A 57671-nucleotide genomic window follows, 5' to 3' on the forward strand; every position below is an offset into this window, starting at 1 on the left:
GGGGAGCTGAGCGGCCGCGACCGCGCGGACGGCGTCCCCCCGGGCGGGGCGCCGTCAGCTCTTCGCGCGGCGGGCGAGCCCGAGGGCGTACTCGGGCCACCAGCTGCCCGCCGCCGGCCCGCCGCGGCACGTGCCGTCGGAGTCGCCCGGGCGCTTGATCCACAGGTAGGCGTCGAGCAGCGGATCGCCTGTGCTGGTGCTCGGCGCCCTGCCGAGCGCGCGGCCCGGCGGGTTGCACCACGCCTCGTCGCCGCGGCCTCCCGGCAAGGGGCCCGCGCCGTTGCGGCTGGTGTCCATCACGAAGTGCGCGCCGCCGAGCGCGCCTGAGATGGCGGCGCCGTAGCGCTTGACCGCGTCGTCGCGCTGGAAGTTCGACACGTTGAGGGAGAAGCCGTCGGCCCGCGCGACGCCCGCGCGCTTCAGCGCGTCCGCCATGCGCCCCGTGTCGGCGACCCAGGCGGGGTTGCCGGCGTCGAGGTAGACCTTGGTGTGCGGCTGCTGCTTGAGGCGTGTGACCGCGGCGGACAGCAGCGTGTAGCGCTCCTGCTGGAGCTCGGGCGGGGTGCAGCCGTCAGCCAGGTGCGGCAGGGCGTCGGGCTCCAGGACGACGAGGGCGGGCGCGTCGCCGATGGCACTCGCGAAGGCGTTGATCCAGCTCTGGTACGCCTGTGCGTCGGCGGCGCCGCCCGCCGAGTACTTGCCGCAGTCGCGGTGCGGGATGTTGTACGCGACGAGCAGCACGGTCCGCCCGGTGGGGGCGGCCGACCGCACGGCGTGCCGGATCTCAGGGCCCGGATCGTCGCCCGCGGGCCAGTCGGCGACCGGCCGCCGGGAGATGCGCTGGAGCAGCTTCGCGTCGGCCGACCGCCCCTCGGCCTGCCACTTCTTCACCTGCCGTGCGGCGTCGCTGTCGGGGTCGACCCAGTAGGGGGACGCGGCGTACGGGGCGGACTCGCCGCCCACGACGGACGCGTGGCCGTCCCCGTCCCCGCCGGCCGAGCAGGCAGCGGCGGCGGGGCACAGGGCCAGCGCGAGGGAGACGGGGAGGGCTGCGAGGCGGGGGTGAGGGCGGCCGGGCATGGGGCATATCGTGACATGCGACGCATTACGCACGTGTGTGCGCCACGCGCGGAACGTGGCCGGGTGGCAGCCGGGCAGTGACCGGGGAAGATGCCGGGGGCGCGGGCATATCATCCCTCGGTAGGGTCGGGGGCGTGCCGAAGCCGTTGAGCCTGCCCTTCGACCCCATCGCCCGCGCCGACGACCTCTGGAAACAGCGCTGGGGCCCCGTCCCCTCGATGGTCGCCATCACGTCCATCATGCGCGCGCAGCAGATCCTCCTCGCCGAGGTCGACTCCGTCGTCAAGCCGTACGGGCTCACGTTCGCGCGCTACGAGGCGCTGGTCCTGCTGACCTTCTCCAAGGCCGGCGAGCTGCCCATGTCCAAGATCGGCGAGCGGCTGATGGTCCATCCCACGTCCGTCACCAACACCGTCGACCGCCTCGTCAGGGCCGGATTCGTCGACAAGCGCCCCAATCCGAACGACGGCCGCGGCACCCTCGCCTCGATCACCGAGGAGGGCCGCAAGGTGGTGGAGGCCGCCACGCGCGACCTGATGGCCATGGACTTCGGGCTCGGCGCGTACGACGCCGAGGAGTGCGGCGAGATCTTCGCGATGCTGCGCCCACTGCGCCTGTCCGCCCAGGACTTCGAGGAGCGCCGGCCGCCCGAGCGGCGCGGCGGCGAGTGGTGACCCGCGCGAAGATCGCCCGTATCGTGCCACTACGCTCTTGCGTATGAAACGAAGTGTGCTGACCCGTTATCGGGTGATGGCGTACGTCACAGGCGTGCTCCTCATCGTGCTGACACTGGGGGTCATCGCCAAGTACGTGCTCGACATCAACGGAGCGGCGGGCTTCGTCGAGGTCGTGGGCATCGCGCACGGCTGGCTCTACATCGTGTACCTGATCTTCGCCTTCGACCTGGGCTCCAAGGCCAAGTTCCCCGTGATGCGGCAGCTGTGGGTCCTGCTCGCGGGGACGCTGCCCACGGCGGCCTTCTTCGTCGAGCGCCGGGTCTCCCGCGAGCTCGAGGCCAAGGTCGTCGACCCGGCGCCCGCCACCGCCAAGGCCTGACCGACGGCGCACGGCACCGCCGCGTGACGATGTCCGCGGCGGTTTGCCATCGACATTTACTTTGACGTCCTAGTAAATTCGGGTGCATGGACGCTGACGCGATCGACGAGGGCCGCACCCGCTGGCAGGCCCGGTACGACAAGGCCCGCAAGCGCGACGCGGACTTCTCGACCCTCTCGGGCGACGAGGTCGCTCCCGTGTACGGACCGCGGCCGGGGGACACGTACGAGGGATTCGAGCGGATCGGCTGGCCGGGGGAGTACCCGTTCACCCGGGGCCTCTACCCGACCGGGTACCGGGGCCGCACATGGACCATCCGCCAGTTCGCCGGGTTCGGCAACGCACGCCAGACCAACGAGCGCTACAAGACCATCCTCGCCAACGGCGGCGGCGGCCTCTCCGTCGCCTTCGACATGCCGACGCTGATGGGCCGCGACTCCGACGACCCGCGCTCGCTCGGCGAGGTCGGGCACTGCGGCGTCGCCATCGACTCGGCCGCCGACATGGAGGTCCTCTTCGACGGCATCACCCTCGGCGACGTGACGACGTCCATGACGATCAGCGGCCCCGCCGTGCCCGTGTTCTGCATGTACCTCGTCGCCGCGGAACGCCAGGGCGTCGACCCGGGCGTGCTCAACGGCACGCTCCAGACCGACATCTTCAAGGAGTACATCGCCCAGAAGGAGTGGCTCTTCCAGCCCGAGCCGCACCTGCGCCTCATCGGCGACCTGATGGAGCACTGCGCGACCGCGATCCCCGCGTACAAGCCGTTGTCGGTCTCCGGCTACCACATCCGCGAGGCGGGCGCGACGGCCGCGCAGGAGCTCGCGTACACGCTGGCCGACGGGTTCGGCTACGTGGAGCTCGGCATCGCGCGAGGCCTCGACGTCGACGTCTTCGCGCCCGGCCTCTCGTTCTTCTTCGACGCGCACGTGGACTTCTTCGAGGAGATCGCCAAGTTCCGCGCGGCCCGCAGGATCTGGGCCCGCTGGATGCGGGACGTGTACGGCGCCACCACGGACAAGGCCCAGTGGCTGCGGTTCCACACCCAGACCGCGGGCGTCTCGCTCACCGCGCAGCAGCCGTACAACAACGTCGTGCGCACCGCCGTGGAGGCGCTCGCCGCGGTGCTCGGCGGCACCAACTCGCTGCACACCAACGCGCTCGACGAGACGCTCGCACTCCCCAGCGAGCAGGCCGCCGAGATCGCGCTGCGCACGCAGCAGGTGCTGATGGAGGAGACGGGGGTGGGCAACGTCGCCGACCCGCTGGGCGGCTCCTGGTACATCGAGCAGCTCACCGACCGGATCGAGGCGGACGCCGAGAAGATCTTCGAGCAGATCACGGAGCGCGGCAGGCGCGCCCATCCCGACGGCAAGCACCCGGTCGGCCCGATCACCTCCGGCATCCTGCGCGGCATCGAGGACGGCTGGTTCACCGGCGAGATCGCCGAGTCCGCGTTCCGCTACCAGAGCGCCCTGGAGAAGGGCGACAAGAAGGTCGTCGGCGTCAACGTCAACACCGGGTCCGTCACGGGCGACCTGGAGATCCTGCGCGTCAGCCACGAGGTGGAGCGCGACCAGGCGGCGACGCTCGCCGCGCGCAAGGAGGCGCGCGACGACACGAAGGTCACCGCGGCGCTGGACGCGATGCTGGCCGCCGCACGCGACGGGTCGAGCATGATCCCGCCGATGCTGGACGCGGTACGCGCGGAGGCCACCCTCGGCGAGATCTGCGGCGCGCTGCGCGACGAATGGGGCACGTACACGGAGCCGCCCGGCTTCTGAGGACGCGGGTCACGGCGGCCGCCCTAGGAGCCGGCGTCGGCCGCCCTCGGCTCCTGTGGGCCCTGGGCCGGGGCCGGGGCCGTGGGCCTGGCCGTGGCCGCCGCGCCGGCCGGGGCGCGCTGGGCCGTCAGGCCCGTCAGCACGAGCTGCGTGAGGCGGCGGGCCCAGTCGCCGTCCACCGGCTCCGCGCTGACCAGCGTCCTGTGCACCACCGCGCCCGCGACCACGTCGAAGATCAGGTCGGTGTCGCGGGCCGCGGCCGCCGGGTCCGGCGGCGGCGGGATCTCACCGCGTTCCTGGGCGCGCTCGCGGCCCGCCACCACCAGGTGCTTCTGCCGGTCCACGATCGCCGTGCGGATGCGCCGCCGCAGCGCGTCGTCGCGGGTGGCCTCGGCGATCACCGCCATCAGCGCCGTCTTCGCCTCGGGCCGTTCGAGCAGCGCGCCGAACTGGCGCACCACCGACTCGACGTCCGCCGGCAGGCTGCCGAGGTCCGGCAGCCGCAGCTCGTCGAAGAGGACCGCCACCGCGTCGACCACCAGCTCGTTGCGGCTCGGCCACCGCCGGTACAGCGTCGTCTTTGCCACGCCCGCGCGCGCCGCCACGTCCCCCATCGTCAGCTTCGACCAGCCGAGTTCGACGAGCGCCTGCCGGGTGGCCGCCAGGATGGCCGCGTCGGCCTCGGGGCTGCGGGGGCGGCCGGTGCGCCCCTGGTGCATACCTTCGGGGCCGGTACGGGTAGGCATGGCGGCGACCCTACCGGCCGGGCGCTGTGAGACAGGTCATGCGGTGATCCGCCCCGAACGCCGGCCGGTACAGTTACGCTACGAGTCGTAGCGAAAGACCTCTCGGCGAGGTCGGAGCGACAGCCACAGGCGCCTGGTGGGGACCCGGCGCCGCAAGCCGGGCGCACGGGGCGCCACGGGGGCGTCCCGTGCGCCGCCCACCACGGGGAAGCGGCACGTTTCCGAAACCGCGCGCGGAAGGGGGAGGATGTACCCATGCAGCCTAGGAACATGTCCATGAGCGGCGTCGTCGACCTCGCCGCGGTGAAGGCGGCCGGCGAGGCCAAGACGAAGGCGGAGCAGGCACGCGCCGAGACCGCCCGCCAGGGCGGTGCGGGCGCGGTGCCGGCGTCCAGCCTGGTGATCGACGTCGACGAGGCGGGCTTCGAGAGCGATGTCCTGCAGCGCTCCACCGAGGTGCCCGTCGTCATCGACTTCTGGGCGGAGTGGTGCGAGCCGTGCAAGCAGCTCAGCCCCGTGCTCGAACGGCTGGCCCTCGAGTACAACGGCCGCATCGTGCTGGCCAAGATCGACGTGGACGCCAACCAGGCGCTGATGCAGCAGTTCGGCATCCAGGGCATCCCGGCCGTGTTCGCGGTGGTCGCGGGTCAGGCGCTGCCGCTGTTCCAGGGGGCGGCCCCGGAGGCGCAGATCCGTCAGACGCTCGACCAGCTCGTCCAGGTCGGCGAGGAGCGCTTCGGGCTCACGGGCATCGCCGTGGAGGCGGGCGGCGAGGGCGCGGAGCAGCAGGAGGCGCCCGCGCCGCCGCCAGGACCGCACGACGCCCTGCTCGAAGCCGCCGTGCAGGCGCTCGACGAGGGCGACTTCGCGGGCGCCGTCCAGGCGTACCGCAACGTGCTGTCGGACGACCCGGTCAACACCGAGGCGAAACTGGGCCTCGCGCAGGCCGAGCTGCTGGGGCGCGTCGGCGGGCTCGACCCCCAGCAGGCCCGCAAGGACGCGGCCGACAGCCCCGCGGACGTCGACGCGCAGCTGGCCGTGGCCGACCTGGACCTCGCGGGCGGCCATGTCGAGGACGCCTTCTCCCGCCTGGTCGAGACGGTGCGCGGCACGGCGGGCGACGACCGGGAGAAGGCCCGGCTGCGTCTGCTCGAACTGTTCGAGGTCATCGGCGGCGACGACCCGAGGGTGGCCGCCTCGCGCGCGGCGCTCGCGCGCGTCCTGTTCTGACGAATTCCGAAAGGACCTGACGGGCCGTCGGGAATTGGGCGGGCCCGGATGCAGCGCGGAACGCACCGCGCTGCATCCGGGCCCGTCGCGCGTTTTCGGATGCCGGAGTTCCGTGTGAGGCGCACGGGAGTGCTGTGACCGGTGATTTGATGGAGCTGTGGGACGGATGTGACGATCCGGTGTGGCCGGGAGAGTGGGCGTCCGCGACCCGGTGCGGATTTGGCGACAAGGCGATGACGGGTTCATTGCTTTACCAAGACTTGACCTATGCCATCTTTGTTACTCGCAGTAAATCACCCTCTCCCTTCTGCCCGGTTTTCCGCATCGATCGTCCTACTTGTTCCAACCACCGGTAACACCCTGTGTGCCGGTCCGGCGCCCCTCGGTTGCCACCGGGTCGCCCGGCCGTTACTGACTAGTAACGAAGGCCCTTGTGTCCCGGCCGCGAATGGACCACCATCGTCGACGCTCGGTCCAATACCGCACCAGCACGGCAACCAGTCGCGTCACGTCGGTCCTGGGTCCCCACCGGGTGGGTCGGCGGGTCCAGTGAACCGCCGGCTCGGACAGGGGGGTTCCCGCCCAACAGGCGGGGCCTGTCCGAAGGTTGCGCCACGGCGCGATCAGTGGTTGTCGCTCGGGGGTGATCGACCGGTGGTTCGGGCGCGGTTCGCGCACGGCGAAGCGGGCGCTCTCCTTCCGAGGACGTAGCACTTCTCCCCATCCCATGGCGGGCCCACGTCCGCGTGGCGATGTACGTCCGAGAAGGAGGAAATCGCATGGAGTCCCCAGTACGTGGTGGGACCAGATGGAAGCGCTTCGCGGTGGTCATGGTGCCGAGCGTGGCCGCGACGGCCGCGATAGGCGTCGCCCTGTCGCAGGGGGCGCTCGCCGCGTCCTTCAGCGTGTCGGGGCAGAACTTCAAGGTGAAGGCGAGCAAGCTCGTCGGCTACGGCTTCACCCAGTACGGAAACGTCGACTACGGCGTCAAGGACAACAACGGGAAGAGGACCGCGCATCCCGTCGCGGTCAACGGCTTCACGCGCGCGAGCATCACCGACCTGTGCCAGTCGGTGGTCACGCCGGTACCAGGCATCGGTGACGTCACTCTCCTGCTCACCGCGGGTAACAAGGGTACGGATGTCAAGGCCAAGAATCTCTACATCGACCTTGATGACCTGAGCACGACGAACGCCACGTTCACCGACATCAACATCGGTGTGGCGCAGGGCGCGACGAATGACGGCAAGCACGCAGGTGTCGCTCCGGGTGACCAGGACCCGAAAAAGAGCGGGGGGTTCGCCCAGGACGCGAGCAAGGCCGTGCTGACGGGTGTTCAGCAGCAGGCGTGGGCCACCACGGCGGGCACCTTCAAGCTCGCCGACCTCGGCCTGACGCTCAAGAGGGGCAACAACCCCTGTTACCACTAGGCACTCGCCGGCGGGCGGGGGCAACGTGCCGCAGGGCATTCACCCGCGGTCGCGCACCTCGCCCGCCACCACCTCAAACTCATGGCATTCCGCACGGTAATGCCGGTTCCAGGGAGCTGTTTTCCATGAGCGCCGAGACCGCGGACACCCTCGTGCCCCAGGAGCGTGACGGCGGGTTCAGGTACTGGCGGCTGAGGTTCCGCGCCTGGCGCGGGCACCGGCCGTTCTGGGCCGGGCTGATCACGCTCGTCAGCGGACTGCCGATCGGATACTTCCCGTACGCCCACCTTCACCTCGGCAACCTCACCCTCGCGATGTCCACGACGGCCGGCGCCGGATCGCTGATCATCGGCGTCCTGCTGGTGACGCTCGGCCTGACGATGTGGTTCCACTCCATCGTCCGGGTGTTCGCCGGCATCGCCGCGATCCTCCTCGCCCTGGTCTCGATCCCGGTGTCCAACCTGGGCGGCTTCTTCGTCGGATTCCTCCTCGCCCTCATCGGCGGCGCGCTCTCCGTGTCCTGGGTGCCCGAGAAGGCGAAGAGGCGGACCGCCGAGGACGAGGCCGCACCGGAGTCCGCCGGGATCGCCGAAGCCGCGGACACCGCAGACACGGACGCCGACCCGCTGCTGCCGGGCCCGCGCGCGGGGGTGGAAGCGGATGTGACGGACACGCGCACGGACTGGTTCAAGGGCGGGAGGCACAGTGCGGGCTGACGACGACACGCGGCCGGTGCCCGGTTCCGCCGCGGATGTCGACCTCACGCGAGCGAGAGCCCGGCACGCGGCGCCGAGGAAGTCGCTGCTGACCAAGATCCACATACCCGCCGGCAAGGCCATGGCCCTCGCGGCGATGCCCACGGCCGTGTTCGTCGGCATGAGCCTTACGCCGAAGCTCGCCATGGCGGACGACAGCAAGGCGGCCCCGTCCACCTCGGGTGCCTGTGTGACCCGGTCGGACGAGCCCAGCGCCTCGGACTCGCCGTCGCCCTCCGCCTCGCCTTCCGACTCGCCGTCCGCGTCGGCGAGCCCGTCGTCCAGTGACGGCACGTCGTCCAAGGGCGGCAAGGACAGCGGCAAGAGCGGCAGCGGCAAGGCTTCCGACGGCGGCAAGGCCTCCGGCGGCGGCTCGTCGGACCCGCAGCCGTCGGCGACATCCTCGGCGTCCCCCACGCCCACGCCCGACCCCAGCACGTCGTCACCGTCGTCGCACAGCGGCAGCGGGGGCGGCGGCCTGCTCGGCGGGCTCGGCTCCGCGCTCGGCGGCCTGCTCGGCGTGCACAGCGACTCCTCGTCGCCGTCCCCGAGCGCGACGCCGTCCCACGACACCACGCCGAGCCCGTCCGCCTCGCACTCAGCGACGTCCTCCAAGGACAGCAAGGGCGACGGCGGCTCGTCCAAGGACACCTCGTCCAAGGACACCTCGGGCAAGGCCGGCGACGCGCTGGGCAAGACGGTGAAGGGCACACTCGGCGGGCTCTCCAAGGCCGCGAAGGACGCGGGAAAGTCCGCGTCGTCGTCGAAGTCGCCTTCCGCGTCGGGCTCGTCGGACAGCGGCAAGAAGGACGGCAAGGACGGCAAGGGCGACGGCTCGTCCGAGAGCGCCACCCAGTCGAAGGAACAGGCGATCAGGGACCTGCTGACGCACAAGGGCGTCAAGTTCAGCGACGCCACGGCCGACACCAAGAGCGCGGACACCAAGGCCGGCAGCGGCTCCTGCGACGAGGGGCCCTGCGACCTGCTCCCGATCCTCAAGCCGCCCACGCAGGACGCCAACGCGCCCACCATGGCCGCCGACCCCTGGCACCTCCAGAGCAGCAATCTCAGCCTCAAGGGCCTGTGCTACCGGGGGCTCGTGGACATCAAGACCGCTTCAGGAGCGACGAAGCGGGTCATGAAGTTCACGGCGGACTCGATCGGCATCAAGGACCTGCACCAGACGGTCGACAACCGTGACGGCCATGGCAACATCGTGCGGCACACGGAGATCAAGACGAAGCCCGGTACCACCTCGACCATCGACGGCCCCGTGACCATGTACACGGAGAAGCTGTCGGGCAACCTGCTCGGCCTGCTGCCGATCACGTTCAGCCCGGACTTCCCGCCGCCGATCCAGATCCCGTCGGTGTTCTTCACCAACGCGAAGGTCGACCAGGCGGGCCAGTTCGGCGGCACGCTGAAGATGCAGGGCCTGCACAACTTCATCGACTAGCCCGACCCGCACACGCGCGTGAGCGGGCCCGCCGTCCCCTCCCCGGGGGCGGCGGGCCGCTCTCACGTAGGCGTGCCCGGGCCCGCGGGACCCGGGTACGGGATGCGTCACTCCAGGATCACGTCCGAGGTCTCCGGTGCCCAGACGACCGAGACCAGCGCGCCCAGGACGAGGAACGCGGTGAGCGCCGTCATCGAGGTGGAGAAGCCCAGGTGGTCGATGCTCATCGGCAGCAGGAACGTGCCCGCCGCCGAACCGACCCGGCTGACGCCGTTCAGCAGGCCGACGCCCGAGCTGCGCAGGGCCGTCGAGAACAGCTCCGGCGGGTAGACCTGGTCGAGGTTGGACGCGGCCGACATCGTAAATGTAAAGACCAGGAACAGCACGAACAGCACCACGGAGGGGCCGCCGGGCCACAGGCCCAGCGGGCCGAGCGCCAGTGCCATCACCACGAAGGAGGCGATCACGAAGCCGCGGCGGGAGAAGCGCGCCGTGAACCAGAGCCCCGCGATGCTGCCGAGCAGCAGGAAGACGTTGAGCAGCCCGTCGCCGAGGAAGCCCTCCTTGAGGTGGAACTTCGCCATGACGACGGGCAGGAACGTGTAGATCGCGAAGTACGGGATGACCTGGCAGTTGTAGTACAGGACGCCGAACGCGGTCTTGCGCCACTGGTCCGCGTCGAACAGCCGCCGGTACGAGCCCGCGGGCCGCTCGCCCGCCTCCTGCGCGGCGCCCGCGCGCGCCCCGGCCGCGATCGACTCGAAGTCGACGTGCTCGCCGATGTAGCGCGCCACGACGGCGCGCGCCTCGTCGAGGCGGCCCTTGCTCACCAGCCAGCGCGGCGACTCGGGCGTGCCGATCCGCAGCAGCAGGACGACGGCCGCCGGCACGGCGCCGCTCGCCAGCAGCCAGCGCCAGCTGTCGCCGCCGTACCCGATCAGCCAGTTGCCGAAGAAGTACGAGCAGATGTAGCCGACCGTCCACATCGCGGTGAGCGACGCGAGGAGGAACCCGCGCTGGCGGCGGGGGCAGAACTCGGCGACGAGTGTCGGGCCGATGGCGTAGTCCGCGCCGATGCCGATGCCGATCAGGATGCGCAGCACGAACAGCGGGCCGGCGCCCTGGACCCAGAACTGGGCGACCGAGGCGAGGGTGATCAGCAGGAAGTTCAGCATGTAGAGCTGCTGGCGGCCGATGCGGTCGGCGAGTGCGCCGAGCGAGATGCTGCCGATGAAGATGCCGATGAGGGCCGAGGCGCCGAGCAGCCCCTCCCAGACGGAGCCGAGGTGCATCTGCGGGGTGATCAGGGTGAGCGCGATCCCGATGACGCCGAGTTGGTACCCGTCGGAGAAGTTCGCGCCGAACGTCAGCGCGGTGATCTTGACGTGGAATCTGTTCAGCGGCGCGTCGTCGAAGGAGACCCTTCCGTCCTTCGTGGCCTGCGTCGTCAGGTCGTGATCAGGCATCGTTCCACTTGGTCCCATCCGCGGGGGAGCCCGAAGGGCCCGCCCTCTTGCCAAGGTACTGAATAACAAGTTTCATGGAGCCTCATTCATGAATGAATAGCTGTCAAGGAGGTGAACGGCATGGATCCTGACCATGTCCGAGTCGACGGGCGCGGACTGCGGTGCGAGGAGATCGCCGCGGTCGCCAGGCGCGGCGCGTCGGTCAGCCTCGACGAGAAGGCGCTGGACCGCGCGCTCGCGGCCTACCGTGTGGCGCGGGACAGCGAGACCAAGCGCGCCGTCTACGGACGCACCACGGGCGTCGGTGCCAACCGCCACGAGGTCGTCGACCCCGAGGCCGCCGACCAGCACGGACTGCGCCTGCTGCGCAGCCACGCGGGCACTTCGGGACCCCGCGCCCCGGAGGCCACCGTAAAGGCAACCCTGCTCATCCGCCTCAACCAGCTCGCCGCCGCGGGCAGCGGCGTCCACCCCAGGCTGCTCGAAGCGCTCGCCGCCGCGCTGCGCGAGGGCGCGGTCCCCGCGCCGCACGCGCGCGGCTCCATCGGCACCGGAGACCTGGGCGCGCTCGCCGAGATCGCGCTGACGCTCGCGGGCGAGCGGCCGTGGGGGAGCGGGCACCTCGACCCCGTGCCGATCAGCCCCGGCGACGCGCTGGCCTTCATCTCGAGCAACGCCGCGACCCTCGCCACGTCCGTGCTCGCCTGGTCCGACCTGCACCGCCTGCTGCGCGCCAGCCATGTGGTGGCCGCGCTCTCCTACGTCGCGCTGAACGGCTCGCCCGAGGCCTTCGCCACGCGCGTGCACGCGCAGCGCCCCCACCCGGGGTCCGTGCACTGCGCGGCCGAGATGCGGCGGCTGCTGTGGGGCGAGGACGAGCCGGCCGAGGGCGCGAGGCTCCAGGACCCCTTCGGGCTGCGCGCCTTCCCGCAGGTGCAGGGCCCCGCGCTGGAGGCGGCCGACGCGCTCAGGGCAATCCTGGAGATCGACGTCAACGCCGCGGCCGAGAACCCGTTCATCGACGTGGAGAGCGGCCGGGTCTACCACCACGGCCACTTCGCGACCTCGCACCTCGCGCTCGGCCTCGACCGGCTGCGTGCCGCCCTGCACCACGTCGCCGAGCTGTCGAGCGCCCGCCTGAGCGACCTGGTGGAGCCCGACCTGACCGGCCTGCCGCCGTTCCTCGCGGACGGCCCGTCCGGCAGCTCGGGGATCATGATCCTCGAGTACGTCTCGCACGACGCGCTCAGCAGGCTGCGGCACGCGGCGTCCCCTGTGACGCTCGGCACCGCGATCATCTCCCGCGGCCTGGAGGACCACGCGAGCTTCGCCTCGCAGGCCGCGCACAGCACGGCCGAGGCGGTCAGCGCCTACCGCACCGTCCTCGCCTGCGAACTGGTCGGCGTGGTCAGGGCGCTCTCCCTCAGGCCGGTGCCGCTGCCGGACACGCCCGTGGCCGAGGCGCTGCGCCGCGGTTCCCAGGCGCTCCCGCTGGTGCGCGAGGACCACCCGCTGACGGCGGAGATCGCCGCCGCGGAGAACATCGTCCCGCTCCTCGCCGACCTGTGACCCACCCGCGAGGCCGTGGGCGCGCGCCCCGCGAGGCCCGCACACGGCCGCGGGCCGCACCGTGCCCGTACCCGCCGGGGTACGAGCGCGGTGCGGCCCGCGGTGCGGCCGTCTCCGCCGCCGGTCAGCTCTGCGCGCCGCCGAGGTGGTGCACCCTGACCATGTTGGTGGTGCCGGGGACGCCGGGGGGCGAGCCGGCCGTGATGACCATGGTGTCGCCCTCGCCGAAGCGCTGGAGCTTCGACAGCTCCACGTCCACCAGGTCGACCATCTCGTCCGTGGTGCCCACCCACGGCACGACGAACGACTCGACACCCCAGCTCAGGGCCAGCTGGTTGCGCGTGGACTCGTCGGTCGTGAACGCCAGGATCGGCTGGCAGGCGCGGTAGCGGGACAGCCGGCGCGCGGTGTCGCCCGACTGCGTGAAGGCGACCAGCGCCTTGCCGTCGAGGAAGTCGGCGATCTCGGAGGCCGCACGGGCGACGGAACCGCCCTGGGTGCGCGGCTTGCGCCCCTCGACCAGCGGTTCGAGGCCCTTGGAGAGCAGCTCCGTGTCGGCGGCCGTGACGATCTTCGACATCGTCTTGACCGTCTCGACGGGGTAGGCGCCCACCGACGACTCGGCCGACAGCATGACCGCGTCCGCGCCGTCCAGGATCGCGTTGGCGACGTCGGACGCCTCGGCGCGCGTCGGGCGGGAGTTGGTGATCATCGACTCCATCATCTGGGTCGCCACGATCACCGGCTTGGCGTTGCGGCGGCACAGCTCGATCAGCCGCTTCTGCACCATCGGGACCTTTTCGAGCGGATACTCGACGGCCAGGTCGCCGCGGGCGACCATGACGCTGTCGAACGCCGCGACGACGGCCTCCATGTTGGCGACGGCCTGCGGCTTCTCGACCTTCGCGATGACCGGGACCCGGCGCCCGACCTCGTCCATGACCTTGTGGACGTCCACGATGTCCTGCGCGTCCCGCACGAAGGAGAGCGCGACCATGTCACACCCCATGCGCAGGCCGAACCGCAGGTCCTCGATGTCCTTCTCGGACAGCGCGGGCACGTTGACCGCCGCGCCGGGCAGGTTGATGCCCTTGTGGTCCGAGATGACGCCGCCCTCGATGACCATGGTCCGCACCTGCGGGCCCGAGACCTCGACGACCCGCAGCTCGACGTTGCCGTCGTTGATCAGGATCGGGTCGCCCTTGGCGACGTCGCCCGGCAGCCCCTTGTAGGTGGTGCCGCAGATGGACTTGTCGCCCGCGACATCCTCGGCGGTGATGGTGAACTCGTCACCGCGCACCAGCTCGACGGGGCCCTCGGCGAAGGTCTCCAGGCGGATCTTGGGCCCCTGGAGGTCGACCATCACGCCCACAGCGCGGCCGGTGTCGGCCGCCGCCTGACGGACGCGGTCGTAACGGCCCTGGTGCTCCTCGTGGCTTCCGTGGCTCATGTTGAGGCGGGCCACGTTCATGCCGGCCTCGATGAGAGCCTTCAGCTGCTCGTAGGAATCAACGGCGGGGCCCAGTGTGCAGACGATTTTGGAACGGCGCATGAGGCTGATCCTATCGGTTTGTTTCTACGCGGAATATTCCGACTGGCGGAAAGTACAAATGGGCGGCGCCCCGCTCAGGCGTGCCCTTCTACAGCGCTCTGGCGACCACTTTCGCGACCGCCTTCGCGACGGCTTTCGTGGGCGCCTTCGCTACCGCTTTCGCCGGCGCCGGCGAGCGCGAAGGTCTGCTGTGCGATCTCCAGCTCCTCGTCGGTCGGAATCACGGCCACCGCGACCCGGGCCCCATCCGGCGAGACGAGCCGGGGCCCGCCGCCGCGCACGGCGTTGCGTGACGGGTCCACCGCGAGCCCCAGGCCGTCGAGGCCCGCCACGGCAGCCTCCCGCACCTCCGCCGCGTTCTCGCCGACCCCCGCCGTGAAGACCACCGCGTCCACCCGGCCGAGCACCGCCAGATAGGCGCCGATGTACTTGCGCAGCCGGTGGGTGTAGATGTCGAACGCGAGGCGCGCCTCGTCGTCGCCCTCGTCGATCCTGCGGCGGATCTCGCGCATGTCGTTGTCCCCGCAGAGGCCGACGAGCCCGCTCTTCTTGTTCAGGAGTTCATCGATGGCGTCGACCTCCATCCCGGCCACCCGCGCCAGATGGAACACCACGGCCGGGTCGATGTCCCCTGACCGCGTGCCCATCACGAGCCCTTCGAGGGGCGTGAGGCCCATCGACGTGTCCACGCACCGGCCACCCGCGACGGCCGAGGCCGACGCGCCGTTGCCCAGGTGCAGCACGATCACGTTGGTGTCCTCGTACGGGCGGCCGAGCAGTTCGGCCGCCTTGCGCGACACGTACGCGTGCGACGTGCCGTGGAAGCCGTAGCGCCTGACCCTGTGCTCGTCGGCCGTCGCCCTGTCGATCGCGTACCGGGCCGCGTACTCGGGCATGGTCGTGTGGAACGCGGTGTCGAAGACGGCCACCTGCGGCAGGTCGGGGCGCAGCTCGCGCGCCTGGCGGATGCCCAGCAGATTCGCCGGGTTGTGCAGCGGCGCCACGGGCACGAGCCGTTCGATCTCGGCGATCACCTTGTCGTCGATCAGCGTCGGCTCGGTGAACCGCAGGCCGCCGTGGACCACCCGGTGGCCGATCGCCACCAGCTCGGGGGAGTCGAGGCCGAGGCCGTCCCGCGCCAGCTCGGCGGCGGCCGCGCGGAGCGCCGCGCTGTGGTCGTCGATCCGCTCCGTGTGCTCCCTGCGGGCGCCGTGGGACGGGGAGTGCGCGATGCGGGAGGTGGACTCGCCGATCCGCTCGACGAGGCCCGTGGCGAGGCGCTCGCCCCCGTTCATGTCGAGCAGCTGGTACTTCACCGACGAGGAGCCGGAGTTGAGGACCAGGACGCGGGCGGGGGTGCTCATGCTGATGTTTCCTCCTGTGCTGCCGTGGCCGCCTGTGCCGGCGGGGGTGTCTGCGCTGTCTGCGCTGCCTGTGCCTGGATCGCGGTGATCGCGACGGTGTTGACGATGTCCTGGACGAGTGCCCCGCGCGACAGGTCGTTCACCGGCTTGCGCAGACCCTGCAGCACCGGGCCGACGGCGACCGCGCCCGCGGAGCGCTGCACGGCCTTGTAGGTGTTGTTGCCGGTGTTCAGGTCGGGGAAGATCAGCACCGTCGCCCGGCCGGCCACCTCGGAGTCCGGCAGCTTCGTCGCGGCGACCGACGGCTCGACCGCCGCGTCGTACTGGATGGGGCCCTCGATGAGCAGTTCCGGGTGCGAGGCCCTGACCAGGCGCGTCGCCTCCCTGACCTTGTCGACGTCCGCCCCGGAGCCGGACGTGCCCGTCGAGTACGACAGCATCGCGACGCGCGGCTCGACGCCGAAGCGCGCCGCCGTCGCCGACGCCTGGACGGCGATGTCCGCGAGCTGCTCCGCGTCCGGGTCGGGGTTGACCGCGCAGTCCCCGTAGACGAGCACCTTGTCGGCCAGGCACATGAAGAACACCGACGACACGATGGCGGCCGGAGGGCGCGCGGCGCCGTCGCCCTCTTTCTCGCCGCGCGCGGCGCCCGTGCTCTTGATGATCTCGAACGCGGGGCGGATGGTCGCGGCCGTGGAGTGCACCGAGCCCGAGACCATGCCGTCCGCGAGGCCCGCGTCCACCATCAGCGTGCCGAAGTAGTTGACGTCGGCCACCACGTCGTACGCCAGCTCCACCGTCGCGCCGCGGTGCGCCCGCAGCTGCGCGTACCGCTCGGCGAAGCCCTGCCGCAGCTCGGAGGCCGCGGGGTCGATCAGCTGCGCGTCGCCCAGGTCGGCGCCGAGGTCCGCGGCCTTCTTGCGGATGGCGTCCGGGTCGCCGAGCAGCGTCAGGTCGCACACGTCCCTGCGCAGCAGCACGTCCGCGGCGCGCAGCACCCGCTCCTCCGTGCCCTCGGGCAGCACGACGCGGCGGCGCAGCGAGCGGGCCTGCTCCAGCAGGTCGTGCTCGAACATCATGGGCGTGACGCGCCCGCCGCGCGCCACCGAGAGCCGCTCGACGAGGCCGGCCGTGTCCACGTACCGCTCGAACAGGCCGAGCGCCGTCTCCGCCTTGCGCGGCGTCGCCGCGTTGAGCTTGCCCTCCAGGGCGAACAGTCGCGCCGCCGTCGGGAAGGACCCCTCCGCCACCGAGATCACCGGCGTGCCGGGAGCGAGCCGCTCGGCCAGCTTCAGGATCGACCCGGCGGGCCGCTCACCCATCGTGAGGACGAGCCCCGCGATCGACGGCGTGGACGCGGAGTGCGCGGCCAGCGCGCCGACCACGAGATCGGCGCGGTCGCCCGGGGTGATCACCATGCAGCCGGGGGTCAGGGCGCTCAGCAGGTTCGGCAGCATCGCGCCGCCGAAGACGAAACCGAGCGCGTCACGCGCGAGGCCGGAGTCGTCGCCGAGCAGGACCGTCCCGCCCAGTGCCCTGGTGACCTGGGCGACGGTCGGCGCGGCGAGCGCCGGGTGGTCGGGCAGCACGTAGCACGGCGCGGGCACCTGGGCGCGCAGGCCCTCGGCGATGGCGTCGCGGTCGTCGGCCGCGACCCGGTTGACCACCAGGCCCATCACGTCGCAGCCGAGCGCCTCGTAGGCACGGAACGCGTTGCGCGCCTCGGCGCGCACGGACTCGGCGCCCTGGCCCTTGCCGCCCACCACCGCCATGACGGACGCCCCGCACTCGTTCGCGAGGCGCGCGTTGAGCGCCAGCTCGTCCGGCAGCTGCGTGGCCGCGAAGTCCGTGCCGAGCACGAGGACCACGTCGTAGTCGCGCGCCACCCGGTGGAACGACTCGACGAGGCGGGACACCAGCTCGTCCGTGCCGCGCTCGGCCTGCAGCGCCGAGGCCGTGCCGTAGTCGAGCCCGTAGACCGTGTCAGGGTCCTGGGTGAGCCGGTAACGCGCCCTGAGCAGCTCGAACATCCGGTCAGGGCGGTCGTGGACCAGCGGCCTGAACACCCCCACCCGATCCACCTGCCGGGTCAGCAGCTCCATGACCCCCAGCTCGACCACCTGCCTGCCGTCACCGCGGTCGATCCCGGTCACGTACACGCCGCGCGCCACGCCTGCTCCCCTCGTCCCGTCCACTCGCCCGGTTGTCTTCGGGCATGCCCCCTTGACAGTAACCCGATCAGATGCTTAGAGCGGGTGGGACGGGCGCCGCGCGCTGGAGACGGGCGCCGTGCGCGAAGGGGGACGCCCGTGCGGTCGGGTGCGCGTGCGCTGGCCCCGCCGTGGCAGGATCGAGGCAGGCGGCCACCGTCCAGGCCGACACGGAGCAGGAGCAGGAGACGACAGCGACGATGCGCATCGGAATTCTCACAGCGGGCGGCGACTGCCCGGGTCTGAACGCCGTGATCCGGTCGGTCGTGCACCGCGCCATGGCCGAGCACGGGGACGAGGTCATCGGCTTCGAGGACGGATTCAAGGGGCTGCTCGACGGCCACTACCGGCCGCTCGACCTCAACGCGGTCAGCGGCATCCTCGCCCGCGGCGGCACCATCCTCGGCTCCGCCAGGCTGGAGCGCGGGCGCCTGCGCGAGGCCGCCGAGAACTGCCGGGAGCTCGCCACCCGCTACGGCATCGACGTCCTCATCCCGATCGGCGGCGAGGGCACCCTGACGGCGGCCAGGCTGTTGTCGGACGCGGGCATGCCCGTCGTCGGCGTGCCGAAGACCATCGACAACGACATCCACTCCACGGACCGCACCTTCGGCTTCGACACCGCCGTCGGCGTCGCCACCGAGGCCATAGACCGCCTGAAGACCACCGCCGAGTCGCACCAGCGCGTGATGGTCGTCGAGGTGATGGGACGGCACGCCGGCTGGATCGCCCTGGAGTCCGGCATGGCGGGCGGCGCGCACGGCATCTGCCTGCCCGAGCGGCCCTTCGAGGTCGACAAGCTGGTCAAGATGGTCAGGGAGCGGTTCGAGCGCGGCAAGAAGTTCGCGGTGATCTGCGTGGCCGAGGGCGCGCACCCGGCGGCGGGCAGCATGGACTACCGGCGCGGCGAGATCGACCAGTTCGGCCACGAGCGCTTCCTCGGCATCGGCAACCGCCTGGCCGCCGAACTCGAGCGCCGCCTCGGCACCGAGGCGAAGCCCGTCATCCTGGGCCACGTCCAGCGCGGCGGCACGCCCACCGCCTACGACCGCGTCCTCGCCACCCGTTTCGGCTGGCATGCCGTGCAGGCGGCGCACCGCGGCGAGTTCGGCAAGATGACCGCGCTGCGCGGCAACGCCGTCGAGATGGTCCCGCTCGCCGAGGCCGTCACGCAGCTCAAGACGGTCCCGGAGTCCCGCATGGTCGAGGCCGAGTCCGTCTTCTGACCGCCCTCCCGTCCGCGGGCGTCAGGCGCGGGCCTCAGGTGCGGGCCTCAGGCGCGGGCCTCGGGGCCGGGCCTCAGGTCCGCGCCGGTGACCAGCGGTACTGCAGCTCCGGGCGCCCCACCTGGCCGTAGCGCGGGCTGCGCTCCGCGCGGCGGTCCGTGACCAGGTGCTCCAGGTAGCGCCGGGCCGTGATCCGCGAGATGCCGACCCGCTCGGCCAGCTCCGCCGCCGTCAGTCCTGACGGCGACGAGCGGAGCGCGGCCGTGACCGCGCGCAGCGTCGGCGCGCTGAGCCCCTTGGGCAGGGTGGCGGGCTCCGGCGCCCGCAGCGCGCCGAGCGCCGCGTCCACCTCGTCCTGCCCGCCCGCCTCACCGGCGGCCGTCCGGAAGCGCGCGTACCGCACGAGCCTGTCCCGCAGCGTCCCGAACGCGAACGGCTTCAGCACGTACTGCACGACCCCGAGCGACACGCCCTCCCTGACGAGCGCGAGGTCGCGCGCCGATGTGACCGCCACGACGTCCGCGTGGTGCCCGCTCGCGCGCAGCGCGCGCAGCAGTTGCAGCCCGTGCCCGTCCGGCAGGTAGAGGTCGAGCAGGATCAGGTCGACAGGCCGCTGCTCCAGCAGGCGCGCCGCCTGGGCGCGCGTGTGCGCGACGCCGACCACCGTGAACCCCGGCACGCGCTCCACGTACAGCTGGTGCGCGTCCGCCGCCACCGGATCGTCCTCCACGACGAGCACCCGTACCGGCTCGGCCGCGTGGCCCGCCTCCGCGCCGCTCACCGCGCCACCGCCGCCGCCTCGCCGCTCTCCGGCGCCTCGACAACCTCGATGCTCTGCGCCGCGCCCTCCGCGGTCAGCGGCAGCCGCACCGTGAACTGGGCGCCCCCGTCGCCGCCCGCCGCGACGGTGACGCTGCCGCGCGCCCGGTGCACCGCCTGCCGCACCAGCGCGAGCCCGAGGCCCCTGCCGGGCCCGTTGGTCGACCAGCCGCGCCGGAAGACCTCCTCCACCGCGCCGGGCACCACCCCGGGGCCGGTGTCCCGCACCCGCAGCAGCAACTCGCCCACCTCCTCGTCGGCCAGCGCCGTCACCGTCACCCGCGGCGGCCCGGCGGCCGCCTCGCCTTCGGCGGCCGCCGCCTCCACGGCGTTGTCTATGAGATTGCCGAGGATCGTCACCAGATCGCGCGTGGAGAGGGCGGCGGGCAGCACCCCGTCGTCCATCCGGCTGTCCGGCGCGAGCAGCAGCTCGACCCCGCGCTCGTTCGCCTGCGCCGCCTTGCCGAGCAGCAGCGCCGCGAGCACCGGCTCGCCCACGGCACCCACCACCTGGTCCGTCAGCTCCTGCGCCAGCTCCAGCTCCGACGTGGCGAACTCCACGGCCTGGTCGACCCGGCCGAGCTCGATCAGCGACACCACCGTGTGCAGCCGGTTCGCCGCCTCGTGGGCCTGCGAGCGCAGCGCCTCCGTGAAACGGCGCTCCGAGTCGAGCTCACCGGACAGCGCCTGCAGTTCGGTGCGGTCGCGCAGCGTCACGACCGTACCGCGGCGCTCGCCGCCCACCACCGGGCGGGTGTTGACGACGACGACCCGCTCGTCCGTGAGGTGCACCTCATCCACCCGGGGCTCGGAGGCCAGCAGCGCCCCCGTCAGCGCGGGAGGCAGCCCGAGCTCGGCCACCGGCCTGCCCACCGCGGACTCGTCGAGGCCCAGCAGCTCCCTCCCCGCGTCGTTGACCAGGGCGATGCGCCGGCCGCCCTCCAGCATCAGCAGCCCCTCACGCACCGCGTGCAGCGCGGCCTGGTGGTAGTCGTACATCCGGCTCAGGCCCGTCGCGTCCAGCCCGTGGGTGTGGCGGCGCAGCCGCCTGTTGATCACGTACGTGCCGAGCGCGCCGAGCAGCAGCGCCGCGCCCGCGGCCACCGACAGCACCTTGAGCTGCCCCATCACCTGCGTGGATATCCGGTCCACGGTGATCCCCACACTGACCAGGCCGACGATCCGCCCCCCGTCCCTGATCGGCGTGACCGCGCGCGTGGACGGGCCGAGCGTGCCCGTGTACGTCTCGGTGAACGTCCTCCCACGCAGGGCGGGCGCCGTGGTGCCGATGAAGTGCCGGCCTATCTGCTGGGGGTCCGGGTGCGTCCAGCGGATGCCGCGCGGGTCCATGACCGTGATGAAGTCCACCTTCGTGTCGTGCCGCACGCGCTCCGCGTACGGCTGGAGCTCGGCCGTCGGATCCTTCGTGCGGATCGCGGCACGCACCGACGGTGAATCGGCCACCGAGCGCGCCGCGATCCGCACCTCGCGCCTGGCGGTCTCCCGCGCCTGCGACCGGTCGTTGACGAACGCGAACACGGCGCACCACGCGACGATCACCGCGATGAGCACGGCCTGTACCGCGAAGAGCCGGCCGGCCAGACTGCGCGGCTTGCGCGCCGCGTGGAAGGAGGACATGGGGCAAGTCTCCTCGTTTCCCCGCCGGAGGCGTCCGCGTTGTCCACAGGCCCTGGCCGGAAATCGTATGAACGAAATGAACACAAGGGTGACCGGGGTCACAGCGCGGTGGATAGTCACCGGGACCCCGAGTCAAGGAGGACACAGGTGGCCGCGAAACGGGACCGCACCCACTATCTGTACATCGCCGTGGTGGTAGCCGTGCTGCTCGGCATTCTGGTGGGCTTCGTGGCCCCCGGTACCGCAGTACAGCTCAAGCCGATCGGCACCGGCTTCGTCAGCCTCATCACCATGATGATCGCGCCGGTCATCTTCTGCACGATCGTGCTGGGCATCGGCTCGGTGCGCAAGGCCGCGAAGGTCGGCGCCGTCGGTGGCATGGCCATCGGCTACTTCCTGGTGATGTCGACCGTCGCCCTGGCCATCGGCCTCGTCGTCGGCAACATCCTGGAGCCCGGCCAGGGCCTGCACCTCACCGAGTCCGTACGGCAGTCGGGCCTCGCGCAGGCCAAGGGCACCAGCGACTCGCTGCCCGACTTCCTGCTGAGCATCATCCCGACGACGCTGGTCTCCGCGTTCACCGAGGGCTCCACGCTCCAGGCCCTGCTGATCGCGCTCCTGGCCGGCTTCGCGCTCCAGGCCATGGGCAAGGCGGGCGAACCGGTACTGCGCGGCATCGAGCACCTGCAGCGGCTGGTGTTCCGCATCCTGGCCATGATCATGTGGGCCGCGCCGGTCGGCGCGTTCGGCGCGATGGCCGCGGTGGTGGGACAGACGGGCGTCGACGCGCTCAAGTCCCTCGCCATCATCATGGTCGGCTTCTACCTGACCTGCGCGATCTTCGTCTTCGTCGTGCTCGGCCTGGTGCTGCGGTTCGCCGCACGCGTCAACATCTTCCTGCTGCTGAAGTACCTGGCACGCGAGTTCCTGCTGATCCTCTCGACGTCGTCGTCGGAGTCCGCGCTGCCGCGCCTCATCGCGAAGATGGAGCACCTCGGCGTGAGCAAGTCGGTCGCCGGCATCACCGTGCCGACCGGCTACTCGTTCAACCTCGACGGCACCGCGATCTACCTGACGATGGCGTCGATCTTCATCGCGGAGGCCATGGACAAGCCGCTCTCCATCGGCCAGCAGATCTCCCTGCTCGCCTTCATGGTCATCGCGTCGAAGGGCGCGGCGGGCGTCACGGGCGCCGGCCTGGCCACCCTCGCGGGCGGCCTCCAGTCGCACCGCCCCGAACTGGTCGACGGCGTCGGGCTGATCGTCGGTGTCGACCGCTTCATGAGCGAGGCCCGCGCCCTGACCAACTTCGCGGGCAACGCGGTGGCGACCGTGCTGATCGGCTCATGGACGAAGGAGCTCGACCGGGGCCGCCTCGGCGAAGTACTCGCGGGCCGCGTCCCGTTCGACGAGAGCACGCTCATGGACGAGAGCGGTGGCGGCGGCGCGACGGAGGACGCGCCGCCCGCGGGGGCCGACGTACCGGAACAGCGCGGCGGCGACACCGCGCCGCGGACCGGTGCGGGGGTCTGACCCCGCCGTCGAGCAACGGCACGGGCCGGTTCGCACGTCCGCACGCGGCGGCACGCGCGACCGGCCCGTTCTGGCGGGTCCGGGCCGGTCAGCCGCGCAGCCTGGCCGTCGCGAACTTCATCGTCATGGCGCACGGAACAGGGCCGCCCGCGGGAGCCAGCTCCGCGGCCCCGGCCAGGAACGCCTCGCGCAGTTCGGCGACGGCTGCCGCGGGCAGCGGGCCCATGTCGTACACCCTGGCCATCGCCTCCCACACCAGCTCCACCGGCCCGCCGAAGTCGATGCGGGCCGTCGACCACGTGGGCGGGCCGAATCCCGCCGGGCCGAGGATCTCCGCCAGTCCCTCGGCACTGCGGGTGCGCGGGTCGCCGAGGGAGGGAACGCGGTGCTCGCCCGGCAGATCGGCCCAGGCCCGGCGCAGGAGGGAGACGAACAGCTCGTACGCCTCACCGCCGGCCGAGCCGCCGCCCATCGCACACCAGCAGGCCACCGGGCACGAGGACGCGCGCGGCCTCGGCCGCGACCTGCTCGACGTCCGCCATCAGCATCAACGCCAAGTGGGAGACGCACGCGTCGAACGCGCCGTCCTCGAACGGCAGCCGCTGCGCACGCCCTTCGAGCAGCGCCGCACCGGCGAGCGCCGGCCGCCGCCGTGCGAGGGCCAGCGCCTCCGGTGAGAGGTCGACACCGGCCAGGTCGGCCGCGTCCCGCGTCCGGGCGAGGACTTCGAGCAGCAGCCCGTCCCCGCAACCGAGTTCGACCACTCGCCGCGCGTCTGCCGTGAGGTCGGCGACGATCCGGTAGCTGGAGCGCCCGTCGTCCGACCTGCCCGTGCCGAACGTCTCCGACGTCACGGCGGGCCGCTCGGCGTGAAAGGCCCGCAAAAACGCCTCTTGGGCACGCGCGTCGGCGATGGAAGTCATTCCCGCACCCTAGTCACAGCCGGCGCCGCGCCGCCTCGACGCTGTCGCCGCCGCTGGTGTTGAACGCGATGGCCGCCTGCGGGGCATGACGGCGAATCAGGTTCACGACCTCCTCGAACAACGGGAGCAAGGCCTCGGCCTTGCGCACCCCGCCGCCGACGACCACCACGTCCCACGGACGCGCCGTCAGTGATGTGACGAGGGCAGGCTCGGCGGACTCGTCGAACACGATCAGCGTCATGGCGGCGTCGATCCCGTGCTCGCCGAACCGGGCCAGCTCCGCGTCGAGGCCCGCGCGCAGAGCTTGCGCGTCCACGCCGGGGATTGCCTGAGGGTCGTAACCGACGACGAGTACGGAAGGCATGCGGGCAATCTACCGGGCTCCTTCGCGCGCACGACCGGTCGGTGACCGGTCGGTGACCGGTCCACGGCCCGCCGGCGATCGGCCCGCTCAGCGGCGTGCGAGGCCGTCCAGCACGAGGTCGAGCGTGAAGTCGAAGCGTTCGTGGTCCGTGCCCGCGGTGAGCTCGGCGGCGTGGCGCTTGGTCTGCGGGAACGTGTCGGGCAGGCCGGAGAGCCGGCTGAGCAGCTCGTCCCGGCTGACGACCCACTCGTTGCCCGGGTCGGTGAGCAGGGAGACCTCGAGCGTGTAGGCGCTGACGTACAGCATCAGCGAGTCGATGCCCCAGGCGGCGGCCTGCGGGGCGATGCCTCCCGCGAGCAGGATGGCGAGCATGCCCTCGCCGATGCGCAGCGTGTCCTCGTTGGTGGGCGCCGCGGCGAGCGCGGCACGCGAGATGCCCGGGTAGCGCAGGTACTGGTCGCGCATCCGGGTGCAGACTCCGGTGATCTGCTCCCGCCACGCGGCCGGTTCGGGCTCGGGCAGGTCGATCTCGGTGCACAGGCGGCCGATGAGCAGCTCGCCCAGGTCGTCCTTGTTGACGACGTGCGCGTACAGCGACGCGGGACCCGTCTCCAGGGCGGCCGCCACCCGGCGCATGGTCAGGGCCTCGTAGCCGTCGCGCGCCACGATGCCGAGCGCCGCGTCGATGATCGCGGCCACCGTGATCGGCTGCGCCCGCCGCCCTCGCGCCGGCGCCGCGCCCGCGCCGGGGTCGGGCTGGTGGTGACGGGACGCGCGCCGCTGCTGGGGAGTCGGGGACATGCCCAGAGCGTACCCAATCGACGAACCTCGTACTACCGAAAGCGAACAGTATTCGCTTGACACGAACAGCGTTCGTAACATCGAATGTTGTTCGTGTCTACCGTTTCGTTCTCCCCGCCCGCGGCGCGCTCCGGCGTGCTGCCGCCGCGCACCGCGTGGCTCGTGCTCGTCGTCGTCTTCCTGGGCGAGATCATGGATCTCGTCGACACCAGCGTCGCCAACCTCGCCGGGCCGTCCATCCGTGCCGACCTCGGGGGCGGTCCGATGACCCTCCAGTGGGTGCTGTCCGCCTACACCGCGGCCTTCGCGCTCGGGCTGGTCGTCTCGGGCCGGCTCGGCGACCTGATCGGCCGCCGCCGGCTGTTCCTGATCGGCATGGCCGGGTTCACCCTCGCCTCGCTGGCCTGTGGGCTCGCCACGGGCCCCGCGTCCCTGATCGTCGCGCGGCTGCTGCAAGGCCTGTTCGGATCCGTGCTGATCCCGCAGGGCATGGCGCTGGTGAAGATCGTTTTTCCGCCGGAGCTGCTACGCAAGGCGCTGATGCCGTTCGGCCCGATCATGGGCCTCGCCACGGTCGGCGGGCCGATCCTCGCCGGCTGGCTGCTCCACCTGGACCTCTTCGGCAGCCAGTGGCGCTCGATCTTCCTGATCAACGTGCCCCTCGGCGCCGCCGCCCTCGTGCTCGGCCGGCGCGTGCTGCCCAGGCGCGGCGGCGAGGACCCCGGCGCCCGCGTCGACCTGACCGGCGTGGGCCTGCTCACCGCGGGGTCGGCCCTGCTGATCGTCCCGCTCATCCAGGGACGTGAACTCGGCTGGCCCGCCTGGACGTACGCGATGATGGCGGCATCGGCCGTGCCGCTCGCGCTGTTCGTCGTCTCCGAGCGCCGCAGTAGCCACCCGGTCATCGCGCCGTCCCTGTTCCGCAAGCGGAGCTTCGTGGCCGGGCTGCTGATCGTCGGCGGCTTCTACGGCGCGCTGAGCGCGTTCGTCCTCGTCATCAACCTGCTGCTGCAGCTCGGCATGGGCTGGACGCCGTTGCGCACCGGGCTGACGCTCGTGCCGTGGGCCGTCGGCACCGCCGTCGCTGTCCTGTTCGGCGGCGGAGCGCTCGCCGGGAGGCTGGGACGCGCCGCCCTGCGGATCGGGCTGTCCGTCGCCGCCGCCGGCCTGCTCGCCCTCTGGTGGTCGGCCGCCCACTGGTCCACCGGGATCACCGTCCCGGAGCTGGCGCCCTCGCTGTTCCTGACCGGCTTCGGAGCGGGCCTCGTGTTCGTCCCCCTCTTCGACTTCGTACTCGGCGACGCCACCGTCGAGGAGGCCGGTACCGGCGCGGGCATGCTGAGCGCGGTCCAGCAGTTCGCCAACGCCATCGGGGTCGCCGCCCTGGGGACCGCGTTCTTCGCGCGCGTGGGGCACCCGTCCGCGCACTCCTACGTCGCCGCGGCCCAGCTGGTCTTCGCCGTCTGCGCCGGTCTGTACGTCCTGACGCTGCTGCTCACCGGGCTGCTGCCCAGGCGTGCGCAGCAGGCCTGAGGACGAGGACCGGGCCACGGCTCCCCGCTCCTTGCCTTGACGTCGGCGTCAACGCATACCGTCGAGGACATGCGCATCGGCGAACTGGCGGAGCGGGCCGGGACGACCACCCGGGCCCTGCGGTACTACGAGTCGCGCGGACTGCTGCCCGCGCGGCGCACGGTCAACGGGCACCGCACGTACGACGAGTCCGACCTGCGGCTGCTCCGGCAGATCAGGACCCTTCAGGACTTCGGGTTCGACCTGGAGGAGACCCGTCCCTTCGTGGAGTGCCTGCGCGCCGGGCACCCGTCGGGCGACGCGTGCGCCGGGTCGCTCGCCGTCTACCGGCGCAAGCTGGCCGAGCTCGACGCACTGATCGCGCAGCTCGGCTGCGTGCGCGGCGAGGTGGCGGCCCAGCTGGCGAAGGCGGAGGGCGCGCACACCCGCCACCCCGCGGGGGCCGACAAGGAGGAGGCCGACGAGGGGGACCGGACGGGCGCACGGCCGGGCCGCCCCGCCGCCCTGGCGGACGTCGCCGCGCCCGAGCCGCGCTGCGAGCTCACCGACGCGCTTGCCCGGCACGACCTGGGCCGCCCCGCGGCCGCCAACCGAAAGGAACGCTCATGATCGAGACCGTCCATGCCGAAGCCGTCGCCCCCGCCGAAGACGTCACCACCGTCACGGACGCGGACTTCGACGCCACCGTGCTCGGCGCCGGCCTGCCCGTGCTCGTGGACTTCACGGCCGACTGGTGCGGCCCGTGCCGGCAGATCGCACCCGTGCTCGACGCCATCGCGAAGGAGGAGGCGGGCCGGCTGCGGATCGTGCGGATCGACGTCGACGCCAACCCCGCCACCGCGATCAGGTACGGCGTCCTGTCCATGCCGACGCTCATGGTCTTCCGCGGCGGCGAACCGGTGAAGACCATCGTGGGGGCACGCCCCAGGCGCAGGCTCATGGAGGATCTGGCCGACGTGCTCTGACGCCGGGCCGGTCTCCGCTCTCCCGAACCGAACGCCATCATCGCGAAAAGAGAAACACCCTGTCCGCGAATTGACGGACAGGGTGTTTCTCTGCGTATATTGGGGGTTTCCGTGCTCAACGCGCTCAAGCCATGCTCAAAAGCGTGGCGTGCGCGTGGAGTTCGATGTTCATAGGTTACTAGGGCAGGGGTCGAATTGTCAAACGACGCGTTGCGGGACGAGCAGGAATTCATCTCCCGTCTGTATGCGCGCCTCGACGGCCTCAGGGACGGCGCACAGGGCGCGATGAGCCGCTCCGTGGCCCAGGTGGGCACCGGCAGGCAGGCCAAGGTGGAGCGCGACGTACGCACACAGGAGCAGGCCGCGCGGCTGTCGCAGCTGAATGCGGTGGAGTCGGGACTGTGTTTCGGCCGCATAGATTTCCGTGACGGCGCGGAACACCACATCGGCCGTATCGGAATGCGTGAGGACGACGCGGAACGCACCCCTCTGCTGATCGACTGGCGTGCCCCCGTCGCCAGGCCCTTTTATCTCGCGACGGGCTATTCGCCGATGGGCCTGAGCCGTCGCAGGCACCTCACCACGCGGGGCCGCGAGGTCACCGATCTCCACGACGAGATCATGGACCTCGGCGACGCCACGCGCACCGGCTACGAGAACCGCGACGCGGACGAGGTCCTGCTCGCGGCGCTGAACGCCGCGCGCACCGGCCGCATGACCGACATCGTGCAGACGATCCAGGCCGAGCAGGACCGCATCATCCGCGCGCCCCACCGCGGCGTCCTCGTGGTGGAGGGCGGGCCCGGCACCGGCAAGACCGCCGTCGCCCTGCACCGCGCCGCCTACCTGCTGTACGCGTACCGCGAGCAGCTCGCGCGCCGCGCCGTCCTCATCGTCGGCCCCAACCCCGCGTTCCTCGGCTACATCGGCGAGGTGCTGCCGTCGCTGGGCGAGACGGGCGTGCTGCTCGCGACGACCGGCGAGCTGTTCCCCGGCGTCACCGCCACCGGCACCGACACCCCGGCGGCCGCGGCGGTCAAGGGCGGCACCGCGATGGCGGACGTCCTGGCACGCGCCGTGCGGGACCGCCAGACGGTGCCCGAGCGCGTCACCGCGATCGAGCACGAGGACCACGGCACGCTCCCGCTCGACCGCGAGAGTGCCGAGGACGCGCGCGCCGCCGCCCGTGCCACCGGACTCCCGCACAACCTCGCCCGCCCGCACTTCGCCTTCCGCGTGATCGACGCACTGACGGCCCAGCTCGCCGAGCGGCTCGGCGCCGACCCCTACGGCGGCCCCAACCTCCTCGGCGCCGACGACATCGCCCAGCTCGGCAAGGAGATCGCCACCAGCCCCGCCGTCCACGCCGCGATCGACGAGCTGTGGCCGCACCTCACGCCGCAGCGGCTGCTCGCCGACTTCCTCGCCGACCCGTTGCAGCTGCCCGAGCACGAGCAGGCCCTCGTGCGCCGCAGCGACGGACCCTGGACACCGGCCGACGTGCCGCTACTCGACGAGGCCGCCGAACTGCTCGGCGAGGACGACAGCGCCGCACGCGCGGCGGCGGAGGCCGCGCGCCAGGAGCAGGTCGCGTACGCGCAGGGCGTGCTCGACGTGTCCGCCGGGTCGAAGACGTACGAGTTCGAGGACGAGGAGTCCGAGGTGCTCGCCGCGCACGACGTCATCGACGCCGAGCGGTTCGCGGAGCGCCAGGAGGAGGCCGACACCCGCAGCGCCGCGGAGCGCGCCGCGGCCGACCGCACCTGGGCGTTCGGCCACATCGTCGTCGACGAGGCGCAGGAGCTCTCCGCGATGGCGTGGCGGCTGCTGATGCGCCGCTGCCCCAGCCGGTCGATGACGCTGGTGGGCGACCCCGCGCAGACCGGCGACGCGGCGGGCTGCGACTCCTGGCAGCAGATCCTGCGGCCGTACGTGGACGACCGCTGGACGCTGGAGAGGCTGGGCGTCAACTACCGAACGCCGGCCGAGATCATGGAGGTCGCGGCGGACGTGCGGCGCGCCGAGGAGCCGGACTTCACACCGCCGCGCTCGGTGCGCTCGACCGGCGAGGAGCCGGTCGTCGTGACCGTGGCGCAGGACGAGCTGGTCACCGCGGCCGTCGAACTCGCCCTCAAACTGCCGGACACCCACAGGGGCGGGGCCGTGTCCCCTGGCAGGCTCGCGGTGATCGCCCCCGCGACGCTGCTGCCGCGGCTCGCCGCCGCCCTGCCCGGGGCGTCCCACGGCGAGACGCCCGACCTGACGCGGCCGACGGTGCTGCTCACGCCGCGCCAGGCGAAGGGCCTGGAGTTCGACACGGTCGTCGTGGTCGACCCTGACACCGTGCGCACGGCGTCGCCGCGCGGCACGAACGACCTGTACGTGGCGCTGACGAGGCCGACACAGCGGCTCGGCGTCGTCCGCACAGGGGCGGCCTGAGCGCGGGCCGCTGCTCGTGCGGCGGGGAGCACCAGGACCGCGGTCCCGGCCGCCGCGGAGGCGCTGTTCGCCGAGCACGGGTACCCGCGCGTGGCCATCAGCGGCGTCGCCGAGTCGGCCGGTGCCGCGCAGGGCACGGTGTACACGGCCTTCGGCAGCAAGCCGGCGGGCGTCGCGGCGTCACGTACCGGGATCGCGGTGGGGCCCGGCGCGGCCGCCCCGAAGGCCGTGGCCCGCGCGGCGGCCGAGGTGCCGGCCGACCCGCAGTACGCCGAGAACGCCCGCAAGACGGCGGACGAGATGGGCGTGATGCCCGCGCCCGCCGAGGTCGCGGAGACCCTGGCGGCCGCACTGCGCTGACCGCCGAAGCGCTCACCACACCGCACCGCACCGCGCGCCCGCCGCCGCCGGCGGGCGCGCGCCCGCGTCACTCCGGCTTGAACCACACCGTCGACAGCGGCGGCAGCGTCAGCGGCACGCTCGCCTCGCGGCCCTGCGCCGGCACCGGCTCCACCTTCGCCGGCACGGCGTTGCGCACGCCGCTGCCGCCGAAGCGCTCCTCGTCCGTGTTGAGGACCTCCGCCCACTCGGCGTACCCGTCCGGCACGCCGAGCCGGTAGCCCTCGCGCACGACCGGCGAGAAGTTCGACACCGCGAGCAGCGGGGCGCCCGAGCGGCCGTAGCGCAGGAACGCGAACACGTTGTCGTCGGCTGCGCCGCCCTCGACCCACGAGAACCCCTCGGGCTCGGTGTCGCGCTCCCACAGAGCCGGGGTCTCGCGGTAGACCGCGTTCAGCGTCGCGACCAGGTCGCGCACGCCCTTGTGGTCATCCGCCGCCGTGTACGAGGGGTCCACCAGCCACCAGTCCGGGCCGTGCCCCTCTGACCACTCGGCCCCCTGCGCGAACTCCTGCCCCATGAACAGCAGTTGCTTGCCGGGGTGGGCCCACATGAAGCCCAGGTACGCCCGGTGGTCGGCGCGCTGCTGCCACCAGTCGCCCGGCATCTTGGACACCAGCGCGCCCTTGCCGTGCACCACCTCGTCGTGCGAGATCGGCAGGACGTAGTTCTCGCTGTACGCGTACACCATCGAGAACGTCATCTCGTTGTGGTGGTACTTGCGGTGCACCGGCTCCTTGGCCATGTACTCCAGGGAGTCGTGCATCCAGCCCATGTTCCACTTCAGCCCGAAGCCGAGTCCGCCGAAGCCGCCGGGGCCCGTGTGGTGCGTGGCGCGCGTGACGCCGTCCCACGCGGTGGACTCCTCGGCGATCGTGACGACACCGGGGCAGCGGCGGTAGACCGTCGCGTTCATCTCCTGCAGGAAGCGCACCGCGTCGAGGTTCTCCCGGCCGCCGTACTCGTTGGGCGCCCACTGGCCGTCCTCGCGCGAGTAGTCGAGGTAGAGCATCGACGCGACGGCGTCCACCCGCAGGCCGTCGATGTGGAACTCCTCGCACCAGTACACGGCGTTCGCGACGAGGAAGTTGCGCACCTCCGTGCGGCCGTAGTCGAAGGTCAGTGTGCCCCAGTCCGGGTGCTCCGCCCTGCGCGAGTCACCCGGCTCGTACAGGGGGCGGCCGTCGAAGTGCGCGAGCGCCCAGTCGTCCTTCGGGAAGTGCGCGGGCACCCAGTCGATGAGCACGCCGATGCCGGCCCGGTGCAGCGCGTCCACCAGGAAGCGGAAGTCGTCGGGCGAGCCCATGCGCGACGTCGGCGCGTAGAAGCCGGTGACCTGGTAGCCCCACGAGCCGCCGAACGGGTGCTCGGCGACCGGCATCAGCTCCACGTGCGTGAAGCCCAGCTCCCGCACGTACGCGGGCAGTTGCTCCGCCAGCTGCCGGTAGGTCAGGCCCGGCCGCCAGGACGGCAGGTGCAGCTCGTAGACCGAGAACGGCGCCGTGTGCACGGGCCGGTCCGCGCGGTGGGCCAGCCACTCCTCGTCCTGCCACGCGTGGCGCGAGACCGCAACGATCGACGCCGTCGCGGGCGGCACCTCGGTGGCACGGGCCAGCGGGTCCGCACGCAGCGTGTGGTGGCCCTCGGGCGTGCAGATGTCGTACTTGTAGACGTCGCCCTCGCCGATCTCCGGCACGAACAGCTCCCACACGCCGCTCGAACCGAGCGAGCGCATCGGCAGCGCGGTGCCGTCCCAGTAGTTGAACGCCCCGGCGACGCGCACACCGCGAGCGTTGGGCGCCCACACCGTGAACCGCGTCCCCGTCACGCCCCCGTGCTCCATCACCGTCGAGCCGAGCGCCTTCCACAGCTGCTCGTGGCGGCCCTCCGAGATGAGGTGCAGGTCGAGCTCGCCCAGCGCGGGCAGGAAGCCGTACGGGTCCCGCACCTCCACGACGTCGTCGCCCTCCGCGTCGCCGTAGCGCACGCGCAGTGTGTACGCCGGCACCTCCGCGAACGGAAGCACGCCGGAGAACAGCCCGTCGCCGTCGTCGTTCAACGCCGTGACCGTGCCGTCCGCGACGACGCTCACGGCGCGCGCGTACGGGCGCAGGGCGCGCACCAGCACGCCGCCCTCCACCGGGTGCGCGCCGAGCAGCCCGTGCGGGTCGTGGTGCTCGCCGCGCAGCAGCCTGCCCCGGTCGCCGTCGTCGAGCGGGGGAGCGGGCGGCGTGCCGGTGGCGCCGCGCCGCGCGGCGCCGGCCCCGCCCGATGACGAGGACCCGGAGGACCCCGCCGGCCCCGACGGCCCCGCTGACCCCGACGACCCCGCGGCGCTCACGGCCGCGCCGGTGTCGCGCGGTGGCGTACGGCGCGAGGGAACGGGCCTGCCGGGCGGCTGCGCCGGGGGCTCGCCCATCGGCACGGAACCGGACGCCTTGGCGGGACGGAAACGGGCGGACACTTCTGGCTCCGACGGAGTGTCGGACGACGGACGGGCGGTCACGGTGCTGCCTCCTCGGCGAGCGTCGGACGTGCGTGGGCTGTCGGGGAACTGCGCGGACGGGCGTGGCTACGAGTCTGCTGGACGGGCTGACACGGCGCGAGCGGGCAGCGGACGGACGGGTAGGGAGCGCGGCGGGCGGAGGGGTACGAGGGGTACGGAACGCGCCCTCACCGCTCCGCCGCCAGGCGCTCGATCGCCGCCATCGGCACCGGCAGCCAGTCGGGCCTGTGCCGCGCCTCGTACAGCACCTCGTAGACGGCCTTGTCCGTCTCGTAGGCGCGCAGCAGCTCCGGCTCCGAGCGCGGGTCCGTGCCGGCCGCACGCGCGTACCCCTCGCAGTAGGCGTCCCTGCACCGCGCCGCCCAGTCGGCACGCCACGGCTCGCGGGAGCGCGCCGCGTAGTCGAAGGAGCGGAGCATCCCCGCCACATCGCGCACCGGGGGCTGCGGCCTGCGCCGCTCGGCGAGCGGTCTCGCGGGCTCGCCCTCGAAGTCGATGACGGACCAGCTGCCGTCCGGGCTGCGCAGCGTCTGTCCCAGGTGCAGGTCGCCGTGGACCCGCTGGGCCGGACGGACGCGCTCCGCCGCGTCGAGGCCGCCGAGCGCCTCGAACGCGGCGCGCAGCCCAGGGGCGTACGGCTGGAGCGCGGGCACGGCCTGCGCAGCCGTGTCCAGCCTGCGGCTCATGGCCTCGGCGAGCTGCGCCGTCCTGCCGCCGTCGAGCGTCACCGTCGGCAGCGCGGACGCCAGCGCGAGGTGCACCTCGGCGGTCGCCCTGCCCAGCTCGGCCGCCTCCGCGACGAACTCCTGCCCGCCGTCGAGCGCGGCGAGCGCCAGCTGCCAGCCGTCCGTCGAGCCCCGCAGGAACGGCTGGACGACGCCGAGCGTCAGGGGCTCACCGCTGCCCGCGGGGTCCGCCGCCTCGAACCAGGCCACCGGTGCGGGCACCCGCGCGCACCCCTCGGCCGCGAGCGCCAGAGGGAGTTCCAGGTCGGGATGGGGTCCGGGCACGACACGGCGGAGGATCTTGAGGATGTACGCGTCGCCGTACACCAGCGACGAGTTGGACTGCTCGGCGCCGAGCAGCCTCGGGGCGAGACCGGCCGGGATCCGCCCCGCGCGCCCGAACCGCAGGGGCCCGACCGCGTCCACGCTGCGCAGCCTGTCCATGACGACACCGGCGAGATACGGGTCGTGCAGGGCGTCGTAGACCGTGCGTCCCGCGAGCGGCCCCTCGGTGGCGTGGCCGATGAGCGACGGTTCGAGGTGCGGCGGCAGCGACGTCCGCACGCCGAGCAGCAGCTGGTAGCAGTCGCCCGCCGCCGCGGCACCCACGGGCGGCTGCCCGTCGTGCTGCTCCACCCGCAGCAGCAGGTGCAGCAGTCCCGGGCCCTCGCCGCCGGACGGCACGGGAGGCAGCAGTTCGGTGACCGCGACCGGCACGAGGCCCGTCAGCGTGCGGCCCTTGCCGGCGAACCAGCGCTGCCGCGGCAGCCACGCGCGCAGCAGCGGGGCGAGTGAGTCGACCACCGCAGTGGCCGCGGCGGACGGTGCCCCGCCCCTGGCGGCGGCCTGGCGCCCGGTGCTCCGGGCGGATGCAGCCTTCGGCATGGCAGCGCGTCCTTTCCCCGGGTACACACAGGATGCGCCGAGTGTCCCGGATTGCGGCGGTTGCTGTCCGGCTGTTCGGAATGTGTCGGGTGAGGATGGTCCGTACGGAGTCGAGGACCGTGACGGAGGATCCCTGCGCGGCCCGATTCCCTCGAACCGGCCGTCGGTGAGAGTGCCCCGTGCGGGGCGGCGGAAACCGCCCCGCACGGGGCACCGGGTCCCCCAGCCTCCGGCCGGGAGGTGCCCCCAGCACCGGGCCCGGTACGCCCTGCGCCGGCCCCGCCGTCTCAGCCCCGCCGGTACTCGGTCGCGGGCGCCGCGCCTGGGCCCGTCGCCGCGCCGGGTCCTGCGACCGCGCCAGGATCTGTCGGCGTGCCGCCCTCGCCGATGGCCGGCTTCTCGCCCGGGGCCGCGCCCACGCCCGCGCCGAGCGAAGGGCCCGAGGCGGCCGGTGCGGGCGCGGTGTCCTGGCGCAGCCTGAACCAGTAGAAGCCGTGGCCCGCGAGGGTGAGCAGGTAGGGCCACTCGCCGATGGCGGGGAAGCGCACACCGCCGATCAGCTCCACCGGATGGCGGCCGCTGTACTGCCGCAGGTCGAGCTCGGTGGGCTGGGCGAACCGCGAGAAGTTGTGCACGCACAGCACCAGGTCGTCGCCGTTGCCCTCGGGCGAGGGCGCCTCGCGCAGGAACGCCAGCACCGCCGGGTTGGAGGACGGCAGCTCCGTGTACGAGCCGATGCCGAAGGCCGGGTTCTGCTTGCGGATCTCGATCATCCGGCGCGTCCAGTGCAGCAGCGACGCCGGCGACGCCATGGCCGCCTCGACGTTGGTGACCTGGTACCCGTAGACCGGATCCATGATGGTCGGCAGGTAGAGCCTGCCCGGATCGCTGGAGGAGAACCCGGCGTTGCGGTCGGGCGTCCACTGCATGGGCGTTCTGACCGCGTCGCGGTCGCCCAGCCAGATGTTGTCGCCCATGCCGATCTCGTCGCCGTAGTAGAGGATCGGCGAGCCGGGCAGCGACAGCAGCAGGGCCGTGAACAGCTCGATCTGGTTGCGGTCGTTGTCAAGCAGCGGCGCCAGCCTGCGGCGGATGCCGATGTTGGCGCGCATCCGCGGGTCCTTGGCGTACTCGGCGTACATGTAGTCGCGCTCTTCGTCCGTCACCATCTCGAGCGTCAGCTCGTCGTGGTTGCGCAGGAAGATGCCCCACTGGCAGCCGCTCGGGATGGCCGGCGTCTTCGCCAGGATCTCGGAGACCGGGTAGCGGGACTCGCGCCGCACCGCCATGAAGATGCGCGGCATCACGGGGAAGTGGAACGCCATGTGGCACTCGTCGCCGCCCCGCTCGAAGGAGCCGAAGTAGTCGACCACGTCCTCCGGCCACTGGTTGGCCTCGGCGAGCAGCACGGTGTCCGGGTAGTGGGCGTCGATCTCGGCCCGCACGCGCTTGAGGAAGGCGTGGGACTGCGGCAGGTTCTCGCAGTTCGTGCCCTCCTCCGCGTACAGGTACGGCACGGCGTCCAGGCGGAAGCCGTCGATGCCGAGATCGAGCCAGAACCGCAGGACCGAGATCATCTCCTCCTGGACCACCGGGTTCTCGTAGTTGAGGTCCGGCTGGTGGGAGAAGAAGCGGTGCCAGTAGTACTGCTTGCGCACCGGGTCGAACGTCCAGTTGGACGCCTCGGTGTCGACGAAGATGATGCGCGCGTCCCCGTACCGCTTGTCCTCGTCGTCCCACACGTAGTAATCGCCGTACGGGCCGTCGGGGTTGGTGCGCGACTCCTGGAACCACGGGTGCTGGTCGCTGGTGTGGTTCATGACCACGTCGATGATCACGCGCATGCCGCGCTGGTGGGCGGCGTCGACGAACTCCACGAAGTCGGCGAGGTCGCCGAACTCCGGGAGGACCGCCGTGTAGTCCGCCACGTCGTACCCGCCGTCGCGCAGCGGGGACTTGAAGAACGGCGGCAGCCAGAGGCAGTCGACGCCGAGCCACTGCAGGTAGTCGAGTTTGGCGGTGAGGCCCTTGAGGTCGCCGACGCCGTCGCCGTTGCTGTCCTGGAACGAGCGCACCAGGACCTCGTAGAAGACGGCCCGTTTGAACCAGTCGGGATTGCGGTCCTTCGCCGGGGTGTCCTCGAAGAGGTCGTGGACGGGCTCATTGACGATCATGATGTGGGTGACCCTCCGGTAGGCGGGGACGGTCGCAGGACGACGATGTGCGCGGGCGTGACGCCCGGCTCCAGGCGCACATAGTTGGCCCTGCCCCAGTGGTAGGTGTCGCCGGTGAGCTCGTCGCGCACCGGGACGGTCTCGTGCCACTCCAGGCCGAGCCGCGGCATGTCCAACGAGACCGTGGCTTCCTGGGTGTGGTGCGGGTCGAGGTTCACGACCACCAGAACGATGTTCGAACCCGACCGCTTGCTGTACGCCAGCACGGAGTCGTTGTCGGCGTGGTGGAAGTGGATGTCCCGCAGCTGCTGGAGCGCGGGATGCCTGCGCCGCAGCCGGTTGAGCGTGGTGATCAGCGGTGCGATCGTGCGGCCCTCACGCTCGGCCGCCTCCCAGTCCCTGGGCCTGAGCTGGTACTTCTCGGAATCCAGGTACTCCTCGCTGCCCGGGCGCACCGCGGTGGCCTCGCACAGCTCGAACCCCGCGTACACGCCCCAGGACGGTGACATCGTCGCCGCGAGCACCGCCCGCGCCTCGAACGCGGGCCTGCCGCCCTCCTGGAGGTAGGCGTGCAGGATGTCCGGCGTGTTGACGAAGAAGTTCGGGCGCATGACGGAGGCGGACTCGCCCGAGAGCTCGGTGAGGTACTCCGTCAGTTCCTGCTTCGAATTGCGCCAGGTGAAGTAGGTGTACGACTGCTGGAAGCCGATCGCGGCCAGCGCCCGCATCATCGCGGGACGCGTGAACGCCTCGGCCAGGAAGATGACGTCCGGGTCGGTGCGGTTGACGGTCGCGATCACCTTCTCCCAGAAGACCACCGGCTTGGTGTGCGGGTTGTCCACTCGAAAGACGCGTACCCCGTGGGACATCCAGTACCGCAGGATCCGCACCGTTTCCCTGACGAGGCCCCGCATGTCCTTGTCGAACGCGATCGGGTAGATGTCCTGGTATTTCTTCGGCGGGTTCTCCGCGTACGCGATCGTCCCGTCCGGCCTGTGGTGGAACCAGTCGGGTTTCCTGCTGACCCACGGGTGGTCGGGCGAGCACTGGAGGGCGAAGTCGAGCGCGACCTCCATCCGCAGGTCGCGCGCGGTACGCACGAAGCGGTCGAAGTCGTCGATCGTGCCGAGGTCGGGGTGGACCGCGTCGTGGCCGCCGGCCTCGGAGCCGATCGCCCACGGCACGCCCACATCGCCGGGCCCCGCCGACAGGGAGTTGTTCGGGCCCTTGCGGAACGTCGTGCCGATCGGGTGGATCGGCGGCAGGTACACCACGTCGAAACCCATCGCGGCGATCGCCGGCAGCCGCTCGGCGGCCGTCGCGAACGTCCCGCTCACCGCCGGCTCGCCCGGCCTGACCACCGCGCCCTCCGAGCGCGGGAACATCTCGTACCAGGACCCGTACAGCGCCCGCCTGCGCTCCACCCTGAGCGGCATCGGACGCGAGGCGGAGACCAGCTCGCGCAGCGGATGGGCGGTGAGCGCCTCGTCCACCTCGGGGGTGAGCGCGGCCGCGAGACGGGCCGCCGGGGGACGCGACGCGTCGCGCAGCGCGTCCACCGCCGCGAGCACGAACTCGCGGCCCTCACGTTTCGGCACGCCCTCGGCGGCCCGCTCGTGCAGCGCCGCGCCCTCGGCGAGCACCAGGTCGGTGTCGATGCCGGCCGGGATCTTGATGCCCGCGGTGTGCCGCCAGGTGGTGACGGGGTCGCTCCACGCCTCGACCGTGTACGTCCAGTCGCCCTCCTCCGTGGGGGTGACGTCGGCGCCCCACCGGTCGGTGCCGGGCGCCAGCTCGCGCATCGGGGTGAAGGGCCCGGGGCGCCCTGACGGGTCGGTGAGCACGACGTTGGCGGCGACCGCGTCGTGTCCCTCGCGGAAGACGGTCGCGGCGACCTGGAAGGTCTCACCGCTCACCGCCTTCGCCGGGCGTCTTCCGCAGTCGACGAGGGGGGCGACGTCCAGGACGGGGATGCGACCGATCAGTTTCACCGAATCACCTGGGGGCTGGGCTGGCGTGACGAGCAGGACAAGTGGTGCGAGTCGAGCAGGACAGGCGGGGTGCGGAACGGGCAAGTATCCGCGAATCAGATTTTGTACTGGTTTTGCTGTTCTTTTTAGCTGCTTGATCGACCGGGGGCACGGCGTGACCAGGGCCGTCCGCGCCCGCGTTCACCCGAACGGCACTCGCGAGCGTGCGTACGGGGGAGCCTTCCATGCGAACGGGGCCCCCAATCCGGTGCCGCGTTAACTCCCCGCATCGGAATGGTTACCCAATCCTGTACCGCCGCGCCGCCGTGCGCGAGTCCGCCTCGTACCCGCCTCGCACCCGCATCGAACCCGCCTCGAACCCGCGGGGCCGGTACCGCCGTACGGGCATATGCACCGGCGCGACGCGGCGGGGTGGGCGCGTGGGCGTCGCACGAACCGCGCGCAAACCGCCGCGACGCGCGCGTATGCGCCGTGGTTGCGGGGGCAGGGGACGGCTAACGTCTCACCACGTCGGGACGCCCTGTGCGGTGCGTCCCCTCCGATACGTACGTCCCTTGCGAAGGTGGAGCACGTGAAGGCAATCCGTCGGTTCACCGTCCGCCCGGTACTTCCCGAGCCCCTCGGCCCCCTCAGCGATCTGGCCCGCAACCTGCGCTGGTCCTGGCACACGCCGACCCGCGAGCTGTTCGAGGCGATCGATCCCGAGGGCTGGCAGGCCGCGGGAGCCGACCCGGTCAGACTGCTCGGCACCGTGTCGGCGGCGCGCCTCGCCGAGCTGGCCGGCGACCGGGCGTTCCTCGACAGGCTGACGTCCGTCACCGCGGACCTGGACGCCTACCTGCACGGCGAGCGCTGGTACCAGCAGCGGGACACCGGGCAGGGCGACGGGCACGCCGACGGGCACGCCGACGTCGAGCAGGGCGCGGCAGGCGCCGGCGAGCTGCCCGCCGCCATCGCCTACTTCTCGCCCGAGTTCGGCATCACCGCAGCCCTGCCGCAGTACTCGGGCGGCCTCGGCATCCTCGCCGGCGACCACCTCAAGGCGGCGAGCGACCTCGGGGTGCCGCTGATCGGCGTCGGCCTGCTCTACCGGCACGGCTACTTCCGCCAGTCCCTCTCCAGGGACGGCTGGCAGCAGGAGCAGTACCCGGTGCTCGACCCGCACGAACTCCCCCTCACCCAGCTGCGCGAGAGCGACGGCACCCCCGCCCATGTGGAGCTCGCGCTGCCCGGCGGCCGCGCGCTGCGCGCCAGGATCTGGCAGGCGCAGGTGGGCAGGGTGCCGCTGCTGATGCTCGACTCGGACGTCGAGGAGAACGGCCACACGGAACGCGAGGTCACCGACCGGCTCTACGGCGGCGGCAGCGAGCACCGGCTGCTGCAGGAGATGCTGCTCGGCATCGGCGGGGTGCGCGCCGTGCGCACGTACTGCCGGCTCACCGGGCATCCGGCGCCCGAGGTGTTCCACACCAACGAGGGGCACGCGGGCTTCCTCGGCCTTGAGCGCATCAGGGAGCTCGCGGCCGACGGCACCGGCTTCGAGGCCGCGCTGGAGGCCGTGCGCGCGGGCACCGTCTTCACCACGCACACCCCCGTCCCCGCAGGCATCGACCGGTTCGACCGCGCGCTCGTCGCGCACCACTTCGGCGCCGACGGCGAACTGCCGGGCGTCGAGGCGGAACGGGTGCTCGGCCTCGGCACGGAGACCTACCAGGGCGGCGACCCGCAGGTGTTCAACATGGCCGTGATGGGGCTGCGCCTCGCCGGGCGGGCCAACGGGGTCTCCACCCTGCACGGGCAGGTCAGCAGGGAGATGTTCGCCGGGCTGTGGCCCGGGTTCGACGCCGAGGAGGTGCCGATCACGTCCGTCACGAACGGCGTGCACGCGCTGACCTGGGTGGCCCCCGAGGTCGTGGCGCTCGGCGCCCGCCAGATCGGCGAGGCGCGGGCCGAGCAGGCGCTCACCGTCGGCGGGCCCGGCCGCTGGGAGTCGGTCGCGGACATCCCCGACGCGGACGTCTGGCAGGTCAGGCGCACCCTGCGCGCGCGGCTCGTTGACGAGGTGCGCGAGCGGCTGCGGGCCTCGTGGCGGCAGCGCGGCGCGGCGGCCGCGGAACTCGGCTGGATCGACGGGGTACTCGACCCCGACGTGCTCACCATCGGCTTCGCGCGCCGCGTCCCGTCGTACAAGCGACTGACGCTCATGCTGCGCGACCCGGCGCGGCTGACCAGGCTGCTGCTCGACGAGGAGCGGCCGGTGCAGATCGTCGTCGCGGGCAAGGCCCACCCGGCGGACGACGGCGGCAAGCGGCTCATCCAGGAGCTGGTGCACTTCGCGGACGATCCCCGCGTACGGCACCGGATCGTGTTCCTGCCCGACTACGGCATGGGCATGGCGCAGAAGCTCTACCCGGGCTGCGACGTGTGGCTGAACAACCCGCTCAGGCCGCTGGAGGCATGCGGCACCAGCGGGATGAAGGCCGCGCTCAACGGGTGCCTCAACCTGTCCGTCCTGGACGGCTGGTGGGACGAGTGGTACGAGCCGGACTTCGGCTGGGCCATCCCGACCGCGGACGGGTCGGCCGCCGCCGACGAGAACCGCCGCGACGACCTCGAGGCGAACGCGCTCTACGAGCTGATCGAGAACCGCGTGGCACCGCGCTTCTACGACCGCGGCCTCCGGGGCGGCGGTGGAGGCCGTGGCGGGCGGGCCGCGGCGGCGGAGGGCGGCGACGGGCTGCCGGGCCGCTGGATCGAGATGGTGCGCCGCACGCTGGTCACGCTGGGACCGAAGGTACTGGCGGGCCGCATGGTGCGCGAGTACGTGGAGCGGCTGTACGCGCCCGCGGCGCACGCGCACCGCGCGCTCGGCACGAAGGCGGCCGCGGACCTCGCGGCGTGGAAGTACCGGGTGCGCACCCTGTGGCCGCACGTGTCGGTCGACCACGTCGAGACCGTCTCGGCGGGCACCGGCGCCAGTTGCGGGACCGCCCAGCTGGGCTCCGCGCTCGCCCTGCGGGTCGGCGTGGCACTCGGCGAGCTGCGGCCCGAGGACGTCGAGGTGCAGGCCGTGGCCGGACGGGTCGACTCCGACGACGCCATCGCCGACGCGCAGACCTTCCCGCTCAAGCCGTCCGGCGGTCCCGACGCCGAGGGGCGCTGGGTCTACGAGGGGCCGCTCTCCCTGGACCGCACGGGCCCGTACGGGTACACGGTGCGCGTGCTGCCCTCGCACGTGCTGCTGGCCAATGGCGCGGACCTCGGCCTCGTCGCGCTGCCCACGGAGGCGGCGGGGGAGCACGCGGGGGTGCTGATGCGGTAGGCCGCCGCGTGCGGCTCGTACGCAGCGCCCCGTGGTCCCTGCGGACCGCGGGGCGCTGCCGCGTGCCGAACCAGTAAAGGTACAGACCTTGACGGCCGTCGTGCGGCGCTCTACCTTCCTGCCATCACGTTCACAACTCCGCCTGGCATTCATGTCGATGAACAATCGGCAGCGACCCGGGCGGCGTTGGGACACCCTCCACCGGAAGGCACCCCCCACATGCGTCCCGGAAAGACCTCACGACTCGTCACGGTCGCCACAGCGCTCGCGGGCACGACCGCGGCCCTCTGCATGGCACCCGCGTCGGCCACGCCGGCCGGCCACGCCACCCACCGAGCCACGCACCGCCCCGCCGCCGCGCCGGCGGTGGCCGCGTCGCCCACCGCCTTCACTCACCCGGGTGTCAACCTCGACACCGCCCAACTCGACTTCGTACGCGCCAAGGTCCGGGCGGGCGCACAGCCCTGGAAGTCCGCCTACGACCAGATGACGGCGAGCAAGTACGCCGACCTGGACCGCACGCCGAAGCCGCGCGCCGACGTCGAGTGCGGTTCGTACTCGCACCCCAACAACGGCTGCACCGACGAGCGGCAGGACGCGATAGCCGCGTACACCGACGCCCTCACCTGGTACATCACCCGTGACGACCGGTACGCCCGGAAGTCCATCGAACTCATGGACGCCTGGTCGGCCACCATCCAGGAGCACACCGACTCCAACGCGCCCCTCCAGACGGGGTGGGCGGGCGCCTCCTGGCCCAAGGCCGCCGAGATCATCAAGCACGTGTACGGGAACTGGCCGAACGAGGGCCGGTTCGACACCATGCTGCGCGACGTCTACCTGCCGACCGTCATCAAGGGCTCCAACTCCAACGGCAACTGGGAGCTGACGATGATGGAGGCGGCGGTGTCCATCTCCGTCTACCTCGACGACAAGGCGGACTACGACACGGCGATCTCCAAGTACCTGACGCGCACCGCCGCCTACGTCTACCTGCCCTCGGACGGCAGCCTGCCCAAGACGGTGCCGAGCCAGCACCTCGACACCCGCGCCAAGATCGTGGACTACTGGCAGGGGCAGTCGACCTTCAACGCGTCCCTGACCGGCGTGACGCAGGAGACCTGCCGCGACTTCACCCACACCGGCTACGGCATCTCCAACATCGGGCACGTCTACGAGACGGCGCGCCTCCAGGGGCAGGACCTCTACCCGCAGGTCGGCGAGCGGCTGCGGCAGGCGCTCGGCTTCCAGTCGCGTCTGGAGACCGGGGCCATGCCCCAGCCGTCCACGCTGTGCCCGGGCAAGTCGATCAAGCTCGGCCTCGGGCCGATCACCGAGGTCGGCTTCAACGCGCTGCACACGCGCAAGGGCATCGCGATGACCAGCACCCAGGCGCTGACCGAGCGTCAGCGGCCCGCGGGGACGAACGACCTGTTCGTCGCCTGGGAGACCCTCACCAACGCGGAGAACCCCAACTAGGCGGCGGGGGCGGGCAACGGCGCGTCAGGCCGACAGGCCGAGCGCGAGGGGCTCGCGGCGCGAGTCCGCCACCAGGCGCAGGCACTCCACCGGGTCGTCCCGCACCGGGCGCCTGACGATCTCCGCGCCCATGGCGCCGATCGTGTCGAGGCGGTGGTGGTAGAGGCCGAGCAGGACCCGCACGAGCGGCCGGAACTCGACGGGGACCTCGCCGACGACCCGGCCCGCCTCGAGCAGAGTGGCCCTGGCCCTGTCCGCGGTGGCGAGCACCAGCGCGCGCACACCGCGGGTGGGGCGGCCGCGCTCCAGGTCGGAGCGGCTCACGCCGTGCTGCTCCAGGTCGGTCAGCGGCAGCGCGAGCCGGCCCTCCGCGATGTCCTCGGTCAGGTCGGTGAGCAGGTCGGTGCGCTGGCAGGCGTCGGCGACCAGCCGGCAGGAGGCGGCGAACGCGTCGTCGGGCACGAGGTGCGGGGTGAGGCCGGTGCTGAGCATGATGCCCGGCCAGGTCAGGGTGTCGATGTAGTGCTGGTAGTCCGCCTCGTCGGCGAAGCCGGGGAACTCCAGGTCGATCCGCGTGCCCGCGAGGTAGCTGTCGAACCACTTCCTCGGCAGGGCCGCGGCCTCGGCCGAGTGCACGAAGGCCCGCAGCAGCGGATGGTGCGAGTCGCCCGTGTCGAGCGCCCGCGTGACGTGCCCGGTCCACGCGTCGAGCTGCCGGAGCCGCTCGCCCGGGGTGCCCGTGTCGCACACGTCGTCCGTGAAGCCGAGCATCGACGCGCCCGTCAGCGCGTGCGGCAGGAAGCCGCCTGGCGACTGGACGCGCACGACGCCGTAGAGCGCGGGCTCGCGGCGGCGCAGGTAGCGCGCGGCGGTGGTGTAGTCGGCGCGCAGGCCGGCGGGCCGCACCCCGGCGAGATCCAGACAACGTCGCCACGAACGCACGGACAGGCTCCCTGGGAAGTGAGGGCGGGACACGCGGGACACGGTGGGACACGTGCCGGCTCCAGCGTAGCCAGCGCGGGGGCCCGGCCCGTGCCGGGCCCCGCGCGTCTTCGGCGCCGGAGGGCCGGCCGCCGGGCGTCAGGCGTCAGGCGCTCCTGGCCGGTTCGCGCCTCGCGGCCGCGGCGGCCGCCTCCTCGTGCGCCGTGCCCCCGTGGCGGCCGGGGCGCGTGAGGGCGAACACGAGCGCCGCGCCCACCACCGCACATCCACCCGCCACCGCGTAACCGGCGTCGAGCCCCGAGGCGACGGACGCACGCGAACCCGTGACGCCGTCCCCGGCCACCGACGAGAAGACGGTACCGAGCACCGCGACCCCGATCGCCAGGCCGAGCTGCCGCGCCATGTTCAGCGCGCCCCCGGCCATCCCCGCGCGTTCCGGCGGCACCGCGCCCATCACCGCCGACGACAGCGGAGGCAGCGCGAGCCCCGCGCCGAGGCCGATGCACAGCATGCCGGGTATCAGCACGCCCGCCGTGGCCGAGGCGTCGAGCCGGGCCTCCAGGAACGAGCCCGCGGCGATGAACAGCAGACCCAACGTCACCGAATGGCGCGGCCGCACCCCATGCCCCAACCGCCCCATCACCAGCGGCACCACGAAGGACACCGCGCTCATCGGCATGATCACGAGCCCCGTGGACACCGGGCCCAGACCGAGCCTGCCCTGCATCCACAGCGACGCGTACGGGAACATCGCCCACGCCCCGATCGACAGCAGCGCCGCCCCGCTCACGAACCCCACGAACGCGCGGTTTCTGAACAGCGAGAGGTCGAGCATCGGCGCCGCGGTACGGCGTTCGACGACGAGGAAGGCCGCGAGCGACAGCGCGGCGAGCACCAGGGGACCCCAGACCTCCCAGTCGCCCCAGGACCTTTCGGCGCTGCGGATCAGCCCGAACGTGACGGCCGCTGCCATCAGGGTGAAGGCGGCCATGCCGGGCAGGTCGAGCGCGCGTGAGCGGCCGCCGTGGTCGGGGGCGATGGAGCGCCAGGTGATCGCCACGGCCACGACGGCCACGGGCACGTTGACCGCGAAGATCCACTGCCAGCCCAGGTGCTGCGTCAGCAGCCCGCCGAGTATCGGTCCCGCGGCGGCGGCCGCCCCGTTGACCGCGCCCCACACCCCGAACGCGACACCGCGGTCCCTGCCGCGGTAGGTGGTGCTGAGCAGGGCGATGGTGGTGGCGAACATCGCCGCCGCGCCGACGCCCTGCACGGCCCGGCCGGCGATCAGGACCGCTGTCGAGGGAGCGAGCGCACACGACAGCGAGGCCAGCGCGAAGATCGTCAGTCCTGCGACGCAGACCCGGCGGTGGCCGAGACGGTCGGCGACGGTCCCCGCCCCCAGCAGCAGCGCGGCGAGCGTCAGGGCGTAGATGTCGACGACCCACTGCAGGCCGCTGAACGACGTCCCGAGGTCCTTCGCCATGGCGGGCAGGGCGACGTTCACGATGGTGACGTCGATCAGGAGCATGAACGCGCCGAGGCTCACCGCGACGAGCGGCCACCACTTACGCATCGCGCACCCCCGGACGTGTGCCGGATTCCACGCGGACGGTTCTGCCGCGCAACATGGTGCGCGGGCCACGGCTCATCTCCACCGTCGTTCCCCTTCGTGATACAGCGTTCTCGACGCGCATCACTGTGCCGGGGCGCCGCCGGATGCCACAGCCAGAACGCCTCTGGCGGCGGAAACCGACGCGCAGGCCTCCGGTCCGGGCGGAAACCCGTCACCCGGGTAGCCGGCGGACGGTGCTTTACGACTACGCCAGGCTGTCGCGCCAGGCGCGGTGCAGGTCGGCGAAGCGGCCGGTGCCGGCGATCAGTTCGGCCGGCGCGCCGTCCTCCACGATGCGCCCGTGCTCCATCACCAGGACCCGGTCGGCGATCTCGACCGTCGACAACCGGTGCGCGATCACCACGGCCGTCCGCCCACGCAGCACCGTGTCCATCGCGCGCTGCACCGCCCGCTCGCCCGGCACGTCGAGCGAACTCGTCGCCTCGTCGAGGATCAGCACCGCCGGATCGGCGAGGAGGGCACGCGCGAACGCGACCAGCTGGCGCTGGCCCGCGGAGATCCGGCCGCCGCGCTTGCGGACGTCCGTGTCGTACCCGTCGGGCAGCCCCTCGATGAAGTTGTGCGCCCCGATCTCCTTGGCCGCCCGCTCGATCTGCTCGCGGGTCGCGTCGGGGCGGCCGATCGCGATGTTCTCCGCGACCGTCCCCGAGAACAGGAACGCCTCCTGCGTCACCATCACCACGCCGCGCCGCAACTCGGGCGTGTCCAGGTCGCGAAGGTCGACGCCGTCGAGCAGGACGCGGCCCGCCGTCGGGTCGTAGAACCGCGCGAGCAGCTTCGCCAGCGTGGACTTGCCCGCCCCCGTGGAGCCGACGACCGCGACCGTCTGGCCCGCGGGCAGGGTCAGCGTGAACCTGGGCAGCACCTCGCCGCCCGTGCGGTACCCGAAGCCGACGCCCTCGAAGACGACCTCGCGGCCGGGCAGGGCGCCGTCGCGTACGGGCAGCGCGCGCGGCCGCTCCGCCTCGGGGACGCTCGGCACCTGCGCCAGGAGCCCCGCGATCTTCTCCAGCGAGGCCGACGCCGACTGGTAGGCGTTGAGGAACATGCCGAGGCGGTCGATCGGGTCGTAGAGACGCCGCAGGTACAGCACGGCGGCCGCCAGCACGCCCAGCTCCAGCGTGCCGTCCGCGACGCGGTACGCGCCCCACAGCACCATGCCGGCGACGGCGGTGTTCGCGACGAAGCGCGAACCGACCACATAGCGGGCCATCTCGATCAGCGCGTCGCCGTTGCTGCGCTCGTGGCGCCCGTTCAGCACGCCGAGCTCGGCGTCGTTGACGGACTCGCGACGGAACGCCCTGACCGGCCGGATGCCGTTCAGCGTCTCCGCGAACTTCACGATGACCGCCGCGATCGCGGTCGAGCGGCGGCCGAACACCCGCTCCGCACGGCGCTGGTAGAGCCGCACCAGCAGGTACAGCGGGACGAACGACGCCACGGCGACGCCGCCGATGCCGAAGTCCAGGTAGAGCAGCATGCAGGAGATGTAGACGAACGACACGACGACGCTGACCAGCTCCTGAAGGCCCTCGTCGAGCAGCTCGCGCAGCGACTCCACGTCCGTGGTGGACCGTGAGATCAGCCGGCCCGACGTGTACCGCTCGTGGAAGTCGACGCTCAGGGCCTGCGCGTGGCGGAAGATCCTGCCCCGCAGGTCGAACAGGACGGCCTGGCTCACGCGCGTCGACGACTTGATGAAGGACTGCTGGAACCAGCCGGACAGCAGCGCGCACAGCCCGTACCCGGCACCGACCGCGATCAGCGCGCCGTGCTCGCCGTGGCGAAGGTCGGGCACCGCGCGGTCGATGGCGTACGCGACGAGCAGCGGACCGGTCTGCGCCGCCGCCTGCTGGAGCAGCAGCATGACGACCGTCAGCGTGACGCCCCGGCGCTCGGGGCCGAGGAGGGAGCGCAGCAGCGTGCGCGTCGCCCCGGGCGGAGAGGGCAGCGCGTCCCGGTCGAACGGGTCGTCGGCGGGGGCGGCCGCGGCGGCCAGGGCGGCCGCGTCCTCGGCGGCCGCCTCGGACCCGCCGCCCGGGGTGGGCCCCGTGGTCGTCGGCGTGCTCATCGGGCCTCCTCCTCTGCGCGCTGCTGCTGCCCGCCACCCACTCCGGCGCGTGCCGGTTCCGCGGCTGCCGGCGGCTGAGCGGCGGCAAGCGGCTCGACGGTGGCGGCTTGCCCGCCGTGTTCCTCGCCCGACATCAGCCAGGCGTATTCCGCGTTCTCGCGCAGCAACTGCTGGTGCGTGCCGACCGCGGCGACCCGGCCGTGCGAGATCAGCGCGACCCGGTCGGCCAGCAGGACCGTCGACGGGCGGTGGGCCACCACCAGCGCCGTCGTCTCCCGCAGGACGCGGCGCAACGCGGCCTCCACCAGCGCCTCGGTATGGACGTCGAGCGCGGAGAGCGGGTCGTCGAGCACCAGGAAGCGCGGCCTGCCCACCACCGCCCTGGCCAGCGCGAGCCGCTGGCGCTGGCCACCCGACAGGCTCAGCCCCTGCTCGCCGACCTGGGTGTCCGTCGAGCGCGGCAGCTCGCGTACGAAGCCCGCCTGCGCCACGTCGAGCGCGCGGTCCAGATCCCCGTCGCCGGCCTCGCCGCCGACGCCCATCAGCACGTTCTCCCCGGCGCTCGCCGAGAACAGCGTCGGTTCCTCGAAGGCGACCGACACCAGTTCGCGCAGGCGTGCGCGCGGCATCAGCGTGATGTCCTCGCCGTCCAGCGTGATGCGGCCCGACGTCGCCTCGTGCAGGCGCGGCACCAGTGCCGTCAGCGTCGTCTTGCCCGAACCCGTCGCCCCGACCAGCGCCATCGTCTCGCCCGGGGCCACGTGCAGGTCGATACGGGACAGCACGGCCGGCGCGTCAGGACCCGCGTCCGGGTAGCGGAAGGACACGCCCTCGAAGCGCAGGCCCCCCTCGGCCGACGCGGCCGCGCACCCCGCCGCGGCCGGCTCCGCGGTGTTCGTCTCCTCCGCGGTGTCCTCCTCCGTGGTGTCCGTCTCCTCCCGCGCGTCCATCGGCTCGAAGAACCGCTCGGCCGCGGTCGCCGCCTCCTGGCTCATGGCGAGCATGAAACCGATCGACTCGACCGGCCAGCGCAGCGCGAGCGCCGTGGAGAGGAACGCGACGAGCGTGCCCGCCGACAGGCCGCCGTCCGCCACCCGCAACGTGCCGAACACCAGCGCCGCGCCGATCGCCAGCTCGGGGATGGTCGTGATGAGGGACCAGATGCCGGCCAGCAGGCGGCCCTTCTCCAACTCGGTGCCCCGCAGCTTCGCCGCGAGAGCGCGGAAGGCCTGCGTCTGGCTGCGGTGGCGCCCGAACCCCTTGACGATCCGGATGCCGAGCACGCCCTCCTCGACCACCGTCGTCAGATCGCCGACCTGGTCCTGCGCGCGCCGCGCCACCAGCGCGTACCGCGACTCGAAGACCGAGCAGAGGATCACCAGCGGTACCGCGGGCGCGAGCAGCAGGAGCCCGAGCGCCCAGTCCTGCAGCAGCAGGATCACGCAACCCGTCACGATCGTCACGCCGTTGACCAGCAGGAACATCAGCGGGAAGGAGAGGAACTGGCGCAGCAGCATCAGATCCGTCGTGCCGCGCGAGAGCAACTGGCCCGACGGCCACCGGTCGTGGAAGGCGACCGGCAGGCGCTGCAGGTGGCGGTAGAGGTCGGCGCGCATCGACGCCTCGATCCCGGCGAGCGGGCGGGCCACCAGCCATCTGCGCAGGCCGAACAGGCCTGCCTCGGCGGCGCCGAGGAGCAGCAGGATCAGCGCGCCCCGCCAGACGCCGCCGGTGTCGCGGTGCGCGATCGGCCCGTCCACCATCCACTTCAGCACCAGGGGGAAGACCAGTCCGAGGCAGGACGCCACGATGGCGATCACAGCGGCCAGGGACATGCGCAGCCGCACCGGGCGCAGGTACGGCCACAGCCGCAGCAGTGTCCGCACGGCCGGTGGTCTTCCCGTTGCTTCTCGGTTCTCGGACATCCAACTGAGCCTACGGGGAGGCACTGACATCGTTCACCGGCTTTTCCGGCCGCTGCCCGGCCGCCCGGAGCGGACCGGTGGATGCCGCATCAACCGATCGGACGATGCCGGTTCGAGCGCGTTGGCGGATACCCGGCGCGGGCCGCCGGCGGCATGGTTTCAGGTATGGCGATCATCGAAGTGCGAGACCTGCGCAAGGCGTACGGGGGCAGGCCCGTGGTGGACGGGGTGTCCTTCACCGTGGAGGAGGGGGAGGTCTTCGGCATCCTCGGCCCGAACGGCGCGGGCAAGACGACCACCGTCGAGTGCGTGGAGGGGCTGCGCGTACCGGACAGCGGCGTGATCAGGGTCGCGGGCCTGGATCCGGTCGCCGACCACGAGCGGGTCACCCACCTGCTGGGCGCGCAGCTCCAGGAGAGCGAGCTACAGCCCAAGCTCACCGTGCGGGAGGCCCTGGAGCTGTACTCCGCGCTGTACCCCCGCCCTGTCGACTGGCGGCCGCTCGCGTCCCGCCTCGGTCTCGACGCCAAGCTGACCACACGCTTCGCGAAGCTGTCCGGCGGCCAGAAACAGCGCCTGTTCATCGCGCTCGCCCTGATCGGTGGCCCGCGCGTCGTCGTCCTCGACGAGCTGACGACCGGCCTCGACCCGCGTGCCCGCCGCGACACGTGGCAGCTGATCGAGGAGATACGGGACTCCGGCGTCACGGTGCTGCTCGTCACGCACTTCATGGAGGAGGCCCAGCGGCTGTGCGACCGCGTCGCCGTCATCGACGAGGGCCGGCTCGCCGCGCTCGACACGCCGTCCGGCCTGATCGCCAGGTCGAGCGCGTCCACCGTCATCTCCTTCACCCCCTCGCGGCCGCTGGCGGAGCCGGAGCTGTACGCGCTGCCCGACGTCATGTCCGTCGCCGCGCCCGGCGGCCGGGTCGTGATCCACGGCAGCGACGACACGGTCAACGCCGTCATCACGCTCCTCGCCCGCCACCGCGTCACGGCCCGCCAGCTGCGGGTCACCGAGGCGTCCCTCGACGACGCGTTCCTCGACATCACGGCCGGCCAGGACCGCACCGCTCCGGCCCAGGACCGCACCGCGCAGGCCCAGGACGCGGCCCGCCGGCCGAACGCTCCCCACACCCCGGAAGAGAGAGTGTGACCATGTCCGCCACCGCCACCGCGTCCGCCGGGCGCAGGCCGTCCCCGGCCGCCGCCGTCCTGCGGACCGAGGCCCGTCTCCTCTACCTGCGCGAGCCGTCCATCGCGCTGTCGGTCCTGCTGTTGCCCACGGTCCTCCTGGTGATCCTCGGCCTCATCCCCGGCTTCCGGGAGGCGGACGCCGGCCTCGGCGGGCGCCGCGTCATCGACCTGTACGTGCCGGTCGCCGTGCTGCTCGCGCTGACCATGGCCGGGATGCAGGCCATGCCGCCGATCCTCACCGGCTACCGGGAGCGCGGGATCCTGCGCCGCATGTCGACCACGCCGGTCCGGCCGTCCGCGATGCTCGTCTCCCAGCTGGTGCTGCTGGGCGGAGGCGCCCTGTTCTCGGCGCTGCTCGCGGTCGCGGTCGGCCGGATCGCGTTCGGCGTGGCACTGCCCGGCCGGCCCGGCGGATACCTCCTCGCGCTGGTCCTCGCCGCCGCGAGCGCCATATCGCTCGGCCTGCTGATCTCGGCGGTCGCCCGGCACGAGAAGGCCGCGCAGGCGCTGGGCGCTGTCACCCTGTTCCCCTCGATGTTCACCGCGGGCGTCTGGCTGCCCGTCCAGACCATGCCGCACCTGCTGCGCACGATCGTCGAGTACACGCCGCTCGGCGCCGCGTCACAGACCCTCGACCAGGCCGCGCGCGGCGCGTTCCCCGGCCTCGTCCACCTGGGAGTGACCGCGCTGTGGACGATTGCGCTGACGGCGGCCGCGGCCCGCTGGTTCCGATGGCAGTGACCCGCCAGGAGCGCGCCCGGCCCGCCGCCGCGGTGCTCCTGTCACGGGGCGGGTCCTGGTCAGCCGTCCCCTGCCTGGGGGAGACTGGCCGGATGAGAGGCCACGCCGCTCTGCACGAGGAGCGCTGGGAGCAGGTCTTCCGCTGGGGTCCGCTGACGCTCTTCGGGGTCGGGACGGCCGTCTCGGCCGCGGTCGCCCCCGCGCTCATGAGCCGCGGCGACGTGTACGGGGCGGCCGGAGTGGCGCCGGTGGCGCTGGCCTTCGAGCTGTGGTGGGCGCGGCCCGGGCGGGTGGCCGTGTCCGAGTCGGCCGCCGAGCAGGCCCACTACTGGATCCGCACGGCCCTCGCCTTCGCCCTGACCTGGTTCAACCCGCTGTACGCGATCTACGCCTACACCGGATACCTGGCCGTCAGCCGCATGCTGCCCCGCCGGATGACCAGGGTGGGTCTCTTCGTCAACGCGGTGACGATCGCCGGGTCGCAGGCGTCCGGGCTGCCGCCGAGGTCCACCACCGTGTGGATCCTGTTCGGCGCGCTGATCGTGCTGAACAGCGGCATGGCGGCGATCTTCTCCGCCCTCGGGGAAAGGGAGGTGGCGAAGGCCAAGCAGAGGACGGACACGATCCGCCAGCTGGAGACGGCCAACACCCGCCTTGAGCTCGCCATGCAGGAGAACGCGCAGCTGCACGCGCAACTGCTCGTCCAGGCGCGCGAGGCGGGCGTCGCGGACGAACGGCGCAGGCTGGCCGCGGAGATCCACGACACGATCGCCCAGGGGCTCGCCGGGATCATCGCCCAGCTCCAGGCCGTCAGCGCCGCGAGCGACGAGGACGTCGCGCACGCGCACCTGTCGCGGGCGGCCGCGCTCGCCCGGCACAGCCTGGGGGAGGCGCGCCGGTCCGTGCAGAACCTCAGCCCGCTCGACCTGGAGGACGGCGCGCTGCCCGAGGCGCTGAAGAAGACCGTGGACACCTGGTCGGACCGTACGGGCGTCGCCGCGCGGTTCACCGTCACCGGCACCGAGGAACAGCTGCACGACGAGGTCGCGGCGACGCTGCTGCGGGTCGCGCAGGAGGCTCTCGCCAACGCGGACCGGCACGCGGCCGCCGAGCGCGTCGGGGTCACGCTCTCCTACATGGGCGACGAGGTGACGCTCGACGTGCGCGACGACGGCGCGGGCTTCGACCTCCTCGACGTGCCGGAGCGCACCGGGACGGGAGGGTTCGGCCTCGCGGGCATGCGCGCGCGGGTCGAGCGGATCGCGGGATCCCTCACCGTCGAGTCGGAGAAGGGAGGGGGTACAGCGGTCTCCGCTCGCGTACCGTTGGTCCACCATGGGTGAACAGGCCGAAGAGACCGTGACGCTCTTGCTCGTCGACGACCATCCCGTCGTGCGCGACGGGCTGCGCGGGATGTTCGAGTCGTCGCCCGGTTTCCGGGTGCTGGGCGAGGCGTCGAACGGCGTCGACGGCGTCGGGCTGGCTCTGCGGCTCGACCCTGACGTGGTCCTGATGGACCTGCGGATGCCGGGCGGCGACGGGGTCGCCGCCATCGCCGAGCTGGCCCGCAGAGGCGCGCGTGCGAAGGTCCTCGTCCTCACCACGTACGACACCGACTCCGACACGCTGCCCGCGATCGAGGCGGGCGCGACCGGCTACCTGCTCAAGGACGCCCCGCGCGAGGAGCTGTTCACGGCGGTGCGGGCCGCGGCCCAGGGCCGCGCCGTCCTGTCGCCCGCCGTCGCCTCCCGCCTGGTCTCCCGGGTGCGCACGCCGGCGAGCGCGCCCGGGGCCGAGCCGCTGTCGGCACGCGAGCGTGAGGTGCTCGAACTCGTCGCGAAGGGCTCGTCGAACCGCGAGATCGCGAAAGACCTCTTCATCAGCGAGGCCACGGTCAAGACCCACCTCACCCACCTCTACGCCAAGCTCGGCGTCAGGGACCGCGCGGCGGCGGTGGCCGTCGGCTACGACCGGCACATCCTCGGCGCCTGACGGTCCGGCCCGTCAGGGCCGCCCGGCTCATCCGCCGTCGTATGGCGCAGGCAGCGCGCGCAGCAGGAGCACCGAGCGCGCCGGGACCGTGAGGGTGGTGCCACCCGGATGCCGGACGGCCGGCTCACCGGCCTGGTCCTCCAGCGACGTGTCGACGACCACCTCGTACGCGTCCGCCCACGGCGGACCCGGCAGCCCCACGTTCTGAGGATCGGCGCCCGCGTGCAGGATCGCGAGGAAGCTGTCGCCGACCAGTTCGCGGCCCCGCTCGTCCCGGCGGGTGATGTCGCGGCCCGACAGGAACAGCACCAGCGTGCACGCCGGCGCGTACCAGTCGTCCTCCGTCGTCTCCTCGCCGCGCACCGTGAACCACGCCAGGTCGCGCAGCCCGTCAGGCGTGCGCGGCCGGCCGGTGAAGAACGTGCGCCGCCGCAGCACGGGATGCTGGGCGCGCAGCCTCGCCAGCCGCGAGGTCAGGGCGTGCAGCGCCGCCCAGCCGGGGTCGCCGAGCAGCGACCAGTCGACCCAGCCGGTCTCGTTGTCCTGGCAGTAGGCGTTGTTGTTGCCGCCCTGCGTGCGGCCCATCTCGTCGCCCGCGACCAGCATCGGGACGCCCGCCGACAGCAGCAGCGTCGCGACCATGTTGCGCGACTGGCGGCGGCGCAGCGCCGTCACGTCCGGGTCGTCGCTCTCGCCCTCGGCTCCGCAGTTCCAGGCGCGGTTGTTGTCCGTCCCGTCCCGGTTGCCCTCGCCGTTCGCCTCGTTGTGCTTGCGCTCGTACGAGACGAGGTCGCGCAGCGTGAAACCGTCGTGCGCCGTGACGAAGTTGACGGACGCGTACGGCTGCCGCCCGCCCCATTCGTACAGGTCGCTGGAGCCCGAGAGCCGGGTGCCGAGGTCGCGCACGTCGGGCGCGGCGCCGCGCCAGAAGTCCCGCACCGCGTCGCGGTAGCGGTCGTTCCACTCCGCCCACGGCGGCGGGAACGCGCCCACCTGGTAGCCGCCCGCGCCCACGTCCCACGGCTCCGCGATCAGCTTCACGCCGCTGAGCACGGGGTCCTGCGCGAGCACCGTGAGGAACGGCGAGGCCATGTCCACGTCGTGGGCGGCTCGCGCCAGCGCGGCCGCCAGGTCGAAGCGGAAGCCGTCCACGCCCATCTCGGTGACCCAGTACCTGAGCGAGTCCGTGATCAGCCGCAGCGCCTGCGGCCGCATCACGTCGAGTGTGTTGCCGCACCCCGTGAAGTCGGCGTAGCGGCGCGCGTCCTGCTGCAGCCGGTAGTAGCCGCGGTTGCCGACGCCGCGCAGCGACAGCGTCGGCCCCAGCTCGCCGCCCTCCGCCGTGTGGTTGTAGACCACGTCGAGGACGACCTCGATGCCGGCCGCGTGCAGCGCGCGCACCATGTCCCTGAACTCGGCTACCTGCTCGCCGCGCGTGCCGTGCGCCGCGTACGCCGCGTGGGGCGCGAAGTAGCCGATCGAGTTGTAGCCCCAGTAGTTGGTCAGGCCGCGCCGCAGCAGGTGGTCCTCGTGCGCGAACTGATGCACCGGCAGCAGCTCGACGGCCGTGACACCGAGCCCCCGCAGGTGCTCGATCGCCGCGGGATGGGCGAGGCCCGCGTACGTGCCACGCAGCTCGGCCGGCACGCCCGGGTGCCGCGCGGTGAACCCCCGCACGTGCAGTTCGTAGAGCACGGTGTCGGCCCACGGCGTCCCCGGCCGCCCCTCGTCCACCGGCGCGCCGCCCCGCGCCCGGCCGGCCACGACGACGCCCTTCGGTACGTGCGGCGCCGAGTCGCGCTCGTCGCGCACGGTGTCCGCGACGTGCTGCTGCGGCCAGTCGCGCACATGGCCGTACACCTCGGGCGGCAGCCTGAAGTCGCCGTCGACGGCGCGCGCGTACGGATCGAGCAGCAGCTTCGCCGGGTTCCAGCGCGCGCCCGTCCACGGGTCCCAGCGGCCGTGCACGCGGTAGCCGTAGCGCGTACCCGGCGCGACGCCCGGCAGGAAGCCGTGCCACACGCCGTGCGTCTGCTCCACCAACTCGTACCTGGTCTCGCGAGTGCGGTTGCCCCCGCCGTCGCCCTCGCCGCCGTCCTCGAAGAGGCAGACCTCTACGGCCTCGGCGCCGCCCGCCCACAGGGCGAAGTTGGTGCCCGTCGCGCCGCCGGGGCCGGTGCGGAACTCGGCACCGAGCGGCGCCGGTGCGCCCGGCCACACCGACCCGGCGTGCCCGCGCCGGTACGGAAGGTGACCGCCGAACGCCCCGCCATCCCCGTACGGCGCCGTGCCGTCCCCGTACGGGGGCCACCCGGTCGCGAGGTCACGCACCGGCTCATCGGCCGGATCCCGCAACTCCTCCTGCTCGGCTGCGCTCGCCACCTGTCGGCCTCCCGCGGCTCGTCGGCCCACGCGGGCGGCGGTGCGCGGCGTCCCCGCGCCGCACCCCTGTCCGCGTGGTCTTCCCCCTGTTCCTTCCCTCCACAGGACCCACCCTCACGCCCCTCCGGGTCACGGTACGTTTCCCCGGGCCCCCGGCGTCGTTGGGCGGGGCGTGAGACAGCTAACGCAGCGGGCCGCAGCCCGCGCCGCCATCCTGGCACTCGCCTCGGCCGCCCTCCTCGCGGGCCTCACGGGGTGCGACGGCGGGCACACCGACAGTGCGGGCAAGGACCAGGCGCCGGGCGCGGCCTCCGCCGACTCGATCCGTGTCACCCCACGCGACGGCGCCAAGGACGTGGGCCGCTTCGACCGCATCCGCGTCACCGTCCCCGAGGGGCGGCTCGAACGCGTCACCGTCCAGCAGATCGAGGCCGCCGACCCGGTCGACCTGCCCGGCCAGGTCTCGGCCGACGGGCGCAGCTGGACGCCGCTGCCCGGCGCGCACCCGGCGCTCGCGGCCAAGTACGGCGTCGACGCCGTCACCGTCGACGACAGCGGCAGGCGCGCCGCCCGGCACACCACGTTCACCACCACCGTGCCCGCCCACCGCTTCATCGGGTACTTCACGCCGGAGAACCGTGCCACCGTCGGCACCGGCATGATCGTCTCCATCGACTTCAACCGGCGGATCAAGGACCGGGCGGCCGTGCAGCGCGCCATCTCCGTCACCTCGGACCCGGCGGTCGACATCGCAGGCCACTGGTTCGGCGACCGGCGCCTCGACTTCAGGCCGCGCTCGTACTGGAAGCCGGGCACCAAGGTCACGCTCGGCCTGCACCTGCGGGACGTCCAGGCGGCGCCCGGCGTGTACGGGACCCAGCAGAAGACGGTCGCCTTCACGATCGGCCGCTCCCAGGTCTCCACGGTCGACGCGGCGGCGCACACCATGAAGGTGCGCGGCGAGGGCGGCAGGCTGCTCGCCACGCTCCCCGTCACGACCGGCGCACCGGACAGGACGACGTACAACGGCGAGATGGTCATCTCGCAGATGTACGACGTGACCCGCATGAACGGTTCCACCGTCGGCTTCGGCGGCGAGTACGACATCAAGGACGTGCCGCACGCGATGCGGCTGACCCGGTCGGGCACGTTCATCCACGGCAACTACTGGGCGTCTGCCGACACGTTCGGATCGCGCAACACCAGCCACGGCTGCATCGGCCTGCGGGACGTCAAGGGCGGCAGCTCCTCCACACCCGCGGGGTGGTTCTTCGACAGCTCGCTCATCGGCGACGTGGTGAAGGTCGTCAACTCCGACGACCGCACGGTGGCGCCCGACAACGGGCTCAGCGGCTGGAACATG

The 57671-nt window shown here is 72.5% G+C and carries 42 protein-coding genes and 1 pseudogene (1 of these 43 running past the window's edge); 22 read left to right on the plus strand and 21 right to left on the minus strand.

The window, feature by feature from the left end; translation table 11 throughout:
• Positions 1 to 54: 54 nt before the first annotated feature.
• Positions 55 to 1080: a glycoside hydrolase family 6 protein gene (locus JFN87_RS05405; protein WP_209338727.1), complete on the minus strand. Its 1026-nt coding sequence runs from the start codon at positions 1078 to 1080 to the stop codon at positions 55 to 57.
• A 134-nt stretch (positions 1081 to 1214) separates the two neighbouring features.
• On the opposite strand from JFN87_RS05405, the gene JFN87_RS05410 reads away from it, so the two are divergent.
• From JFN87_RS05410 to icmA, 3 genes are all read left to right on the plus strand, one after another.
• Complete coding sequence (locus tag JFN87_RS05410; RefSeq protein WP_030899989.1) at positions 1215 to 1754, plus strand: MarR family winged helix-turn-helix transcriptional regulator; 540 nt, start codon at positions 1215 to 1217, stop codon at positions 1752 to 1754.
• 43 nt (positions 1755 to 1797) lie between these two features.
• Entirely contained in the window at positions 1798 to 2136 is a 339-nt protein-coding gene (locus JFN87_RS05415) for a DUF3817 domain-containing protein (protein ID WP_209338728.1), read from the plus strand.
• A gap of 86 nt (positions 2137 to 2222) precedes the next feature.
• Positions 2223 to 3923, plus strand: coding sequence for a coenzyme B12-dependent isobutyryl-CoA mutase large subunit (icmA, locus tag JFN87_RS05420; RefSeq protein ID WP_209338729.1), 1701 nt, complete (start codon positions 2223 to 2225; stop codon positions 3921 to 3923).
• A 23-nt stretch (positions 3924 to 3946) separates the two neighbouring features.
• On the opposite strand, the gene JFN87_RS05425 is transcribed toward icmA, so the two are convergent.
• Positions 3947 to 4669 carry a TetR/AcrR family transcriptional regulator gene (locus JFN87_RS05425; protein WP_209338730.1) on the minus strand — a complete coding sequence of 241 codons (723 nt, stop codon included), beginning with the start codon at positions 4667 to 4669 and terminating at the stop codon, positions 3947 to 3949.
• A gap of 255 nt (positions 4670 to 4924) precedes the next feature.
• Here JFN87_RS05425 and JFN87_RS05430 point away from each other — a divergent pair, with 255 nt between their 5' ends.
• The 4 genes from JFN87_RS05430 (at position 4925) to JFN87_RS05445 (ending at position 9540) form a co-directional block, all read left to right on the plus strand.
• Positions 4925 to 5899 (plus strand): tetratricopeptide repeat protein, encoded by a 975-nt coding sequence (locus JFN87_RS05430; protein ID WP_209338731.1) that lies wholly within the window; start codon positions 4925 to 4927, stop codon positions 5897 to 5899.
• A gap of 779 nt (positions 5900 to 6678) precedes the next feature.
• Positions 6679 to 7329 (plus strand): DUF6230 family protein, encoded by a 651-nt coding sequence (locus JFN87_RS05435; RefSeq protein WP_209338732.1) that lies wholly within the window; start codon positions 6679 to 6681, stop codon positions 7327 to 7329.
• Between the two features lie 125 nt (positions 7330 to 7454).
• Complete coding sequence (locus JFN87_RS05440) at positions 7455 to 8045, plus strand: DUF6114 domain-containing protein (protein WP_209338733.1); 591 nt, start codon at positions 7455 to 7457, stop codon at positions 8043 to 8045.
• Between the two features lie 16 nt (positions 8046 to 8061).
• Complete coding sequence (locus JFN87_RS05445) at positions 8062 to 9540, plus strand: hypothetical protein (protein WP_209338734.1); 1479 nt, start codon at positions 8062 to 8064, stop codon at positions 9538 to 9540.
• 107 nt (positions 9541 to 9647) lie between these two features.
• Here the strand turns inward: JFN87_RS05445 and JFN87_RS05450 are convergent, their stop codons facing one another.
• Entirely contained in the window at positions 9648 to 11006 is a 1359-nt protein-coding gene (locus tag JFN87_RS05450; protein WP_209338735.1) for an MFS transporter, read from the minus strand.
• Positions 11007 to 11126: 120 nt separating this feature from the next.
• Here JFN87_RS05450 and JFN87_RS05455 point away from each other — a divergent pair, with 120 nt between their 5' ends.
• Positions 11127 to 12575: an aromatic amino acid ammonia-lyase gene (locus JFN87_RS05455; RefSeq protein WP_209338736.1), complete on the plus strand. Its 1449-nt coding sequence runs from the start codon at positions 11127 to 11129 to the stop codon at positions 12573 to 12575.
• A gap of 124 nt (positions 12576 to 12699) precedes the next feature.
• On the opposite strand, the gene pyk is transcribed toward JFN87_RS05455, so the two are convergent.
• From pyk to pta, 3 genes are all read right to left on the minus strand, one after another.
• Positions 12700 to 14127: a pyruvate kinase gene (pyk, locus tag JFN87_RS05460; RefSeq protein ID WP_209338737.1), complete on the minus strand. Its 1428-nt coding sequence runs from the start codon at positions 14125 to 14127 to the stop codon at positions 12700 to 12702.
• Between the two features lie 74 nt (positions 14128 to 14201).
• Positions 14202 to 15491 carry an acetate kinase gene (locus JFN87_RS05465; protein ID WP_209338738.1) on the minus strand — a complete coding sequence of 430 codons (1290 nt, stop codon included), beginning with the start codon at positions 15489 to 15491 and terminating at the stop codon, positions 14202 to 14204.
• Entirely contained in the window at positions 15488 to 17662 is a 2175-nt protein-coding gene (gene pta / locus JFN87_RS05470; protein ID WP_209338739.1) for a phosphate acetyltransferase, read from the minus strand. The genes JFN87_RS05465 and pta overlap by 4 nt, the downstream gene beginning before the upstream one ends.
• Before the next feature lie 239 nt (positions 17663 to 17901).
• On the opposite strand from pta, the gene JFN87_RS05475 reads away from it, so the two are divergent.
• Positions 17902 to 18927, plus strand: coding sequence for an ATP-dependent 6-phosphofructokinase (locus tag JFN87_RS05475; protein ID WP_209338770.1), 1026 nt, complete (start codon positions 17902 to 17904; stop codon positions 18925 to 18927).
• A gap of 73 nt (positions 18928 to 19000) precedes the next feature.
• Here the strand turns inward: JFN87_RS05475 and JFN87_RS05480 are convergent, their stop codons facing one another.
• Positions 19001 to 19708, minus strand: coding sequence for a response regulator (locus JFN87_RS05480; protein WP_209338740.1), 708 nt, complete (start codon positions 19706 to 19708; stop codon positions 19001 to 19003).
• Entirely contained in the window at positions 19705 to 21384 is a 1680-nt protein-coding gene (locus JFN87_RS05485; RefSeq protein ID WP_209338741.1) for an ATP-binding protein, read from the minus strand. Before JFN87_RS05485 ends, JFN87_RS05480 begins: the two co-directional genes overlap by 4 nt.
• A 147-nt stretch (positions 21385 to 21531) precedes the next feature.
• Here JFN87_RS05485 and JFN87_RS05490 point away from each other — a divergent pair, with 147 nt between their 5' ends.
• Positions 21532 to 22917, plus strand: a complete 1386-nt coding sequence (locus JFN87_RS05490) for a cation:dicarboxylate symporter family transporter (RefSeq protein WP_209338742.1) — start codon at positions 21532 to 21534, stop codon at positions 22915 to 22917.
• A gap of 88 nt (positions 22918 to 23005) precedes the next feature.
• Here JFN87_RS05490 and JFN87_RS33485 read toward each other — a convergent pair whose 3' ends face one another.
• From JFN87_RS33485 to JFN87_RS05505, 4 genes are all read right to left on the minus strand, one after another.
• Positions 23006 to 23389, minus strand: coding sequence for a hypothetical protein (locus tag JFN87_RS33485; protein ID WP_245178793.1), 384 nt, complete (start codon positions 23387 to 23389; stop codon positions 23006 to 23008).
• Positions 23364 to 23840, minus strand: a complete 477-nt coding sequence (locus tag JFN87_RS33490) for a class I SAM-dependent methyltransferase (RefSeq protein ID WP_245178794.1) — start codon at positions 23838 to 23840, stop codon at positions 23364 to 23366. Before JFN87_RS33490 ends, JFN87_RS33485 begins: the two co-directional genes overlap by 26 nt.
• Before the next feature lie 13 nt (positions 23841 to 23853).
• Positions 23854 to 24204 carry a hypothetical protein gene (locus JFN87_RS05500; protein WP_209338743.1) on the minus strand — a complete coding sequence of 117 codons (351 nt, stop codon included), beginning with the start codon at positions 24202 to 24204 and terminating at the stop codon, positions 23854 to 23856.
• A gap of 87 nt (positions 24205 to 24291) precedes the next feature.
• Complete coding sequence (locus JFN87_RS05505; protein WP_209338744.1) at positions 24292 to 25005, minus strand: TetR/AcrR family transcriptional regulator; 714 nt, start codon at positions 25003 to 25005, stop codon at positions 24292 to 24294.
• Positions 25006 to 25089: 84 nt separating this feature from the next.
• On the opposite strand from JFN87_RS05505, the gene JFN87_RS05510 reads away from it, so the two are divergent.
• The 5 genes from JFN87_RS05510 (at position 25090) to JFN87_RS05530 (ending at position 30302) form a co-directional block, all read left to right on the plus strand.
• On the plus strand, positions 25090 to 26538 hold the full coding sequence (locus tag JFN87_RS05510) for an MFS transporter (RefSeq protein ID WP_209338745.1): 1449 nt from the start codon (positions 25090 to 25092) through the stop codon (positions 26536 to 26538).
• A gap of 69 nt (positions 26539 to 26607) precedes the next feature.
• On the plus strand, positions 26608 to 27147 hold the full coding sequence (locus JFN87_RS34485) for a MerR family transcriptional regulator (protein ID WP_372449183.1): 540 nt from the start codon (positions 26608 to 26610) through the stop codon (positions 27145 to 27147).
• Positions 27144 to 27503, plus strand: coding sequence for a thioredoxin (gene trxA / locus JFN87_RS05520; RefSeq protein ID WP_209338746.1), 360 nt, complete (start codon positions 27144 to 27146; stop codon positions 27501 to 27503). Before JFN87_RS34485 ends, trxA begins: the two co-directional genes overlap by 4 nt.
• Before the next feature lie 195 nt (positions 27504 to 27698).
• On the plus strand, positions 27699 to 29942 hold the full coding sequence (locus tag JFN87_RS05525) for a HelD family protein (protein WP_245178795.1): 2244 nt from the start codon (positions 27699 to 27701) through the stop codon (positions 29940 to 29942).
• Positions 29943 to 30032: 90 nt separating this feature from the next.
• Positions 30033 to 30302, plus strand: a complete 270-nt coding sequence (locus JFN87_RS05530) for a hypothetical protein (protein ID WP_372449184.1) — start codon at positions 30033 to 30035, stop codon at positions 30300 to 30302.
• 67 nt (positions 30303 to 30369) lie between these two features.
• Here the strand turns inward: JFN87_RS05530 and glgB are convergent, their stop codons facing one another.
• From glgB to JFN87_RS05550, 4 genes and pseudogenes are all read right to left on the minus strand, one after another.
• Complete coding sequence (gene glgB, locus JFN87_RS05535; RefSeq protein ID WP_245178803.1) at positions 30370 to 32760, minus strand: 1,4-alpha-glucan branching enzyme; 2391 nt, start codon at positions 32758 to 32760, stop codon at positions 30370 to 30372.
• Positions 32761 to 33014: 254 nt separating this feature from the next.
• Positions 33015 to 34457 carry a maltokinase N-terminal cap-like domain-containing protein gene (locus JFN87_RS05540; protein WP_209338748.1) on the minus strand — a complete coding sequence of 481 codons (1443 nt, stop codon included), beginning with the start codon at positions 34455 to 34457 and terminating at the stop codon, positions 33015 to 33017.
• Positions 34458 to 34915: 458 nt separating this feature from the next.
• A pseudogene (gene treS / locus JFN87_RS05545) lies at positions 34916 to 36631 on the minus strand (maltose alpha-D-glucosyltransferase); the annotation flags it as partial.
• Positions 36628 to 38616: an alpha-1,4-glucan--maltose-1-phosphate maltosyltransferase gene (locus JFN87_RS05550; RefSeq protein WP_209338773.1), complete on the minus strand. Its 1989-nt coding sequence runs from the start codon at positions 38614 to 38616 to the stop codon at positions 36628 to 36630. The gene JFN87_RS05550 and the pseudogene treS, both read right to left, overlap by 4 nt.
• Positions 38617 to 39193: 577 nt before the next feature.
• Between JFN87_RS05550 and glgP the strand changes: the two genes are divergently transcribed.
• Complete coding sequence (glgP, locus tag JFN87_RS05555) at positions 39194 to 41944, plus strand: alpha-glucan family phosphorylase (protein ID WP_209338749.1); 2751 nt, start codon at positions 39194 to 39196, stop codon at positions 41942 to 41944.
• Between the two features lie 219 nt (positions 41945 to 42163).
• Positions 42164 to 43423, plus strand: a complete 1260-nt coding sequence (locus JFN87_RS05560; RefSeq protein ID WP_209338750.1) for an alginate lyase family protein — start codon at positions 42164 to 42166, stop codon at positions 43421 to 43423.
• A gap of 24 nt (positions 43424 to 43447) precedes the next feature.
• Here JFN87_RS05560 and JFN87_RS05565 read toward each other — a convergent pair whose 3' ends face one another.
• From JFN87_RS05565 to JFN87_RS05580, 4 genes are all read right to left on the minus strand, one after another.
• Positions 43448 to 44365: a squalene/phytoene synthase family protein gene (locus tag JFN87_RS05565; protein WP_209338751.1), complete on the minus strand. Its 918-nt coding sequence runs from the start codon at positions 44363 to 44365 to the stop codon at positions 43448 to 43450.
• A 145-nt stretch (positions 44366 to 44510) separates the two neighbouring features.
• Positions 44511 to 45941 carry an MFS transporter gene (locus JFN87_RS05570; RefSeq protein WP_209338752.1) on the minus strand — a complete coding sequence of 477 codons (1431 nt, stop codon included), beginning with the start codon at positions 45939 to 45941 and terminating at the stop codon, positions 44511 to 44513.
• 244 nt (positions 45942 to 46185) lie between these two features.
• Positions 46186 to 48072 (minus strand): ABC transporter ATP-binding protein, encoded by a 1887-nt coding sequence (locus tag JFN87_RS05575; RefSeq protein WP_209338753.1) that lies wholly within the window; start codon positions 48070 to 48072, stop codon positions 46186 to 46188.
• Positions 48069 to 49997, minus strand: coding sequence for an ABC transporter ATP-binding protein (locus tag JFN87_RS05580; RefSeq protein WP_209338754.1), 1929 nt, complete (start codon positions 49995 to 49997; stop codon positions 48069 to 48071). Before JFN87_RS05580 ends, JFN87_RS05575 begins: the two co-directional genes overlap by 4 nt.
• Before the next feature lie 165 nt (positions 49998 to 50162).
• On the opposite strand from JFN87_RS05580, the gene JFN87_RS05585 reads away from it, so the two are divergent.
• The 4 genes from JFN87_RS05585 to JFN87_RS05600 all read left to right on the plus strand — a co-directional run bounded on the left by JFN87_RS05585 (position 50163) and on the right by JFN87_RS05600 (position 53926).
• Entirely contained in the window at positions 50163 to 51152 is a 990-nt protein-coding gene (locus tag JFN87_RS05585; RefSeq protein WP_209338755.1) for an ABC transporter ATP-binding protein, read from the plus strand.
• A 2-nt stretch (positions 51153 to 51154) separates the two neighbouring features.
• Positions 51155 to 51934: an ABC transporter permease gene (locus JFN87_RS05590; RefSeq protein ID WP_209338756.1), complete on the plus strand. Its 780-nt coding sequence runs from the start codon at positions 51155 to 51157 to the stop codon at positions 51932 to 51934.
• 92 nt (positions 51935 to 52026) lie between these two features.
• Complete coding sequence (locus tag JFN87_RS05595) at positions 52027 to 53277, plus strand: sensor histidine kinase (protein ID WP_209338757.1); 1251 nt, start codon at positions 52027 to 52029, stop codon at positions 53275 to 53277.
• Positions 53270 to 53926 (plus strand): response regulator, encoded by a 657-nt coding sequence (locus tag JFN87_RS05600; RefSeq protein WP_209338758.1) that lies wholly within the window; start codon positions 53270 to 53272, stop codon positions 53924 to 53926. Before JFN87_RS05595 ends, JFN87_RS05600 begins: the two co-directional genes overlap by 8 nt.
• Before the next feature lie 27 nt (positions 53927 to 53953).
• On the opposite strand, the gene glgX is transcribed toward JFN87_RS05600, so the two are convergent.
• Positions 53954 to 56146, minus strand: a complete 2193-nt coding sequence (gene glgX, locus JFN87_RS05605; RefSeq protein ID WP_372449187.1) for a glycogen debranching protein GlgX — start codon at positions 56144 to 56146, stop codon at positions 53954 to 53956.
• A 334-nt stretch (positions 56147 to 56480) separates the two neighbouring features.
• Between glgX and JFN87_RS05610 the strand changes: the two genes are divergently transcribed.
• Positions 56481 to 57671, plus strand: the 5' portion of a protein-coding gene (locus JFN87_RS05610) for a L,D-transpeptidase (RefSeq protein ID WP_209338760.1). The gene runs 36 nt beyond the window's last position; only the first 1191 of its 1227 coding nucleotides appear in the window; the start codon lies at positions 56481 to 56483; its stop codon lies off the right edge, out of view.

This window comes from Streptomyces montanisoli (assembly GCF_017813245.1).
Lineage (GTDB): Bacteria > Actinomycetota > Actinomycetes > Streptomycetales > Streptomycetaceae > Streptomyces > Streptomyces montanisoli.

What these genes read in the sequence shown, in the direction of transcription:
- JFN87_RS05405 (WP_209338727.1), bottom strand. Translation starts at nt 1,080, where the DNA reads ATGCCCGGCCGCCCTCACCCCCGCCTCGCAGCCCTCCCCGTCTCCCTC.
- JFN87_RS05415 (WP_209338728.1), top strand. Translation starts at nt 1,798, where the DNA reads ATGAAACGAAGTGTGCTGACCCGTTATCGGGTGATGGCGTACGTCACA.
- icmA (WP_209338729.1), top strand. Translation starts at nt 2,223, where the DNA reads ATGGACGCTGACGCGATCGACGAGGGCCGCACCCGCTGGCAGGCCCGG.
- JFN87_RS05425 (WP_209338730.1), bottom strand. Translation starts at nt 4,669, where the DNA reads ATGCCTACCCGTACCGGCCCCGAAGGTATGCACCAGGGGCGCACCGGC.
- JFN87_RS05430 (WP_209338731.1), top strand. Translation starts at nt 4,925, where the DNA reads ATGCAGCCTAGGAACATGTCCATGAGCGGCGTCGTCGACCTCGCCGCG.
- JFN87_RS05435 (WP_209338732.1), top strand. Translation starts at nt 6,679, where the DNA reads ATGGAGTCCCCAGTACGTGGTGGGACCAGATGGAAGCGCTTCGCGGTG.
- JFN87_RS05440 (WP_209338733.1), top strand. Translation starts at nt 7,455, where the DNA reads ATGAGCGCCGAGACCGCGGACACCCTCGTGCCCCAGGAGCGTGACGGC.
- JFN87_RS05450 (WP_209338735.1), bottom strand. Translation starts at nt 11,006, where the DNA reads ATGCCTGATCACGACCTGACGACGCAGGCCACGAAGGACGGAAGGGTC.
- JFN87_RS05455 (WP_209338736.1), top strand. Translation starts at nt 11,127, where the DNA reads ATGGATCCTGACCATGTCCGAGTCGACGGGCGCGGACTGCGGTGCGAG.
- pyk (WP_209338737.1), bottom strand. Translation starts at nt 14,127, where the DNA reads ATGCGCCGTTCCAAAATCGTCTGCACACTGGGCCCCGCCGTTGATTCC.
- JFN87_RS05465 (WP_209338738.1), bottom strand. Translation starts at nt 15,491, where the DNA reads ATGAGCACCCCCGCCCGCGTCCTGGTCCTCAACTCCGGCTCCTCGTCG.
- JFN87_RS05475 (WP_209338770.1), top strand. Translation starts at nt 17,902, where the DNA reads ATGCGCATCGGAATTCTCACAGCGGGCGGCGACTGCCCGGGTCTGAAC.
- JFN87_RS05485 (WP_209338741.1), bottom strand. Translation starts at nt 21,384, where the DNA reads ATGTCCTCCTTCCACGCGGCGCGCAAGCCGCGCAGTCTGGCCGGCCGG.
- JFN87_RS33485 (WP_245178793.1), bottom strand. Translation starts at nt 23,389, where the DNA reads ATGGGCGGCGGCTCGGCCGGCGGTGAGGCGTACGAGCTGTTCGTCTCC.
- JFN87_RS33490 (WP_245178794.1), bottom strand. Translation starts at nt 23,840, where the DNA reads ATGACTTCCATCGCCGACGCGCGTGCCCAAGAGGCGTTTTTGCGGGCC.
- JFN87_RS05500 (WP_209338743.1), bottom strand. Translation starts at nt 24,204, where the DNA reads ATGCCTTCCGTACTCGTCGTCGGTTACGACCCTCAGGCAATCCCCGGC.
- JFN87_RS05505 (WP_209338744.1), bottom strand. Translation starts at nt 25,005, where the DNA reads ATGTCCCCGACTCCCCAGCAGCGGCGCGCGTCCCGTCACCACCAGCCC.
- JFN87_RS05510 (WP_209338745.1), top strand. Translation starts at nt 25,090, where the DNA reads ATGTTGTTCGTGTCTACCGTTTCGTTCTCCCCGCCCGCGGCGCGCTCC.
- JFN87_RS34485 (WP_372449183.1), top strand. Translation starts at nt 26,608, where the DNA reads ATGCGCATCGGCGAACTGGCGGAGCGGGCCGGGACGACCACCCGGGCC.
- trxA (WP_209338746.1), top strand. Translation starts at nt 27,144, where the DNA reads ATGATCGAGACCGTCCATGCCGAAGCCGTCGCCCCCGCCGAAGACGTC.
- glgB (WP_245178803.1), bottom strand. Translation starts at nt 32,760, where the DNA reads ATGGGCGAGCCCCCGGCGCAGCCGCCCGGCAGGCCCGTTCCCTCGCGC.
- JFN87_RS05540 (WP_209338748.1), bottom strand. Translation starts at nt 34,457, where the DNA reads ATGCCGAAGGCTGCATCCGCCCGGAGCACCGGGCGCCAGGCCGCCGCC.
- JFN87_RS05560 (WP_209338750.1), top strand. Translation starts at nt 42,164, where the DNA reads ATGCGTCCCGGAAAGACCTCACGACTCGTCACGGTCGCCACAGCGCTC.
- JFN87_RS05570 (WP_209338752.1), bottom strand. Translation starts at nt 45,941, where the DNA reads ATGCGTAAGTGGTGGCCGCTCGTCGCGGTGAGCCTCGGCGCGTTCATG.
- JFN87_RS05575 (WP_209338753.1), bottom strand. Translation starts at nt 48,072, where the DNA reads ATGAGCACGCCGACGACCACGGGGCCCACCCCGGGCGGCGGGTCCGAG.
- JFN87_RS05580 (WP_209338754.1), bottom strand. Translation starts at nt 49,997, where the DNA reads ATGTCCGAGAACCGAGAAGCAACGGGAAGACCACCGGCCGTGCGGACA.
- JFN87_RS05585 (WP_209338755.1), top strand. Translation starts at nt 50,163, where the DNA reads ATGGCGATCATCGAAGTGCGAGACCTGCGCAAGGCGTACGGGGGCAGG.
- JFN87_RS05590 (WP_209338756.1), top strand. Translation starts at nt 51,155, where the DNA reads ATGTCCGCCACCGCCACCGCGTCCGCCGGGCGCAGGCCGTCCCCGGCC.
- JFN87_RS05595 (WP_209338757.1), top strand. Translation starts at nt 52,027, where the DNA reads ATGAGAGGCCACGCCGCTCTGCACGAGGAGCGCTGGGAGCAGGTCTTC.
- JFN87_RS05600 (WP_209338758.1), top strand. Translation starts at nt 53,270, where the DNA reads ATGGGTGAACAGGCCGAAGAGACCGTGACGCTCTTGCTCGTCGACGAC.